Source organism: Georgenia sp. Marseille-Q6866 (assembly GCF_965111665.1).
Window position 1 is genome coordinate 1 of record NZ_CBCOOR010000024.1, and the last position, 48,730, is coordinate 48,730.

The 48,730-nt window shown below is 74.3% G+C and carries 54 protein-coding genes and 1 pseudogene; 23 read left to right on the forward strand and 32 right to left on the reverse strand.

Going from position 1 to position 48,730, the window contains the following annotated elements:
- The first annotated feature begins 1 nt into the window (after position 1).
- Positions 2-211 (forward strand): ATP-binding protein, encoded by a 210-nt coding sequence (locus tag ACWPXV_RS15495; protein ID WP_454086058.1) that lies wholly within the window; start codon positions 2-4, stop codon positions 209-211.
- Here the strand turns inward: ACWPXV_RS15495 and ACWPXV_RS15500 are convergent.
- Positions 153-710: a TetR/AcrR family transcriptional regulator gene (locus tag ACWPXV_RS15500; protein ID WP_454086059.1), complete on the reverse strand. Its 558-nt coding sequence runs from the start codon at positions 708-710 to the stop codon at positions 153-155. The two genes, ACWPXV_RS15495 and ACWPXV_RS15500, sit on opposite strands and share 59 nt — an antisense overlap.
- A gap of 143 nt (positions 711-853) precedes the next feature.
- Between ACWPXV_RS15500 and ACWPXV_RS15505 the strand changes: the two genes are divergently transcribed.
- Complete coding sequence (locus tag ACWPXV_RS15505) at positions 854-1,801, forward strand: 1,4-dihydroxy-2-naphthoyl-CoA synthase (RefSeq protein WP_251838771.1); 948 nt, start codon at positions 854-856, stop codon at positions 1,799-1,801.
- A gap of 300 nt (positions 1,802-2,101) precedes the next feature.
- On the opposite strand, the gene ACWPXV_RS15510 is transcribed toward ACWPXV_RS15505, so the two are convergent.
- A complete protein-coding gene (locus ACWPXV_RS15510) occupies positions 2,102-3,136 on the reverse strand; it encodes a DUF3048 domain-containing protein (protein WP_454086060.1) in 1,035 nt (344 codons plus the stop codon).
- Positions 3,137-3,200: 64 nt separating this feature from the next.
- Between ACWPXV_RS15510 and ACWPXV_RS15515 the strand changes: the two genes are divergently transcribed.
- Both ACWPXV_RS15515 and ACWPXV_RS15520 read left to right on the forward strand, forming a co-directional pair.
- On the forward strand, positions 3,201-4,394 hold the full coding sequence (locus ACWPXV_RS15515; RefSeq protein ID WP_454086061.1) for an AMP-binding protein: 1,194 nt from the start codon (positions 3,201-3,203) through the stop codon (positions 4,392-4,394).
- Positions 4,395-4,434: 40 nt separating this feature from the next.
- Complete coding sequence (locus ACWPXV_RS15520) at positions 4,435-5,304, forward strand: 1,4-dihydroxy-2-naphthoate polyprenyltransferase (protein WP_454086062.1); 870 nt, start codon at positions 4,435-4,437, stop codon at positions 5,302-5,304.
- A 113-nt stretch (positions 5,305-5,417) separates the two neighbouring features.
- Here ACWPXV_RS15520 and ACWPXV_RS15525 read toward each other — a convergent pair whose 3' ends face one another.
- Complete coding sequence (locus ACWPXV_RS15525; protein ID WP_454086063.1) at positions 5,418-5,696, reverse strand: DUF4229 domain-containing protein; 279 nt, start codon at positions 5,694-5,696, stop codon at positions 5,418-5,420.
- A gap of 69 nt (positions 5,697-5,765) precedes the next feature.
- On the opposite strand from ACWPXV_RS15525, the gene ACWPXV_RS15530 reads away from it, so the two are divergent.
- The gene (locus tag ACWPXV_RS15530; protein ID WP_454086064.1) at positions 5,766-6,161 is read left to right on the forward strand and encodes a PLDc N-terminal domain-containing protein; all 396 of its coding nucleotides are present in this window, start codon (positions 5,766-5,768) and stop codon (positions 6,159-6,161) included.
- A gap of 426 nt (positions 6,162-6,587) precedes the next feature.
- Here ACWPXV_RS15530 and ccsB read toward each other — a convergent pair whose 3' ends face one another.
- The 5 genes from ccsB to ACWPXV_RS15555 are packed head-to-tail and all read right to left on the reverse strand — an operon-like array spanning position 6,588 to position 11,218.
- The gene (gene ccsB, locus ACWPXV_RS15535) at positions 6,588-7,547 is read right to left on the reverse strand and encodes a c-type cytochrome biogenesis protein CcsB (protein WP_454086065.1); all 960 of its coding nucleotides are present in this window, start codon (positions 7,545-7,547) and stop codon (positions 6,588-6,590) included.
- Entirely contained in the window at positions 7,544-9,133 is a 1,590-nt protein-coding gene (gene resB, locus ACWPXV_RS15540; RefSeq protein ID WP_454086066.1) for a cytochrome c biogenesis protein ResB, read from the reverse strand. The genes ccsB and resB overlap by 4 nt, the downstream gene beginning before the upstream one ends.
- On the reverse strand, positions 9,133-9,942 hold the full coding sequence (locus ACWPXV_RS15545) for a cytochrome c biogenesis CcdA family protein (RefSeq protein WP_454086067.1): 810 nt from the start codon (positions 9,940-9,942) through the stop codon (positions 9,133-9,135). Before ACWPXV_RS15545 ends, resB begins: the two co-directional genes overlap by 1 nt.
- Complete coding sequence (locus tag ACWPXV_RS15550; RefSeq protein WP_454086068.1) at positions 9,939-10,523, reverse strand: TlpA family protein disulfide reductase; 585 nt, start codon at positions 10,521-10,523, stop codon at positions 9,939-9,941. Before ACWPXV_RS15550 ends, ACWPXV_RS15545 begins: the two co-directional genes overlap by 4 nt.
- Positions 10,520-11,218 (reverse strand): histidine phosphatase family protein, encoded by a 699-nt coding sequence (locus ACWPXV_RS15555; protein WP_454086069.1) that lies wholly within the window; start codon positions 11,216-11,218, stop codon positions 10,520-10,522. The genes ACWPXV_RS15550 and ACWPXV_RS15555 overlap by 4 nt, the downstream gene beginning before the upstream one ends.
- Positions 11,219-11,385: 167 nt before the next feature.
- On the opposite strand from ACWPXV_RS15555, the gene ACWPXV_RS15560 reads away from it, so the two are divergent.
- Complete coding sequence (locus tag ACWPXV_RS15560) at positions 11,386-11,919, forward strand: YceI family protein (protein ID WP_454086070.1); 534 nt, start codon at positions 11,386-11,388, stop codon at positions 11,917-11,919.
- A gap of 112 nt (positions 11,920-12,031) precedes the next feature.
- Here the strand turns inward: ACWPXV_RS15560 and ACWPXV_RS15565 are convergent, their stop codons facing one another.
- Positions 12,032-12,280, reverse strand: coding sequence for a glutaredoxin family protein (locus ACWPXV_RS15565; protein WP_454086071.1), 249 nt, complete (start codon positions 12,278-12,280; stop codon positions 12,032-12,034).
- A gap of 36 nt (positions 12,281-12,316) precedes the next feature.
- Between ACWPXV_RS15565 and ACWPXV_RS15570 the strand changes: the two genes are divergently transcribed.
- Positions 12,317-13,135, forward strand: coding sequence for an HAD family hydrolase (locus ACWPXV_RS15570; RefSeq protein ID WP_454086072.1), 819 nt, complete (start codon positions 12,317-12,319; stop codon positions 13,133-13,135).
- Positions 13,136-13,180: 45 nt separating this feature from the next.
- Here ACWPXV_RS15570 and ACWPXV_RS15575 read toward each other — a convergent pair whose 3' ends face one another.
- From ACWPXV_RS15575 to ACWPXV_RS15590, 4 genes are all read right to left on the reverse strand, one after another.
- Positions 13,181-13,279 carry a 30S ribosomal protein bS22 gene (locus tag ACWPXV_RS15575; RefSeq protein WP_005504750.1) on the reverse strand — a complete coding sequence of 33 codons (99 nt, stop codon included), beginning with the start codon at positions 13,277-13,279 and terminating at the stop codon, positions 13,181-13,183.
- 106 nt (positions 13,280-13,385) lie between these two features.
- Positions 13,386-14,546 carry a glucose-1-phosphate adenylyltransferase family protein gene (locus ACWPXV_RS15580; protein WP_454086073.1) on the reverse strand — a complete coding sequence of 387 codons (1,161 nt, stop codon included), beginning with the start codon at positions 14,544-14,546 and terminating at the stop codon, positions 13,386-13,388.
- A 43-nt stretch (positions 14,547-14,589) separates the two neighbouring features.
- Positions 14,590-14,799, reverse strand: coding sequence for a helix-turn-helix domain-containing protein (locus ACWPXV_RS15585; RefSeq protein ID WP_110852582.1), 210 nt, complete (start codon positions 14,797-14,799; stop codon positions 14,590-14,592).
- An 89-nt stretch (positions 14,800-14,888) separates the two neighbouring features.
- Positions 14,889-16,058, reverse strand: coding sequence for an acetoin utilization protein AcuC (locus ACWPXV_RS15590; protein ID WP_454086074.1), 1,170 nt, complete (start codon positions 16,056-16,058; stop codon positions 14,889-14,891).
- Between the two features lie 41 nt (positions 16,059-16,099).
- On the opposite strand from ACWPXV_RS15590, the gene ACWPXV_RS15595 reads away from it, so the two are divergent.
- The 5 genes from ACWPXV_RS15595 (at position 16,100) to disA (ending at position 21,777) form a co-directional block, all read left to right on the forward strand.
- Positions 16,100-17,497, forward strand: a complete 1,398-nt coding sequence (locus tag ACWPXV_RS15595) for a TrkH family potassium uptake protein (protein WP_454086075.1) — start codon at positions 16,100-16,102, stop codon at positions 17,495-17,497.
- 40 nt (positions 17,498-17,537) lie between these two features.
- Positions 17,538-18,206, forward strand: a complete 669-nt coding sequence (locus ACWPXV_RS15600; RefSeq protein ID WP_454086076.1) for a potassium channel family protein — start codon at positions 17,538-17,540, stop codon at positions 18,204-18,206.
- An 80-nt stretch (positions 18,207-18,286) separates the two neighbouring features.
- The gene (locus tag ACWPXV_RS15605; protein ID WP_454086077.1) at positions 18,287-19,180 is read left to right on the forward strand and encodes an aldose-1-epimerase; all 894 of its coding nucleotides are present in this window, start codon (positions 18,287-18,289) and stop codon (positions 19,178-19,180) included.
- Between the two features lie 50 nt (positions 19,181-19,230).
- A complete protein-coding gene (gene radA, locus ACWPXV_RS15610) occupies positions 19,231-20,652 on the forward strand; it encodes a DNA repair protein RadA (RefSeq protein WP_454086078.1) in 1,422 nt (473 codons plus the stop codon).
- A gap of 51 nt (positions 20,653-20,703) precedes the next feature.
- Positions 20,704-21,777 carry a DNA integrity scanning diadenylate cyclase DisA gene (disA, locus tag ACWPXV_RS15615; RefSeq protein WP_454086079.1) on the forward strand — a complete coding sequence of 358 codons (1,074 nt, stop codon included), beginning with the start codon at positions 20,704-20,706 and terminating at the stop codon, positions 21,775-21,777.
- 12 nt (positions 21,778-21,789) lie between these two features.
- Here the strand turns inward: disA and ACWPXV_RS15620 are convergent, their stop codons facing one another.
- Entirely contained in the window at positions 21,790-22,395 is a 606-nt protein-coding gene (locus tag ACWPXV_RS15620; protein ID WP_454086080.1) for a hypothetical protein, read from the reverse strand.
- 68 nt (positions 22,396-22,463) lie between these two features.
- On the opposite strand from ACWPXV_RS15620, the gene ACWPXV_RS15625 reads away from it, so the two are divergent.
- Positions 22,464-23,351: an A/G-specific adenine glycosylase gene (locus tag ACWPXV_RS15625; RefSeq protein ID WP_454086081.1), complete on the forward strand. Its 888-nt coding sequence runs from the start codon at positions 22,464-22,466 to the stop codon at positions 23,349-23,351.
- Between the two features lies 1 nt (position 23,352).
- On the opposite strand, the gene ACWPXV_RS15630 is transcribed toward ACWPXV_RS15625, so the two are convergent.
- On the reverse strand, positions 23,353-23,844 hold the full coding sequence (locus tag ACWPXV_RS15630) for a hypothetical protein (protein WP_454086082.1): 492 nt from the start codon (positions 23,842-23,844) through the stop codon (positions 23,353-23,355).
- Positions 23,845-23,944: 100 nt separating this feature from the next.
- Here ACWPXV_RS15630 and ACWPXV_RS15635 point away from each other — a divergent pair, with 100 nt between their 5' ends.
- Both ACWPXV_RS15635 and ACWPXV_RS15640 read left to right on the forward strand, forming a co-directional pair.
- The gene (locus ACWPXV_RS15635) at positions 23,945-24,397 is read left to right on the forward strand and encodes a hypothetical protein (protein ID WP_454086083.1); all 453 of its coding nucleotides are present in this window, start codon (positions 23,945-23,947) and stop codon (positions 24,395-24,397) included.
- A 3-nt stretch (positions 24,398-24,400) separates the two neighbouring features.
- Positions 24,401-25,042, forward strand: a complete 642-nt coding sequence (locus ACWPXV_RS15640; RefSeq protein WP_454086084.1) for a nucleoside/nucleotide kinase family protein — start codon at positions 24,401-24,403, stop codon at positions 25,040-25,042.
- On the opposite strand, the gene ACWPXV_RS15645 is transcribed toward ACWPXV_RS15640, so the two are convergent.
- On the reverse strand, positions 25,039-25,590 hold the full coding sequence (locus ACWPXV_RS15645) for an amino-acid N-acetyltransferase (protein WP_454086085.1): 552 nt from the start codon (positions 25,588-25,590) through the stop codon (positions 25,039-25,041). The genes ACWPXV_RS15640 and ACWPXV_RS15645 overlap by 4 nt on opposite strands.
- A gap of 114 nt (positions 25,591-25,704) precedes the next feature.
- Here ACWPXV_RS15645 and ACWPXV_RS15650 point away from each other — a divergent pair, with 114 nt between their 5' ends.
- The gene (locus ACWPXV_RS15650) at positions 25,705-26,124 is read left to right on the forward strand and encodes a Fur family transcriptional regulator (RefSeq protein WP_454086086.1); all 420 of its coding nucleotides are present in this window, start codon (positions 25,705-25,707) and stop codon (positions 26,122-26,124) included.
- A 47-nt stretch (positions 26,125-26,171) separates the two neighbouring features.
- On the forward strand, positions 26,172-27,689 hold the full coding sequence (locus ACWPXV_RS15655) for a catalase (protein ID WP_454086087.1): 1,518 nt from the start codon (positions 26,172-26,174) through the stop codon (positions 27,687-27,689).
- A gap of 75 nt (positions 27,690-27,764) precedes the next feature.
- Here ACWPXV_RS15655 and ACWPXV_RS15660 read toward each other — a convergent pair whose 3' ends face one another.
- Entirely contained in the window at positions 27,765-28,139 is a 375-nt protein-coding gene (locus ACWPXV_RS15660) for an ankyrin repeat domain-containing protein (protein WP_454086088.1), read from the reverse strand.
- Positions 28,140-28,215: 76 nt separating this feature from the next.
- On the opposite strand from ACWPXV_RS15660, the gene ACWPXV_RS15665 reads away from it, so the two are divergent.
- Positions 28,216-28,569 (forward strand): DUF4440 domain-containing protein, encoded by a 354-nt coding sequence (locus ACWPXV_RS15665; RefSeq protein ID WP_454086089.1) that lies wholly within the window; start codon positions 28,216-28,218, stop codon positions 28,567-28,569.
- Here the strand turns inward: ACWPXV_RS15665 and ACWPXV_RS15670 are convergent, their stop codons facing one another.
- A complete protein-coding gene (locus ACWPXV_RS15670) occupies positions 28,570-29,724 on the reverse strand; it encodes an acyl-CoA dehydrogenase family protein (RefSeq protein WP_454086090.1) in 1,155 nt (384 codons plus the stop codon).
- Positions 29,725-29,791: 67 nt separating this feature from the next.
- Between ACWPXV_RS15670 and ACWPXV_RS15675 the strand changes: the two genes are divergently transcribed.
- The 3 genes from ACWPXV_RS15675 (at position 29,792) to ACWPXV_RS15685 (ending at position 33,476) form a co-directional block, all read left to right on the forward strand.
- Positions 29,792-31,465: a VWA domain-containing protein gene (locus ACWPXV_RS15675; RefSeq protein ID WP_454086091.1), complete on the forward strand. Its 1,674-nt coding sequence runs from the start codon at positions 29,792-29,794 to the stop codon at positions 31,463-31,465.
- A 77-nt stretch (positions 31,466-31,542) separates the two neighbouring features.
- The gene (locus ACWPXV_RS15680; RefSeq protein ID WP_454086092.1) at positions 31,543-32,565 is read left to right on the forward strand and encodes a YihY/virulence factor BrkB family protein; all 1,023 of its coding nucleotides are present in this window, start codon (positions 31,543-31,545) and stop codon (positions 32,563-32,565) included.
- Between the two features lie 86 nt (positions 32,566-32,651).
- Positions 32,652-33,476: a DUF4349 domain-containing protein gene (locus tag ACWPXV_RS15685; protein WP_454086093.1), complete on the forward strand. Its 825-nt coding sequence runs from the start codon at positions 32,652-32,654 to the stop codon at positions 33,474-33,476.
- A 6-nt stretch (positions 33,477-33,482) separates the two neighbouring features.
- On the opposite strand, the gene lysS is transcribed toward ACWPXV_RS15685, so the two are convergent.
- Positions 33,483-35,021, reverse strand: coding sequence for a lysine--tRNA ligase (gene lysS / locus ACWPXV_RS15690; protein WP_454086094.1), 1,539 nt, complete (start codon positions 35,019-35,021; stop codon positions 33,483-33,485).
- Between the two features lie 93 nt (positions 35,022-35,114).
- Here lysS and ACWPXV_RS15695 point away from each other — a divergent pair, with 93 nt between their 5' ends.
- Positions 35,115-35,807: a uridine kinase family protein gene (locus ACWPXV_RS15695; protein WP_454086095.1), complete on the forward strand. Its 693-nt coding sequence runs from the start codon at positions 35,115-35,117 to the stop codon at positions 35,805-35,807.
- A gap of 87 nt (positions 35,808-35,894) precedes the next feature.
- Here ACWPXV_RS15695 and ACWPXV_RS15700 read toward each other — a convergent pair whose 3' ends face one another.
- From ACWPXV_RS15700 to ACWPXV_RS15725, 6 genes and pseudogenes are all read right to left on the reverse strand, one after another.
- Positions 35,895-36,815, reverse strand: a complete 921-nt coding sequence (locus tag ACWPXV_RS15700) for an AEC family transporter (protein WP_454086096.1) — start codon at positions 36,813-36,815, stop codon at positions 35,895-35,897.
- A 1-nt stretch (position 36,816) separates the two neighbouring features.
- Entirely contained in the window at positions 36,817-37,299 is a 483-nt protein-coding gene (gene panD, locus ACWPXV_RS15705) for an aspartate 1-decarboxylase (RefSeq protein WP_454086097.1), read from the reverse strand.
- 2 nt (positions 37,300-37,301) lie between these two features.
- The gene (panC, locus tag ACWPXV_RS15710) at positions 37,302-38,144 is read right to left on the reverse strand and encodes a pantoate--beta-alanine ligase (RefSeq protein ID WP_454086107.1); all 843 of its coding nucleotides are present in this window, start codon (positions 38,142-38,144) and stop codon (positions 37,302-37,304) included.
- A gap of 78 nt (positions 38,145-38,222) precedes the next feature.
- Positions 38,223-39,142: pseudogene (locus tag ACWPXV_RS15715) on the reverse strand (Rossmann-like and DUF2520 domain-containing protein); the annotation flags it as partial.
- A gap of 61 nt (positions 39,143-39,203) precedes the next feature.
- Positions 39,204-41,078, reverse strand: a complete 1,875-nt coding sequence (locus tag ACWPXV_RS15720; protein WP_454086098.1) for a PH domain-containing protein — start codon at positions 41,076-41,078, stop codon at positions 39,204-39,206.
- Positions 41,075-41,590: a PH domain-containing protein gene (locus ACWPXV_RS15725; RefSeq protein ID WP_454086099.1), complete on the reverse strand. Its 516-nt coding sequence runs from the start codon at positions 41,588-41,590 to the stop codon at positions 41,075-41,077. The genes ACWPXV_RS15720 and ACWPXV_RS15725 overlap by 4 nt, the downstream gene beginning before the upstream one ends.
- Positions 41,591-41,834: 244 nt before the next feature.
- Here ACWPXV_RS15725 and ACWPXV_RS15730 point away from each other — a divergent pair, with 244 nt between their 5' ends.
- Positions 41,835-42,791, forward strand: coding sequence for a DUF559 domain-containing protein (locus ACWPXV_RS15730; RefSeq protein WP_454086100.1), 957 nt, complete (start codon positions 41,835-41,837; stop codon positions 42,789-42,791).
- A gap of 76 nt (positions 42,792-42,867) precedes the next feature.
- On the opposite strand, the gene ACWPXV_RS15735 is transcribed toward ACWPXV_RS15730, so the two are convergent.
- From ACWPXV_RS15735 to ACWPXV_RS15765, 7 genes are all read right to left on the reverse strand, one after another.
- Positions 42,868-43,323, reverse strand: coding sequence for a DUF3180 domain-containing protein (locus ACWPXV_RS15735; protein ID WP_454086101.1), 456 nt, complete (start codon positions 43,321-43,323; stop codon positions 42,868-42,870).
- Positions 43,323-44,195, reverse strand: a complete 873-nt coding sequence (gene folK / locus ACWPXV_RS15740) for a 2-amino-4-hydroxy-6-hydroxymethyldihydropteridine diphosphokinase (RefSeq protein WP_454086102.1) — start codon at positions 44,193-44,195, stop codon at positions 43,323-43,325. Before folK ends, ACWPXV_RS15735 begins: the two co-directional genes overlap by 1 nt.
- On the reverse strand, positions 44,192-45,055 hold the full coding sequence (folP, locus tag ACWPXV_RS15745) for a dihydropteroate synthase (RefSeq protein ID WP_454086103.1): 864 nt from the start codon (positions 45,053-45,055) through the stop codon (positions 44,192-44,194). The genes folK and folP overlap by 4 nt, the downstream gene beginning before the upstream one ends.
- A gap of 25 nt (positions 45,056-45,080) precedes the next feature.
- On the reverse strand, positions 45,081-45,701 hold the full coding sequence (folE, locus tag ACWPXV_RS15750) for a GTP cyclohydrolase I FolE (protein WP_454086104.1): 621 nt from the start codon (positions 45,699-45,701) through the stop codon (positions 45,081-45,083).
- Positions 45,701-47,722 carry an ATP-dependent zinc metalloprotease FtsH gene (ftsH, locus tag ACWPXV_RS15755; protein ID WP_454086105.1) on the reverse strand — a complete coding sequence of 674 codons (2,022 nt, stop codon included), beginning with the start codon at positions 47,720-47,722 and terminating at the stop codon, positions 45,701-45,703. The genes folE and ftsH overlap by 1 nt, the downstream gene beginning before the upstream one ends.
- Before the next feature lie 141 nt (positions 47,723-47,863).
- Positions 47,864-48,418, reverse strand: coding sequence for a hypoxanthine phosphoribosyltransferase (gene hpt / locus ACWPXV_RS15760; protein WP_181424598.1), 555 nt, complete (start codon positions 48,416-48,418; stop codon positions 47,864-47,866).
- 10 nt (positions 48,419-48,428) lie between these two features.
- Positions 48,429-48,730, reverse strand: a 302-nt coding sequence (locus tag ACWPXV_RS15765; RefSeq protein WP_454086106.1) for a TilS substrate-binding domain-containing protein, incomplete at its 5' end; no start/stop codon positions are given.

Genomic DNA, 48,730 nt, shown 5'->3' on the forward strand with positions numbered 1-48,730 from the left:
CATCCCACCCGAGCAGCAGGGCCGGATCTTCGAGCGCTTCGCCCAGGTGACCGGGCCGCAGCGACGCCCGGCCGGGGGCTCCGGCCTCGGCCTGTCGATCGTCGCGGCGATCGCCGCCGGGCACGGGCGGCGTTCACGGGGGTGGGCACCGGTCAGAGGACGAGGGCGAGGAGGCGCCTGGCCTCCGCGCGCGGGTCGCGGCCCTCGCTGAGGGCGGCGAGCACGGCGCCGTCGACGACGGCGAGCGCCACCTCCGCCCGGCAGCTGCTCCCCGTCGCGGCGAGGACACGGGCGACGGCGCCGCCGATCGTCTCCCGGCCCGCCCGGTAGGCCTCCGCGACGTCCTGGCTGCGGCCGGCGCGGGTGAGCTGCTCGTAGTGCCCGCGCACGCCCGCCGGCGGCGGCAGCAGGGCGTCGCAGAGCAGCTCGAGCGCCTCCTCGCGACCGAGCGGCCCCTCCTCGGCGCGCTCGGCGGCCCACTCGGCCTGCTCGGCCCACAGCTCGGCGATGAGCCGGGCGCCGGCGCCCCGGAGCTCCTCGAGGTCGCGGAAGTAGTACGTCGTCGCCGACAGCGACGCGCCGGCCCGCTCGGCCACGCGCCGGTGGGTCACCTCGGCCGGACCCCGCTCCAGGACCAGCGAGGCGGCGGCCTCCACGAGGGCTGCCCGGCGGCGCTGCCCCCTGCCCTGCTCGGCCGACGGCTCACTCACCGCGCGCCAGCCCCGACATCACGTGCACGACCCGCGCCACGGCATCCTCCAGTACGTCCGTACCACTCCAGGTGGGACGAGCGTACAGCCGCCGCCTGCTTCCGGTCCGCGACGGGCGGGCGACGCCGCCTAGGCTGGTGCGCATGAGCGAGCCCGTACCCCAGCCCTTCGACCCGAGCGCCTGGCGCCCGGTCGAGGGCTTCGACCTCACCGACATCACCTACCACCGCGCCGTCCGTGACGGCCGGGACCTGCCCGCCGTCCGGATCGCCTTCGACAGGCCCGAGGTCCGCAACGCCTTCCGCCCGCAGACCGTCGACGAGCTCTACCGCGCGCTCGACCACGCGCGCATGACCTCCGACGTCGCCGCCGTCATCCTCACCGGCAACGGCCCCAGCCCCAAGGACGGCGGCTGGGCCTTCTGCTCGGGCGGGGACCAGCGCATCCGCGGCCGCGACGGCTACCGCTACGAGACCGAGGACGCCGACCCGCTGGCGGAGACCGCGCAGCGCCGGGAGCAGATCGACCCGGCCCGCGCCGGCCGGCTCCACATCCTCGAGGTGCAGCGCCTCATCCGGACCATGCCGAAGGTCGTCATCGCCGCGGTGAGCGGCTGGGCCGCCGGCGGCGGGCACTCTCTCAACGTCGTGTGCGACCTCTCGGTCGCCTCCCGCCAGCACGCCCGCTTCAAGCAGACCGACGCGAACGTCGGCTCCTTCGACGCCGGCTACGGTTCGGGCCTGCTGGCCCGGCAGGCCGGGGACAAGCGTGCCCGCGAGATCTTCTTCCTCGCCCGCGAGTACTCCGCCGAGGACGCCGAGCGCTGGGGCGTGGTGAACGAGGTCGTCGACCACGCCGAGCTCGAGTCCACGGCCCTGGAGTGGGCCCTCACGGTCGCGGGCAAGTCGCCCCAGGCGATCCGGATGCTCAAGCTCGCCTTCAACATGGTCGACGACGGCCTGGCGGGCCAGCAGGTCTTCGCCGGCGAGGCGACCCGCCTGGCGTACATGACCGACGAGGCGGCCGAGGGGCGCGACGCCTTCCTCGAGCGCCGTGACCCCGACTGGTCACGCTTCCCGTACTACTACTGACGCACACGAAAAAGCGGCTGTACCCGCAGCGCCCGGGCCCTCCATCCCTGTCAGCCGCTGCGGGTACAGCCTTGTACGTGCCGCGTCGCGCAGGCCTCCACTCCTGCGTGAAGCGGGCACGCCCCCCGTTACCGTGCCTGCCACACCCCCTACGACATCGGAAGAAGCTCGTGGAGCGCGGTCACGAGTACCAGCATGCCGCGCCGCGGACGGCCGGGGAATCGGCCACCAGCACCTATTCCGCGCGGTTCCTGTCCTGCCCGGGCATGACGCCGATCTCCCCCTTTCGGACGACCGCGCTCAGCGCTCGACGTCGACGCCGCCCCGGTCGACCGGCACGAGCTCGACCCACGTCGTCCCCGGGGTGAGCACGACGGCGTCGCCGGCGGCCGTCGTCAGGGTGACCGGCTCCTCGAGGGAAGCCTTGGACCAGGTGGCCGGCAGGACGCGTCCACCCGAGGCGACGAGCGCCTCGCCGGTCCCCGTCATCACCGTCTCCGGGACGGCGTCGCCGGACTGGTCACGGCCCTCGGAGGCGACGACCTCCACCCGCATGACGACGACGTTCTCCGCGCCGAGCACGTCCCCGGCCGCAGACGTGGCGGCCTCGCCCGCCTCGTCGCGCAGCCAGCGGCCAGCGTCGGCGTCCCAGGTCCACCCGGGCGAGGTCTGCGGGAAGCTGAGCCGCAGCGCGGACGCCGGCGCGCCGTCGAGGACGGCGGTGGCCTCCTCGCTCCCGGCCGCGAAGGTGAACTGCTCGGGCGGCGGCTCGGTCGCCTCCGCCTGGGCCAGGAGCTCGGCGAGGCGTCCGTAGAGGTTGTGGGGCGCGCGGCGGTCGGGGCTGCGGAAGAAGCCGGCGTGCCCGGCGTCGTGGGAGACGAGCTGGACGCCGGCGTCCTGCACGGAGGCGAGGAAGAGCGGCTGGCCACCGGAGATGACCTGCGGCCCGCCGAGCGGGGCGGCGATGCCCGCGTCCATCGGCCGCACCGAGCGGATCGGCCCGACAACCTCGGGGAGACGGGAGTGGAAGACGGCGTTGAATCGGGTGATGCCGCCCTCGACCATCTCCTCCCACACGACGTCGGCCTCCTCCAGCCCCGTCTGCGGGCGCGCCATGGCGGTGTTCTCGACCTTGACGGCCACGGCCGGCCGCGCCTCGGCGCCCTCCACGGGCACGCCGGTGAGCGGCCACGTGGGGACGGCCTCGGGCGTCGGGGCGACCGTCGTCGGGGCGACGCTCGGGGTGGCGGACTCGCGCGGAACCGAGGACGCGCACCCCGTCAGCGCGAGCGCGGCGATCGTCAGCGCCGCGAGCCGGCGGCGTCGTCCTGCCATGTCGTCCTCCCTGTCCGGGTGCGGGCACGCTCACGGTACCCGCGCCGCGTCATAGCCTGGCGGCATGAGGTCCCAGGACGGCCGCCCGGCCACCGTGCTCCCCGGCGGCACCGGCGTGCCCGCCGTCACCGCCGTGCTCGCCGCCCTGCCGCAGGCGCTGGAGGGCACCGGGCCCGCGCTGCGGGTCACCGACCCGCTGGCGCCCCCGCCCCCTGCGCCCACCGCGCCCGCCGGCGTCGCGGCCCTCGTCGCGACGTCCGGCTCGACCTCGGGCACCGGCCACCTCGTTGCGCTCGACGGCGCCGGGCTCGTCGCCTCGGCCCGCGCCACGTCCGCGCGGCTCGCCGGCCCGGGCCAGTGGGTCGCCTGCCTGCCCGTCCACCACGTCGCGGGCCTCCAGGTGCTCGTGCGCTCCGTCGTCGCGGGCACCGAGCCGGTGGTCCTCGACACCTCCGCCGGCTTCCGCGCCGGTGACCTCGCGGCCGCCGTGCGCCGCCTGCGCACCGACGTGCCCGGGTACCTCTCCCTCGTCCCCACGCAGCTGGCCCGTGTCATGGCCGACGAGGACGCCGTCGCCGCCCTCCGCGGCCTCGCCGCCGTGCTCGTCGGCGGCGCGCGCACGGCCGGCGCGCTCCTCACCGCCGCGCGGGACGCCGGCGTGCCCGTCGTCACGACCTACGGGATGACGGAGACCGGCGGGGGCTGCGTCTACGACGGCGTCCCGCTCGACGGCGTCGACGTCGAGGTCGACGCCGAGGGCCGGATCTGGCTCGCCGGCCCCATCGTCGCCCGCGGCTACCTCGACGACCCCGCCGCCGACCGCGACACCTTCCGCGAGCGCGACGGCCGCCGCTGGCTGCGGACCAACGACCGCGGCGCCCTCACCGGCGCCACCCTCACCGTCCTCGGCCGCCTCGACGACGTCGTCGTCACCGGGGGCCTCAACGTGTCCGCCGCCGCGGTCGAGCAGGCGCTGGGGGAGCTGCCCGGTGCTGGGGAGGCCGTCGTCGTCGGTGTCCCCGACGAGCACTGGGGTGCGCTGGTGACCGCGGTCGTGGCGGGTGACGACGTGCCTTCCCTGGCGCAGGTGCGCGAGCACGTCGCCGCCCGGCTGGGGCGCCACCACGCGCCGCGGGCGCTCGTCCGGCTGCCCGAGCTGCCGCTGCGCGGACCGGGGAAGGTCGACCGGCTGGGCGCCGCCCGGCTGGCCACCGAGCTCCTCGCCGCGGCCGACCCCCGCGCCGAGCGCATGCCCTGACGGCCGATACCCTGGACGCCGTCCCCCAGCAAGGAGCTCCATGGCCACGTTCGCCGACTGGGTGGAGGGTGCGCGGGTCCGCACGCTCCCCGCAGCCGCCGCCCCCGTCCTCGTCGGCACCGGGGCCGCCTACGACCTCGGCTCCGGCTCCGTCCCCCGCGCCCTGCTCGCCGGTGGTGTGGCCCTCGCGCTCCAGGTGGGCGTGAACTTCGCCAACGACTACTCCGACGGCGTGCGCGGCACCGACGACGTCCGCACCGGGCCCCCGCGCCTCACCGGCTCAGGGGCGGCACGGCCGGGGACGGTCAAGGCTGCCGCCTTCGCCTCCTTCGGGCTCGCCGCCGTCCTGGGCCTCGTGCTGTGTGCGCTGGCGGGCACCTGGTGGCTCGTCGCCGTCGGCGCGCTGTGCGTCGTCGCCGCCTGGTACTACACCGGCGGCCGCAACCCCTACGGGTACCGCGGGCTCGGCGAGGTGGGCGTCTTCGTCTTCTTCGGCCTCGTCGCGACGCTCGGCACGACGTACACGCAGGCGCTCACCGTGTCGTGGGCGGCGGTGGCCGGGGCGGTCGGCATCGGTCTCATCGCCTGTGCGCTGCTCATGGTCAACAACGTCCGCGACATCCCCACCGACACCGTCGCGGGCAAGCGCACCCTGGCGGTGCGGCTCGGGGACCGGCGTGCGCGCCTCGGCTACGTCGCCATGGTCGCCGTGCCGCTCGTGCTGGCCGTCGCCCTCGCCCCGGCGCACCCGTGGGCGCTGCTCACGCTCCTGCTCGTGCCGGTGGTCGTGCGCCAGGCGCGGGTGGTGCTCGGCGGGGCGCAGGGCCGTGAGCTCATCGTCGTGCTGCGCGACACCGGGCTCCTCGAGCTCGGCTACGGCGTGCTGCTCGGCCTGGGCCTGCTGCTCTAGTCCGCGCGGCGGCGGTCCTCGCCGCCTCCCCCGACCCCGCGGCTGAAACCGGTCCGCGCTGTCGACATATTCGCAGCGCGGATCGACATCAGCCGCGCGGATGCCTGGGAGGGCTAGTCGGTGCGGCGGTCCTCGCCGTCGATGATGGCGTCCTCCTCGGCGGCGTCCTGGGCGATGGCCTCGTCGAGGGAGTCCGCCGTGCGGCGGCGGCGCTCGGCGATGACGGCCGCGGCGGCGTCGGCCTGGCGCGGGATGAGCAGGTAGGACAGCAGCGCCCCGACGATGACGGCGACGACGGCGACGAGCCAGCCGCGCAGGCCGAGCAGCCACAGGAGCGCGAAGGCGCCGGCGACGAGCGCGAGGCGCAGGAGCGTGTAACGCAGGATGGGCACCCCACCAGCCTACGTCGCCGTCCGGGCCGGGCCCCCGACAGGGCTCTCTCGGCTTAGGCTGGAGGGAACATGAGATTCCTGCCGGTCATCCTCCTCGTCGCCCTCGTCGTCTACGCCCTCGTCGACTGCGTCCGCTCCGACGACGCCGACATGCCCGTGGGCCTGCCCAAGGCGGTGTGGGTCGTCCTCATCGTCGTCTTCCCGGGCGCCGGCGCGCTGGCCTGGCTCGTCGTGAGCCGGGTGAGCCGCCAGGCCGCCGGCCAGGTCCGCGGCGGCGGCGGTACCGTCGCCCACCCCTCGCGCCGGCCCGCGCCGCGCCCGCTCGCCCCGGACGACGACCCCGAGTTCCTCGCCGGCCCCGGCCGGCAGCGGCCCCTCGAGCCGCCGGCGCCCGAGCCGGCCGCCGACGCGGACCCCGGCCACCACGCGCCGACCGCGGACGGCCGACCCGGCACCCGCCGCTGACCGACCCGGTACCAGCGCTCAGCGCACCTCGCCCCTCCCGGCCGGCATGACGTCGACCACGCGCGGGCCGTTGGCCCGCGAGCTGCACTGACAGCTCAGCCGGCGGACGCGGGCTGCCGGTCGCAGCTCCACTGGCGGCAAGACGTGGGCTGCCCGAGGGCCGTGGGCTACGGCGTCACGAGAGCTGTCGGTAACATCTCAGCTGTCGGCGACGGGGTTTCCTGGCGCCGCGGGGTCTCCCGGCGCGCCGGGCTGCCGGAAGCACGTGGGCTGCCGGTAACAACTCAGCTGTCGGCGACGGGGTTTCCCGGCGCGGCGAGGGCTCCCGGCGCAGCGGGGGCTTCCCGGCGCCACAGCGGCTGCCGGAAGGGCGTGGGGTGCCGGTAACAACTCAGCTGTCGGCGACGGGGTTTCCTGGCGCGGGGGTCAGAAGGCGTAGCCGTGGACCGTGTCGGCGAAGAGGTTGACGACGTAGTAGTTGACGAGCAGCAGCCCGAAGCCGGAGAGGCCGAGGTAGGCGGCCTTGCGCCCGTCCCAGCCGCGCGTGGCGCGGGCGTGGAGGTAGGCGGCGTAGACCATCCACACGACGAAGGTGCCGACCTCCTTGGGGTCCCAGTTCCACGGCCGGCCCCACGCGTGCTCGGCCCAGATGGCGCCGGCGATGAGCGTGAAGGTCCACAGGAGGAAGCCGACGGCGTTGAGCCGGTAGGCCAGGCGCTCGAGCTCGGCGGAGCTGGGCAGCACGTCGGCGAGCCGGCCCCAGAAGCCGCGGTCGCGGTCGGTGGCCGCGGGGTCGGCGGCGGCAGTCGCGCCGCCGGAGCCGCCGGCGAGGGCGACGGCGGGCTCCCGCTCGGCCACGGCGCGGCTGGCCTCGCCGCGGGCCTTGACGAGCTGGACCACCGAGATCGCGGCGGCCACGGAGAAGACGCCGATCGCCGCCGTCGCGACGGAGACGTGGATGACGAGCCAGTAGTGGTCCAGGGCCGGGCGCACGCCGTCGGCCTCGATGTAGAGGACGGAGACGGCCAGGCCGAGCGCGAGGAGCACCGGGGTGATGACGAGCGCACCGAGGTAGCGCAGGTCGCGCCAGCGCTGGACGAGGAGGAACGTCGTCACCGCGACGAGGGTGAAGACGATCGAGAACTCGTACATGTTCGCCCACGGCACGCGGCCGGCGGCGATCCCGCGGGTGACGACGCCGATCGCGTGCAGGGCCAGGCCCGCCGCCGTCGTCGTCATGGCCACGCGCACCGCCTTGCGCGGCCGGTCGGCGGGGCCGCCGTCACGCAGCGCGGACAGGTCGATGCCGAAGGCGACCATCGCGATGCCGTAGGCGGCCATCGCGCCGTAGATCGCCAGCAGGCTCAGCTGGCCGAGGTCGTTCACGTGTCCTCCTGAGACGTGGGCGCGGCGGCCCGGACTGCGGTCATGACGCGCTCGAGCTCGGGCTCGAGACCGGGGTCGTCGCCGCGGGCGAGGGCGGCCGCCTCGACAACTGTACGTCCGTCCTCGTCCGCCCCGATCTTCACCCACAGGCGGCGACGCGGCGCGAAGAGCGACGCGGACAGCCCGGCCATGGCGAGGAGCGCGGAGACGAGCAGGACGGTGAGCGAGGGGTCGTAGCGCAGGTCGAGGGCGGCGAAGCGCGGCAGGGACTCGAAGGTGATGGTGCCCAGACCGTCGGGCAGCTCCACCTCCTGGCCGGGCTCGAGGAGGACCTTGGCGGTCTCCTCCCCGGCCGCCACGGGCGTCATGCCCTCGGTGTCGAGCTCGTAGACGTTCTGCGGGACGCCGTCGTCCAGGCCGAGGTCGCCGGTGTAGACGTCGAGGATGACGAGCGGGGCGTTGGGCTGCGGGTGCACCGAGCGGGCGCCGGCCTCGTCGACGACGGCGCTGGGCAGCAGGTACCCGGTGAAGCCGAGCTGCTCGAGGCCGGGCGAGACGTCGGGGACCTTGACGACCCCGCGGGAGGTGTAGAAGTCGTCCTCCGGCAGGAAGGGCACCGGCTGGGAGAAGGCGACCTCCCCCTCGGCGTCACGCACGGTGAGGTGCGGGGCGTAGCCGTTGCCCGCGAGGTAGACGTTCGCCCCGGCGGCGTTGATGGGGTAGTTGACCCGGATCGTGTCGGTCCGCGTCTCCCCGTCCGGCTGGGTGACGGTGACGTCGGCGGCGAAGTCGCGCGCCTGAGCGTCCCAGGTGAACTCCGAGGTGAGCTCGTCGAGGGTGACGGTGAAGGGCTCGAGGTCGTCGGTGTCGACGAGCGTGCCGGGGTCGAAGGAGTCGTAGTCGACGACGGCGTTGGCGAAGGAGCGTCCCTCGACGACGACGGCCTGCCCGCGGTAGCTGAGCATCTGCCCGGCCCCGAGGGCGACGAGCACGCCCACGAGGGAGAGGTGGAAGACGATGTTCCCGGTCTCCCGGAGGTAGCCGCGCTCGGCGCTGATCCCGTCCGGCGTCTCGGCGACCCGGAAGCGCCGGCCCAGGGCCCCGCGCACCGCCCGGGTCACCTCCTGCGCCGACGCCGTCGTCGTGTGGGTGGCGTGGACCGGGAACCGGTCCAGGCGCCGGGGCACGCGCGAGGGGGCCGCCCGCAGAGTCCGGACGTGGGCGCGCGTGCGGGGCAGGATGCAGCCGATGAGCGAGACGAACAGGAGGAGGTAGATCGCCGCGAACCACGGCGCGCCGTAGACGTCGAAGAGGCTGAGGCGCTCGAGCCACTCCGCGGCACCGGGGTTGTCGGCGTAGTAGGCCGCCACGGCCGCCGGGTCCTGCGGCCGCTGCGGGAAGAACGCGCCCGGCAGCGCCGCGAGGGCGAGGAGCATGAGGAGCAGGAGCGCCACCCGCATCGAGGTGAGCTGGCGCCAGGCCCAGCGCAGCCAGCCGCGCGCGCCGATCCCGGCGGGGGCGGGCGCGGGCGGTGGCGCGTCGTCGGCCTCGTCCATCGTCCGCAGGCCCTCGGGGCGGTAGCTCATCACACCACCGTCACGAAGCCGGCGACCAGGCCCTGCACCCAGCTCGCGAAGTGCCCCCACAGCCCGGTGACGAGCGCGAGGCCGACGATGACGAGCATCGCCCCGCCGATCCGCATGATCGTCAGGCGGTGGCGGCGCAGGAAGCCCATGGCGCGGGTCGTGCGCGAGTAGAGCAGCGCGATGACGACGAAGGGCACGCCCAGTCCCAGGCAGTAGGCCGCGGCGAGCAGCGCCCCGCGGGCGGGGTCGCCGCCGTCGAGCGAGAGGAGGAGGACCGCGGACAGGGTGGGGCCGATGCACGGCGCCCAGCCCAGCCCGAAGACGACGCCGAGCAGCGGCGCCCCCCACAGGCCGGCCCGCGGGCTGAGGTGAATCCGGCGGTCGCGCTGGAGGAAGGGCACGGCGCCCATGAACGCCAGGCCCATGAGGATGACGACGACGCCCATCACCCGGGTGATGACGTCGAGCCACGGCGCGAGGGCGACCCCGAGCGCCCCGAAGACAACGCCGAGGAGCACGAAGACGGCGCTGAAGCCCAGGACGAAGAGGAGCACGCCGAGGAGCAGGCGCCCCTGCCCCGTCGACGTCCGGGTCGCCGTCGCCGTCGCCGTCCGGCCGGTGCCGCCCGGGGCCTGGCCCAGCGTGCCGGCCATCCCGCCGAGGTAGCCGACGTACCCGGGGATGAGCGGCAGCACGCAGGGGGAGGCGAAGGAGATGGCGCCGGCGAGGAGCGCGACGGGCACGGCGGCGAGGAGGGAGCCGCTGAGGACGGTGGTCTGGAAGGTCTGCGCCAGCCCGTCCCAGCTCATCGGGCGGCCTCGGCGAGGACGTCGTCGATCATGCCGCGGACGACGCCGGCGTCGATCTGCCCGAGGACGCGGCCGGCCACCCGGCCCTCGGCGTCCAGGACGACGGTCGTGGGCATGGCCTGGAGCGGGACGACGCCCTGGAGCGCCGCGACGCCGCGCGCCGCCTCGTCGTGGAGGCTCGGGTAGGGCACCTCGAAGCTGCGCTCGAAGGCCTGCGCGGTGGCGGCGTCGTCACGCGGGTTGACCCCGAGCAGCCGGACCCCGGCGTCGGCGTAGTCCGCGTCGATGGCGGCGAGGTCGGGTGCCTCGGCGCGGCAGGGCGGGCAGGCGGCGTACCAGAAGTTGAGGACGACGACGTCGCCGCGCCAGTCCGCGAGCGCCACCTCCTCGCCGTCGTAGGTGGTGCCGACGAGCTCGACCGGGCCGGTCCGCTCCCCCTGCTCCCACGTGGTCCACGAGCCGTCACCGGCCTGGTAGCCCGCGCCGGTCGAGTCCTGGGGCGTCTCCGCGGCCGGGGCGCAGCCCGCCAGGGCGAGCGCGGCGAGGGCGAGGGCGGCCAGGGCGCGCGCCAGGCGCCTCATCCGCGCCCCTCGGCGTCGGCGCGCGGCACGGCCGCACCGGAGGCGCCGGGCAGGAGGTCGAGCGCGCCCGCGACGAGGTCCGCGGCCGGCTCCCAGTAGGCCAGGCCCACGAGCCGGGAGCCGTCGAAGGTGAGGGAGGTGAGCGAGGCGAGGGAGCACTGCCGCCGGCGGGGGTCGTGCCACAGCGGGCGGCGCTCGAGGAAGAGGCGGGTGACCCAGATGGGCAGCTGGTGGCTGACGAGGAGCGCCTCGCCGCCGTCCCGCGCCTCGAGGCGGCGGCGGGCGTCGCCCACGGCGGCCGTCATCCGGGCGACCTGGTCGCGGTAGGGCTCGCCCCAGCTGGGGCGGGCGGGGTTGACGTAGCGGCGCCAGTAGCGCGGGCTGGCGAGCGTGGCGCGCTGGCTGCCGACGGTCGTGCCCTCGAAGTCGTTGGCGGCCTCGATGAGGCGCTCGTCGGTGCCGAGCTCCAGGCCGAAGGCCTGGGCCGTGGGCAGGGCCGTCTCCTGGGCGCGCTGGAGCGGGGAGGCGAGGACGAGGCGGAGGTCGTGCCCGTTGCCGTGGAGGACCTCGGCGACCCGCTGCGCCATCTGCTGCCCGCGGTCGGACAGGCGGAAACCCTCGAGCCGGCCGTAGAGGACGCCGCCGGGGTTGTGGACCTCGCCGTGGCGCAGGAGGTGCACCGTCGTTCGGGACATGTCCCTAGTGTCGCAAACTCCCCGGGGCTCGGGGCGCGGGCCCCCGGACCCGAACGGTGAGGTCCGTCCCAACCCTCGGCACGGACGAGGCCTCCTCTTGCGTCGGGGCCCAGCCCGGCCTACAGTTGAACAGTCAAGTACGTTTGCATCAACCTGGAGGACACCCCATGACCCTCGCCCCCGGCACCTACACCATCGACCCGTCGCACACCGAGATCGGCTTCACCGTCCGTCACGCCGGCATCTCCAAGGTCCGCGGCCAGTTCACCGAGTTCTCCGGCGACATCACCGTCGCCGAGAGCTTCGCCGACTCCGCCGTCAACGTCACCATCCAGTCCGCGTCCGTCGACACCCGCGACGAGAACCGCGACAACCACCTGCGCTCCGCCGACTTCTGGGACTCCGAGAACAAGCCGACCTGGACCTTCGTCAGCACCGGCGTCGAGGGCAGCGGCGAGGAGTTCTCCGTCCTCGGTGACCTCACCATCAACGGCGTGACCAAGCCCGCCACGCTCGCGGTCGAGTACAACGGTGCGGCCACCGACCCCTTCGGCAACAAGCGCGTCGGCTTCTCCGCCAGCACCGAGGTCTCCCGCAAGGAGTTCGGCCTCACCTGGAACGCGGCCCTCGAGACCGGCGGCGTGCTCGTCGGCGACAAGATCCGCATCGCCATGGAGATCTCCGCCATCGCCGCGGCCTGACGCTCCCCCACACCTTTCTCGCGTCGACAGCCGGATTCCTCCCGAGGAGTCCGGCTGTCGGCGTTCGGGGGGAGCCGGAGAATCCGGCTGTCGGTGTTCGGGGGGGACCGCGCTACGGGGCGCCGGTGAGGGCGGAGCGCACGCGGGCGGGGTCGAGGTGCCAGAAGCCCTGGACGGTGCCGTCGACCTCGACGACAGGCACGTACTCCCCGTAGCGGGCCTGCAGCTGCGGGTCGGCGTCGACATCGACCTCCCGCCACCCGACGCCGGCGCGGTCACACTCGCCGACGACGACGATGCGCGCCTCGTCGCACAGGTGGCAGCCGGCGCGGGAGTAGAGGACCACTCGGGACTCGGGCACGCGCCGATCCTACGTGCGGCACCCTAGGCTGGGCAGGTGCACGCGACGACGGAGGTCCCCGGAGGCGACGGCGCCGTGGTCGCGGCCTTCTTCGACGTCGACAACACGATCATCCGCGGCGCCAGCGCCTACCACCTGGCCCGGGAGCTGTACCGGCGGGACTTCTTCGGCCTGCGCGACATCGCCTTCTTCGCCAGTCACTCGGTGCGCTACTTCCTGTTCGGCGAGGACGTGCGGCGCATCGCCGCGGTGCGCGCCCGGGCGCTGGGCATCGTCCGCGGCCGGACCGTCGCCGAGATCATCTCGATCGGCGAGGAGGTCTACGACCAGGTCCTGGCCAACAAGATCTTCCCCGGCGCGCGGACGCTCATCGAGGAGCACCTCGCCGCGGGGCACGAGGTCTGGCTCGTCACCGCCACCCCCACCGAGATCGCCGACCTCATCGCCGGCCGGCTGGGTGCCACCGGGGCCCTGGGCACCATCGCCGAGCACGAGGACGGCGTCTACACCGGGGAGCTGCGCGGCAACATGCTCCACGGCGAGGGCAAGAAGGCCACCGTGCTGGCCCTCGCGCGGGAGCGGGGCCTGGACCTCGCGCGCAGCCACGCCTACGGCGACTCCGTCAACGACATCCCGCTGCTCTCGACGGTCGGCTCCCCGTGCGTCATCAACCCCGAGCCGCGGATGCGCCTGCACGCGGTCGACGTCGGCTGGCCGGTGCGCGACTTCCGCCGTCGTCGGCGCGACGTCAAGCAGGACGTGCGCACCGGCGTGCGCGGCGCCGGCTGGGCCGGCGTCGTGTGGGCCGCGAGCGCCGTGCTGCGTGCCCTGCGGCGGCGGCTCACCGGCTCCTGAGCCGGACATGCGCCAGGCCCGGCAGTCTGCCGGGCCTGGAGGCGGTCACTTCTTGTTGCGACGCTGGTGGCGCGTCTTGCGAAGCAGCTTGCGGTGCTTCTTCTTCGACATACGCTTACGGCGCTTCTTGATGACAGAGCCCATGGGACCTCGCAGTGCTGTGGTGTGCCGGATGGTGGCGCGCGGGACTACACGCTGAACTCGGCGAGTCTACCGCCTCCGCGACCTCCCCGCGGCTCTGGGACGCAGGTCACCCCGGGTAGCGCCCCCCGGCGGGGATCCGCTTGCGCGGATGGACGACGCTGCCGGCCCCGATGAGGGTGACCTCGCCGTCCCCGCCGACCTCCGCGCGGCCGCGCACGCGCGCCCCCTCGTCCACGACGCTGCGCCGCACGACGGCGCCGGGTCCCACGCGCACGTCGTCGAGGAGCACGGAGTCGACGACCTCCGCGCCGGGCGCCACCTGGACCCCGGGGGCGAGGACGCTGCGCCGCACCGTGCCCTCGACGACGACCCCGGGAGAGAGCAGGGAGTCCGCGACCTGCCCGCGGGCGTGGACCCGGGCGCCGACGTGCCGCTGGGCGGGGGTGCGGATCGGCCACGCCGGGTCGTCGAGGTCGAAGGGCGGCTGCTCGAGCAGCTCCATGTGCGCCGACCAGTAGGCCTCGACCGTGCCGACGTCCTGCCAGTAGCCGCTGTGCCGGTAGTCCGCGGCCGCGCCGCGGCCCACCATCGCCGGCAGCACCTCGTCGCCGAGGTCCCCCAGGCCGTCCTCACCGGCCTCCTCGGCACAGGCCTCGAGGGTCTCGAGGAGCGCGGCGGGGGTGAAGGCGAAGACCTCCGTCGTCACGGTCCGGGTGGGCGGGTCGTCGGGCTTGAGGACGTACTCCGTCACCCGCCCCTCCTCCACGCGCACGACGCCGTAGCGCGAGCAGTCGCCGTCATGGCGGGTGGTGACCATGGTGACCTCGGCGTCACCGGCGACGTGCTGGGCGACGACGTCGGCGTAGTCCATCCGGTACACGGCGTCGGCGGAGGCGACGAGGACGACGTCGGGGTCGTGCCGGCGGATCCTGTCCGCCTTGCGCCACAGCGCGTCGGCCGTGCCCTCGTGCCAGCCCTCGCGCTCGTCGCCGCGGTGCGGGCCCAGGACCATGAGGCCGCCGCGGGAGCGGTCCAGGTCCCACGGACGGCCGCCCGCGAGGTGCTCGGTGATGGACTCCGGCTCGAACTGCTCGAGCACCCACACGTCGCGCACGCCGCTGTTGGCGGCGTTGGACAGCGGGAAGTCGACGAGCCGGTGGCTGCCGCCGAAGCGCAGTGCGGGCTTGGCCCGGTGCTCGGTGAGCGTCTCCAGCCGGGATCCCGCGCCGCCGGCGAGGACGATGAGCAGGGTTCGCGTGGGCGCCATCGCGTGATCGTCTCGCGACCGGGGGCCGCGCGCGAGGGCAGGCTCAGCGGGCCTGGGACTCCGGGGACCAGTCGCCGATGCCGCTGCTGAGCATCTCCTCGACGGCCAGCTGCGGCACGCGGAAGGAGCGGCCGACGCGGACGGCGGGGATCTCCCCGGCGTGCACCATGCGGTAGACGGTCATCTTCGAGACCCGGAGGAGCTCGGCAACCTCGGCCACGGTGAGGAACCGCGGTGCCTGTTGCTCGGCCATGTCCACCTACCTGTCATTTGTGGCGCGTTCGCGCGGAGATACGCGACGACTCTAGAGCCTCGCGGCTTTTTTGGGAAACGTTCCGTCGGCTACGTGAGATGCGGGTCCAGGCCGTGGAGCGGGAACACCGCGCCCCGCGTGGCCATGACGGCCCGGTCGACGGCGTCGTCGGGGTTGTAGCCCGCGGACCACGGCCGGTAGGCCGCGTCGACGTCGTCGGTCATGCGCTCGGGCGGCTCGACGTCGGCCAGCCCGGTGACGTCCGCGCGCCAGGACTCGGGCACCGCCGTGGCCGGGTCGAGGGGACGGCCGGCGACGACGGCGGCCAGGTGCGCCCACACGCGCGGCACGACGCTGACGACCTCGTAGCCCCCGCCCCCGGTCGCCACCCAGCGCCCGCCGGCGTGCGCGTCGGCCAGCTCGGCCATGAGGAGGGCGGCGCGCCGCTGCGCGTCGACGGAGACGGCGAGCTCGGCGAGCGGGTCCAGCCCGTGGGAGTCGCAGCCGTGCTGGGTGACGAGCAGCTGGGGACGGAACTCCTCGACGAGAGGGGCGACGACGGCGTCGAGCACCCGCAGCCAGCCGGCGTCACCGGTGCCCGGCGGCAGCGGCACGTTGACCGCGCTCCCCCGCGCGGCGGGGCCGCCGAGGTCCTGGGCGTAGCCGGTGCCCGGGAAGAGGGTGCCGGGGTGCTGGTGGACGGAGATCGTCAGGACGCGGTCGTCGTCCCAGAACGCCCGCTCGACGCCGTCGCCGTGGTGGGCGTCGAGGTCGACGTAGGCGACCCGCTCGGCGCCCGCCGCGAGGAGCGCGGCGACGGCCACCGCGACGTCGTTGTAGACGCAGAAGCCGGAGGCGCGGTTCGGCATCGCGTGGTGCATGCCGCCGGCGAGGCTGAGCGCCCGGCTCGCGCGGCCCTCCCAGACGGCGGTCGCGGCCGCGAGCGTGGACCCGGCGACCCGCGCGCCGGCGTCGTGGATCTGCCCGAAGATCGGGTTGTCCGTCTCCCCCAGCCCGCGGGCCGGGTCGGGCCGCCCCTCCCCGGCCGCGCGCACGGCCGCGAGGTACGCGGCCTCGTGGACGCGCAGGAGGGCGGTGTCGTCGGCGGGGGCGACGTCGATGACGGTGAATGCCTCAAGGAGGCCGAGGTCGGCCAGCAGCCGGTGCGTGAGCGCGAGGCGGAGAGGGGCCATCGGGTGGCCGGCGCCGAAGTTGTACTCCAGCAGGTCCTCGCTCCACGGGAGCAGCGGCTTGGGCATGCTTCACGGTAGCGCGGGCCGGAGTCTGGCAAGGTGTGCGGGTGACAGCTGTGAGGACGGCGCGCACCCCCTGGCCCGGGCGGGCCCTGGGCGCGTTGCGCGACGCCGTCGACCACGTCGCGCACCGTTCCCCCGCGCGGCTGGCACTGCTCGTGTTCGCCGCGATCATCGCCGTCGTCACCGCCCTGCTGTCCTTGCCGGCGGCGACCCACGCCCCCGAGCCGGCCCGCTTCGTCGACGCCCTCTTCACGGCCGTCTCGGCCGTGTGCGTCACGGGGCTGACGACGGTGTCGACGGCGACCTACTGGTCCACGTTCGGGCAGGCGGTCATCATCGTCGGGGTCAAGATCGGCGGCCTCGGCGTCATGACGCTCGCCTCGATCCTCGGGCTGGCGATCTCCCGGCGGATCGGCCTCACCCAGCGGCTGCTCGCCGCCTCGGAGACGAAGACCACCCGCCTGGGGGAGGTCGGCACGCTCGTGCGCGCCGTCGTCGTCGCGTCCCTCGCCGTCGAGGCGACCCTCACCCTCGTCCTCGTCCCCCGCTTCCTCACGCTGGGGGAGTCGCTGGACGCGGCGCTGTGGCACGCGTTGTTCATGGCGGTCTCGATCTTCAACAACGCCGGTTTCATCGTCCTCGAGGGCGGGCTGGAGCCGTTCGTCGGGGACTGGTGGATGTGCCTGCCCATCATCGTCGGCGGCGGGATCGGGGCACTGGGCTTTCCCGTCATCCTCAACGTCGCCGGGCGCCTGCGGGGGCAGCGACGCCTCTCCCTCCACTCGAAGCTCACGATGGTCACCTACGGGCTGCTCGCCGTCGGGGGCTCGCTCGGCTTCGCGTTCTTCGAGTGGCGCAACGCCGCGACCCTCGGGCAGCTGCCCGTGGCCGACCGGGTGCTCGCCTCCCTCATGGCCGGGGTGAACTCGCGGTCCTCGGGGCTGAGCACCGTCGATCTCGCCGTCGCGAGCGACACGACGTGGTTCCTCACCGACGCGCTCATGTTCGTCGGCGGCGGCTCGGCGTCCACCGCGGGTGGCATCAAGGTGACGACCTTCGCCGTCCTCGTCCTCGCCATCGTCGCCGAGGCCCGCGGCGACCGGGACGCCGAGGCCTTCGGACGCCGGATCGGCACGACGACGATCCGGCTCGCCGTCGCCGTCGCCTTCCTCGGCGCCACGCTCGTCGGTGTCGCGACGCTCCTCCTCCTTGCCCTGACGGACTACCACCTCGAGCTCGTGCTCTTCGAGGTCATCTCCGCCTTCGCGACCGTGGGGCTGAGCACCGGGATCACCCCCGACCTGCCCGACGCCGGCAAGTACGTGCTCAGCGCGCTCATGTTCGCCGGCCGCCTCGGCACCGTCACCATGGCCGGTGCGCTGGCACTGCGGCAGCGGCGCCGGGTCATCCGCATGCCGTCCGAGCCGCCGATCGTCGGCTGAGCCGGGCACACTGAGGGCCGAGACGAAAGGACGGTGACACATGGCGCAGCGCAACCTGCCCCGCTCGGGCGCGGTGCTCGTGATCGGGCTCGGCCGCTTCGGGGCCGCGCTCGCGGCAACGCTGGAGGACATCGGGCGTGAGGTCCTGGCCGTGGAGAAGGACGAGCACCTCGTCTCCCAGTGGTCCGGGCGCCTGCCGGTGGTCGAGGCGGACGCATCGAACCCCGACGCCCTCGAGCAGCTGGGCGCGCAGGAGTTCTCCGTCGTCGTCGTCGGGGTGGGCACCTCGCTGGAGGCGAGCGTGCTCATCACGGCGAACCTCGTCGACATGGAGGTGCCGCAGATCTGGGCGAAGGCGACCTCCGGGGAGCACGGGCGGATCCTTCGGCGCATCGGCGCCCACCACGTCGTCTACCCCGAGCACGACGCCGGGCAGCGCGTGGCGCACATGGTCTCGGGCCGCATGCTCGACTACATCGAGATGGAGGACGGCTTCACGATCGTCAAGATGCGCCCGCCGCGGGAGACGCAGGGCTTCACGATCGGGCAGTCGCAGATCCGAGCGCGCTACGGCGTCACCGTCCTGGGCGTGAAGTCCCCGGGCGAGGCCTTCGAGTACGCGACCGAGGAGACCCGCATCAGCCCCGGGGACACGATCATCGTCTCGGGCGACTCGAGCCTCCTCGAGACCTTCGCGGCCCGCCCCTGACCGTCCCGCCTCGCGCGGGCGCGCGTCACTAGGATGGGATGTGAGCGTTCACGCCCGGTGACGCCAGGAAGGACGACGACGTGACCACCCCCGGAGGAGATGTCCTCACCCTCACCGCCGGTGACTACCGCGCCACCGTCGTCAGCGTCGGCGCCGGCCTCGCCGGGCTCACCTGGCGCGGCGGGCACGTCGTCGTCGGGCACGACCCGGGCGAGCTGCCCGTCGGCTACCTCGGCAAGACGCTCGTCCCGTGGCCCAACCGCATCACCGACGGCCGCTACGAGTTCGGCGGGGAGACGCACGAGGTCCCGGTCAACGAGCACGAGACCAACGCCGCCCTCCACGGCCTGGCCTGCTGGGTGGACTGGGACGTCGCGTCGGCCACGGACGAGGAGGTCACGCTGACGACCGACCTCGCGCCCCGCTACGGCTACCCCTTCTGGTTGCGCTCGACCGTCACCTACCGGCTCGACGCCGAGGCCGGCCTCACGGTGAGCATCACCTCGACCAACCTCGGCGAGGTCCCCGCCCCCTACGGCGCCTCCTCCCACCCCTACCTCAGCTGCGACCTCGCACCCGTCGACGAGTGCACGCTGACGGCGCCCGGCGCGCGCGTCCTCGAGGTCGACGAGCGGCTGCGGCCCGTGGGCCTGCGGGACGTCGACGGCGACCTCGACCTGCGCGAGCCCCGCACGCTGGGCGCGCGCCGTGTCGACCACGCCTTCACCGCCCTGCCGGACGGCCGCTGGACCGTGACGCTCGCGCACCCGGGTGCCCCGTTCAGCGCCCGGATGACGGCGGACGCCCCGTGGGTCCAGGTGTACTCCGGTGAGAAGGTCGACCGCCGCGGGGTGGCCGTCGAGCCGATGACCTGCCCGCCCGACGCCTTCAACTCCGGCACCGACCTCGTCGTGCTCGCGCCCGGTGAGGCGCACACGCTGACGATGCGGATCGACGCGGTCCCGACCGCCTGAGCGGTGGGGCGCCGGCCGCCGTGTCGGTGGCCCGGGCTACCGTCACCCCCATGGCCTCGACCAAGACCCAGCGCCCCGCCTACCGGTGCACCGAGTGCGGCTGGAGCACGGCCAAGTGGGTGGGCCGCTGCGGGGAGTGCCAGGCCTGGGGCACGGTGAGCGAAGCCGGCGCCCCGCCGGCAGCCGCGCCCCCCGCCCGGCCGGCCCTCGCCGCGCAGCCCATCAACGACGTCGACGTCGACACCGCGCGCGCCCGGCCCACGGGCGTCGGCGAGCTCGACCGTGTCCTCGGTGGCGGGATCGTGCCCGGCGCCGTCGTCCTCCTCGCCGGGGAGCCGGGCGCCGGCAAGTCGACCCTCCTGCTCGACGTCGCGGCCCGCGCCGCCGAGCAGGGCACCGGGTCGGTGCTCTACGTGACGGGTGAGGAGTCGGCCAGCCAGGTGCGCCTGCGTGCGGAGCGGATCGGCGCGATGGCCGAGCGGCTCCTCCTCACCGCCGAGAACGACCTCGCCACCGTCCTCGGGCACATCGAGGCCGCCGACCCCTCGCTCGTCGTCGTCGACTCCGTGCAGACGATCTCCTCCGGTGAGGTCGACGGCGCCGCGGGCGGGGTGAGCCAGGTCCGCGAGGTCGCCGCGGCCCTCATCGGGGCGGCCAAGCGGCGTCACGTCCCCGTCGTCCTCGTCGGGCACGTGACCAAGGACGGCTCGCTCGCCGGCCCGCGGGTGCTCGAGCACCTCGTCGACGTCGTCTGCCAGTTCGACGGCGACCGCCACTCCCGCCTGCGCCTCCTGCGTGCGACGAAGAACCGCTACGGGCCCACCGACGAGGTGGGCTGCTTCGAGCTCACCGACACCGGGATCAGCGGCCTCGCCGACCCGTCGGGGCTCTTCCTCTCCGAGTCGCGCACCACCGCGGTGCCCGGGACCTGCGCATCCGTCAGCCTGGAGGGCCGGCGGCCCATGCCCACGGAGGTCCAGGCGCTGGTGGCGGCAAGCTCCCTGAGCAACCCGCGCCGCACCACGTCCGGCCTGGACGGTTCCCGCACCGCGATGACCCTCGCCGTCCTCCAGGCGCGGGTGGGGCTCGACCTCAGCGGCCGGGACGTCTACGTGTCGACCGTGGGCGGGGCGCGCGCCGTCGAGCCGGCGGTCGACCTCGCCGTCGCGCTCGCCGTCGCCTCCGCGTCCGGGAACCGCGCGATCCGGGCCGGGACCGTCGCCATCGGGGAGGTGGGACTCACCGGTGACGTCCGCGCCACGGTCGGGGTCCAGCGCCGGCTGAGCGAGGCGGCCCGGCTCGGCTTCACCACCGCCCTGGTCCCCCGCCACGGAGCCGACCAGCTCAAGTCCGTCCCGGGGCTGTCGACCCTCCCGGTCGCCAACGTCCACGAGGCCCTGCTCGCGGCCCTGCCCGAGGCCACCCCGCCCGCCCCGCAGGGCACGGAACGGCACGTCCGCGCCGTAAGATGACGCCCGGGGCGTGCGTGCGTCGCTCCGCCCCGCGACCCGAGGAGAACCCCAGTGCCCGACAAGGCCGACACCCTGCTGCGCGCCACCCTGCAGGCCGTCGCACCGGGCACCGAGCTGCGGGACGGCCTCGAGCGCATCCTGCGCGGGCGCACCGGTGCCCTCATCGTCCTCGGTTACGACGACCTCGTCGAGACGATCTGCTCCGGCGGCTTCGACCTCGACGTCGAGTTCTCCGCCACCCGGCTGCGCGAGCTGGCCAAGATGGACGGCGCCGTCGTCGTCGACTACGCCCGCCAGCGCATCCGGCGCGCCAACGTCCAGCTCATGCCGGACACGAGCGTCGAGACGAGTGAGTCCGGCATGCGGCACCGCACCGCCGAGCGGGTGGCCAAGCAGACCGGCTACCCGGTCATCACCGTGAGCCAGTCGATGCGGATCGTCGCGCTCTACGTCGACGGCGTGCGCCACGTCGTCGAGGACTCCAGCGCCATCCTCTCCCGCGCCCACCAGGCCCTGGCCACCCTCGAGCGCTACAAGGCGCGTCTCGACGAGGTGTCCGGCACGCTGGCGGCCCTGGAGATCGAGGACCTCGTCACCGTCCGGGACGTGACGACCGTCGTCCAGCGCCTCGAGATGGTCTCGCGGATCTCCGCGGAGATCGACGGCTACGTCGTCGAGCTCGGCGCCGACGCGCGCCTGCTGTCCCTCCAGCTCGACGAGCTCATCGGTGGTCTCGCCCCCGACCGCGAGTTCATCATCCGCGACTACAGCGCCCGGGCGGCCGACAACGTCGCCGGCGTGCTCACGCGGCTGGCCGCGCTGTCCTCCGCCGAGCTCATCGAGATGTCGGCGATCGCCCGCGCCCTGGGCATCGGCGGCCCCGACGGCCAGTCCCTCGACGACCCCCTCAGCCCGCGCGGCTACCGGATGCTCTCGCGCATCCCGCGCCTGCCCTCCCCCGTGGTCTCGGCCCTCGTCGAGCACCTCGGCCCGCTGCAGAAGCTCCTCGCGGCGAGCACCGAGGACCTCCAGCAGGTCGACGGCGTCGGGCCGCAGCGCGCCCGCTCGGTCCGTGAGGGCCTCTCGCGCCTGGCCGAGTCCTCGATCCTCGAACGCTACGTCTGAGCGGTCCGCGGCTCAGCCGAGGGTGAAGACCTCGGTCTCGCCGAGCGGCGCGCCGTCGAGCGCGACGGCGAGGCGGTAGGTGCCCGGGCCGGCCTGCGGCTGCTCGTCGGGGCAGCCCTCCGCGGAGCGGTGACCGTCCCAGCTCACGGTGACGGGCGTCGTCGCGCCGGTGTCGAGCAGGAGCTCCTCGGTCGCGTCCCCCGCGCAGTGCGCCGAGGACCACACGGCGTCGCTCCCGGACTCGATCTCGGTGACGAGCGCGCCGGACGCGACGTCGACGAGGCAGGGCACCTCGCCGGTGTTACGCATGCTCACCTCGACGTCCGCGCCGGCGGCGGACGGCTCCACCGCGACCTGGGCGGTGACGTCCTCGGCGGCGCAGACCGCCACGTGCCCGGGCGAGGGCGCCGGCGACTGCGTCTCCGTCGCTTCCGCGGCAGCGGGCTCGGCCGGCGCGTCCGCCGCCGCGTCACGGTTGCCGAGCAGGGTCGTGACGCCCCACACGACACCCGCCACGACGAGCAGCAGGAGCAGCAGCGCGACGGCGCGGCGGCGCCGGTAGACCGCGGCCGAGGGCCGCGCCGGTCGCCGCGTCGGGTCGGGGGTCGAGCTCGTCACACCCCGACGGTAGGCAGGTTCGGGCGCGAGACGCGGACGGCTCGCCGGGACGGGGCACACTGGGGGCGATGCTCACCGACCTCCACGCGACGGTGGCCGGCTGGTACGCGGCCCACGCCCGCGACCTCCCGTGGCGACGTCCCGGCACGACCCCGTGGGGCGTGCTCGTCAGCGAGGTCATGTCCCAGCAGACCCCGGTCGCCCGCGTCGCACCCGCCTGGGAGGCGTGGATGGCGCGGTGGCCCGAGCCGGCCGACCTCGCCGCGGCCGCGCCGGCCGACGTGCTGCGCGCCTGGGACCGGCTCGGATACCCGCGCCGCGCCCTGCGGCTGCGCGAGTGCGCCGAGCAGGTCGTCGCGCGCTTCGGCGGGGTGGTGCCCCGGACGGAGGAGGAGCTGCTCAGCCTGCCGGGCGTCGGCGGCTACACGGCCGCCGCCGTCGTGAGCTTCGCCCACGGGGGCCGCGCGCTGGTCCTGGACACGAACGTGCGCCGCGTCCTCGGGCGCGTCGTCGCCGGCCGCGCGCTGCCGCCTCCCGGGCTCACCACCGGGGAGCGGGCGGGCGCCGCGGAGCTGCTGCCCGCCGACGCCACGGCCTCCGTGCGCTGGAACGAGGGCGTCATGGAGCTCGGCGCCCTCGTGTGCACCGCGCGGTCCCCGCGCTGCCCCGCCTGCCCGCTCGCGGACCGGTGCCGCTGGCGGCGGGCCGGCGCCCCGCCCGCCACGCAGGCCCCGCGCCGGCAGGCGTGGCACGGGACGGACCGTCAGGCGCGCGGCCGCGTCATGGCCCGGCTGCGGGCGCTGCCCGACGGCGCGACGCTCGGGACCGAGGAGCTCCTCCTCCCGCTGCGGGACGGCGCCGAGGACCCCGCCCAGGCGGACCGGGCCCTGGCCTCGCTCCTCGCGGACGGCCTCGTGGCGGAGCCCTCCCCGGGCCGCTGGGCGCTGCCCGGGTGAGCTACGGGGCCTCGTACCCGGCGTCGGAGCACAGCTCGGTGAGCGTCCCCTGGGCCGCCGCGGCCTCCGTGACGTCGATGGTCGTGAGGTCGGGGAAGGGCGGCTCCTCGCCCTCCGGCACCTCCTGCTCGCCTGCCTCGTTGACGGCGGTGACGGCGGCCGTGAACGGCGCGGCGACCTCGGCGAGGACGGGCACCATCTCGGGGTGGGCGTCGCGGGAGAGCTCCCGCAGCCGCTGCTCGAGCGCGTTGACCTCGGTGTACGTCGCGGCGTCGACGACCTGGCCGGACTCGAGGGCCACGCGGGCCGCCTCGGCGCGCTCGGCCAGCGGCGTCCCGGTCCCCTCGTAGAAGGCCTCGCAGGTGGTGACCTGCTCGCTGTCACGCTCGGCGGCGTCGGTGGGCCGCTCAAGGGTCTCCTCGTCGTTCGTGCTGCAGCCCGCAGCCAGGGTGAGGAGCAAGGCGGCGGACAGCGCAGCGGCTCGGCGTCTCATGCCACGAGGCTACGAGCGTGCCGGACGGCCCGCGCGCCGGGCGGCGCCGGGCGGGGCGGCGCGGCTGCCCGTCGGGGTGGCGGGCACGTAGGGTGCCGGTGTGGAGAGCCTCTCGGTGCCGCCGGACGTCCGGCTGGCACGCACGGTCCGTGCCCTGCGTGACGCCGTCGTCGGCTGCGGGGCCGCGTGCCTCGGGCTCGCCGTCATCGCGGCGGCGATCCTCGCGCTCAGCGGCTCCGACCCGCTCCTCGCCGGCCCCACGCTCACCATCCTCGGCGGCGGGCAGCTCCTCGCGCTCGTCGGCGCCGTCGTCGCGGCCCTCGGGCTCCGCGGCGCGCTCGCCGGACGTCCGCTCGCCGGCGTCGTCGGGGCGACCCGGGGCCGGCTGCGGTGGGTCGTGCGGGCGGTGCTCGTGTGGAGCGCGGCCGCTGCGGTCGGCTGGGCGCTGGCCGACCCCGCCCGGACCGTGCTCTTCCTCGCGCTGGGCGCCGTCACCGCCCAGCTCGCCGTCGTCGTCCTCCTCGTGCGCCGGCGCCTGCCCCGCGAGGGCTGAGCCGTGGCCCCGCCGACGCTGCACACCACGCTGCCCGAGCTCGTCGAGCGGGCCCGGGCGCTGCTCGACGACGGCGCGCCGCGGCGCCTCCTCGGGCTCGCCGGTCCACCGGGGGCCGGGAAGTCGACCCTCGCCGCGGGGCTCGTGGCGGCCCTCGCGCCATGCGCCGCCCTCGTGCCGATGGACGGCTTCCACCTGAGCAACGCCGTCCTCCACACGCTCGGCCGCCGCGGGCGCAAGGGCGCGCCGGACACCTTCGACGCCGCCGGCTACGCCCACCTGCTGCGCCGCCTGCGCGAGCCCGCGGATGGCACCGTCTATGCGCCCGACTTCGACCGCGAGCTCGACGAGCCGGTGGGGGCCGCCGTCGCCGTCCCCACGGAGACGCGGCTCGTCGTCACCGAGGGCAACTACCTCCTGCTCGACGACGGCGCGTGGCCCGCCGCCCGCTCGTGCCTGGACGCCGTCTGGTACGTCGAGCTGCCCGACGACGAGCGGCGCCGCCGGCTGCGGGCGCGCCACGAGCGGCACGGCATGGACCCCGCCGCCGCGGCCGCATGGACGGAGGGCACCGACGAGCCCAACGCCGCGCTCGTCCGGGCGGCGCGGGACCGGGCCGACCTCGTCGTCGTCGTCGCTAGCTAGAGCTCGAGGAGCAGGCGCGAGTTGCCCAGGGTGTTCGGCTTGACCCGCGCGAGGTCGAGGAACTCGGCGATGCCGTCGTCGTGGGATCGCAGCATCTGCGCGTAGACGTCGGTGCCCACCGGCGTGCCCTCGATGACCTCGAAGCCCATCCGCCGGAAGAACTCGACCTCGAAGGTGAGGCAGAAGACCCGCTTGAGCCCCAGCACCCGCGCCCGCTCGATGAGCGCGCTGAGCACGTGCCAACCCACGCCGCGGCGGTGGTGGTCGGGATCGACGGCGAGGGTGCGGACCTCGGCGATGTCGTCCCACATGACGTGCAGGGCGCCGCAGCCGACGACCTGCCAGCTGCCGTCCTCGCCGGGCAGCTCGGCGACGAGGAACTCCTGGATCGCCTCGAAGTAGCTGATGAGCTCCTTGGCGATGAGGATGCGCTGCTCCGCGTAGGGCGCGACGAGCTCGTAGATGCGCCGCGCGTCCGAGGGGAGGGCGGGCCGCACGATGACCGAGGGCCGCTCGGTCCCCTCGGGGTAGGCGCCGCTCGTGCTCATCGCCCGATGATGGCACGCCGCACCCGCGCGCCGGGGCCCGCGCCACACGACGGACGCCCGTCCGGACCCACCCCAAGACTTGAACAGTTCCAGTCTTTGGCCTAGTCTTGACCTATGCCCACCGACCACGCCGAGCTGCTGCGCGCCGCCGACCTCCGGGTCACCGCGCCGCGTCTCGCGGTCCTGGCGGAGGTCGAGGCGCACCCCCACGCGACGGCGGAGGAGATCCGGCGTCTCGTCAAGGAGCGTCTCGGGACGGTGTCCACCCAGGCGGTCTACGACGTCCTGCACGCCCTGACGGACGTGCGTCTGCTGCGGAGGATCGAGCCGGACGGGTCGCCCGGCCGCTTCGAGCTCTTCCGCGAGGACAACCACCACCACGTGGTGTGCCGGACGTGCGGCGCCATCGGCGACGTGCCCTGCGCCGTGGGGCACGCCCCCTGCCTCACGGCGAGCGACGACCACGGCTTCTCGATCGACACCGCCGAGGTCGTCTACTGGGGCACCTGCCCCGCCTGTCGCACCCAGTCCTGAGACCCGAGTCGGCACGCCGTGCCGATGCACGCACACAAGGAGAATGAATGTCCGCGGACAACAACCTGCCGCTCACCACCGCCGCCGGCGCGCCCATCTGGGACAACGACAACGCCGTGACCGCCGGCGCGCGCGGCCCCATGCTCCTCCAGGACGTGTGGTTCCTGGAGAAGCTCGCCCACTTCGACCGCGAGGTCATCCCCGAGCGGCGCATGCACGCCAAGGGCTCCGGCGCCTGGGGCACCTTCACCGTCACGCAGGACATCACCAAGTACACCAAGGCCGCGCTCTTCTCCGAGGTCGGCAAGCAGTCCGAGATGTTCGCCCGCTTCTCCACCGTCGCCGGTGAGCGCGGTGCGGCCGACGCCGAGCGCGACATCCGCGGCTTCTCCCTGCGCTTCTTCACCGAGGAGGGCAACTGGGACATGGTCGGGAACAACACCCCGGTGTTCTTCCTGCGCGACCCGCACCACTTCCCCGACCTCAACCGCGCCGTCAAGCGCAACCCGCGCACGAACATGCGCGACGCCGAGATCAACTGGGACTTCTGGACCAACCTCCCCGAGGCGCTCCACCAGGTCACCATCGTCATGTCGGACCGCGGGATCCCCGACGGCTACCGCCACATGCACGGCTTCGGCTCGCACACCTACTCGTTCATCAACGCACAGAACGAGCGCTTCTGGGTGAAGTTCCACTTCCGCACGCAGCAGGGCATCAAGAACCTCACCGACGCCGAGGCTGCCAAGATCGTCGCCGAGGACCGCGAGTCGGCCCAGCGCGACCTCTACGAGGCCATCGAGCGCGGCGACTACCCCAAGTGGACCTTCTCCATCCAGGTCATGCCCGAGGCGGACGCCCAGAACTACCGCTTCCACCCCTTCGACCTCACCAAGGTCTGGTCGAAGAAGGACTACCCGCTCATCGAGGTCGGCGAGTTCGAGCTCAACCGCAACCCGGAGAACTACTTCCAGGACGTCGAGCAGGCCGCCTTCACCCCGGCGAACATCGTCCCCGGCATCGGCTACTCCCCCGACCGCATGCTCCAGGGCCGCCTGTTCTCCTACGGCGACGCCGCCCGCTACCGCCTGGGCGTCAACCACCACCAGATCCCGGTGAACTCCCCCCGCGCGGCGACGTTCGTCAACACCTACCACCGTGACGGCCAGGGCCGCGTGGACGGCAACGGCGGCAGCATGCCCAGCTACACGCCCAACAGCTACGGCCGCCTCCAGGCGGACCCGTCCTTCCGCGAGCCCAGCCAGGCCGTGGGTGCCGTCGCCGACCGCTTCGACTACCGCGAGAACGACAGCAACTACTACGAGCAGCCCGGCAACCTCTTCCGGCTCATGAGCCCGGAGGAGCAGCAGCGCCTGTTCGCCAACACGGCCCGCGCCATCAAGGGCGCGTCCGACGCGACCGTCGAGCGCCACATCCAGAACTGCACCCTGGCCGACCCGGCCTACGGTGAGGGTGTGCGCCGCGCCATCGAGGCCCTCGCGGCCGGGACGCTCGACTCGCTCGACGCGAACCCGAACAACGAGCCGGCGATGACCAACGCCTGACCCTCAACCCCTTCGGGCTGAGGACGGCAGCGAGGGCCCGGGCGACCACCACGGTCGCCCGGGCCTTCGCGCGTCTCAGGCCAGCAGGTGGGAGCGGCCGAACATCTCGGCCGTGGCCCGGGCGCTGGGGGTGCCGGAGTCGAGGTCCGCGCCCGCGTCGCGGAGCACGGTGACGACCTCCTCCTCGCCCTTGAACAGGGCGCCGGCGATCGGGGACTGGTCGCGCGCGTTGCGCAGGTCGACGTCGGCGCCGCGCTCGACGAGCGCCCGCACCGTGTCCACCTTGCCGTGGTAGGCGGCGAGCATGAGCATCGTGTTGCCCTCGCCGTCGCGGGTGTCGACCGGCAGCCCGTGGTCGACCAGCTCGAGTACCTCCGTCGTCCCACCCTGCCGCGCCAGCTCCATGGCCATCGCGACGACCTTCGCTGCCTGCTCGTCGGAAAGTCCCATGCCGCCACTGTAGGCGGCACCCGTGACGCCGGCGCCTCGGCGCAGTAGCGTGCCACGGGAGGGAAGGAGCCCCCTGATGACCGGACCTGCGGACCTCGAGCGCCTGGGCTGGCAGGCACTCTCCACGAGCCCCGCGAGCGCCGTCGCCTTCTACGACGAGGTGCTGGACGACGACGTCCGCATGCTCTTCCCCGGTGGCCTGCTGCTCGCCGGGCGCGAGCAGGTGCTCGCGACGATGGACGGCCCGTCCTGGGACACCCACCGCCTCAGCGGCCTGGACGTGCTCGAACCCACCGCGGACGTCGCCGTCGTCAGCTACGGCGTCGAGGCGGAGCGTGCGGGGCAGCCCTACTCGGCCCTCGTCGCCAGCGTCTACGTGCGGCGGGCGGGCGGCTGGCGGCTGGTGAGCCACCAGCACACGCCGCGCTGATCAGGCGGGCGGGACCGGCCCGAGGAGCGCGGCGGCCCACGCGCGGTGGACGGACTCGTCGTCGCTCGGGTGGAAGATCCCGGCGAGGACGTCCCGGTACAGCCGGGAGAGCTCGCTGCGGCTGACGTAGGACGAGCCGCCCGAGACGCGCACCGCCTTCTCGACGACGTCCTTGGCGGTCTCCGTCGCACGCGTCTTGACGGCGGACAGCTGCGGCAGCCACAGCGGCCCGCGGTCCACCTGCTCGTCGACGTCGCGGGCGATCTGCGCGATCTGCGGGTAGATGCCGTCGAGCGCGATCGCGGCGTCGGCGAGCCGGTAGCGGATGTCGGGGTCGTGGGCGTAGGGGGCGCCGCCGGCGGCCATCGAGCGGCGCTTGTGCACCGTCTCGACGGCGACGTCGATCGCCCGCGCCGCGATGCCGGTGTAGACGCTGGCGAGGAGGACCTCGAAGGCGGCGAAGATCCCGAAGATGAACGGGTCCATCGTGGGGCCCGGCTCGATGCGGCGCACGATCCGCTCGGCCGGGGCGTGGGCACCGGACAGCACGGTGGTGCACGACTGCGAGGCGCGCATCCCCATCGCGTCCCAGTCGTCCTTCACCTCCACGCCGCCCCCGTCACGGGTGACGAAACCCCACACGTTGCGGTCGTCCCCGCCGGTCCGGTCGGTGCCGAAGGTTCCCAGGCGGGTCCAGGCCGGGGAGAAGGAGGTGAAGATCTTCGTCCCGTGGAAGGAGTAGCCGCCCTCGCCGTCGGGCACGGCGTCGCTCGCCGAGCCGAAGAGGACGAGGTCGTTGCCGGCCTCGGAGACCCCGAAGGCGAAGATCTCCCCGTCGGCCGCCTCCTCGAGGATGAAGTCGCAGGAGTGGTCACCGCTGGCCCGGACGGTGCGGGCCACCGCCACCCACACGTGGTGCATGTTGACGGCGAGCGCCGTCGCGGGTGCGGCGCCGGCCAGCCGCATCTGCTGGCGGGTCATCTCCTCCAGGCTGAGCCCGGCGCCCCCCAGCTCGGTGGGGACCATCGCGGTGAGGTAGCCGGCCTCGACGAGCTCGGCGAGGTCCTCGGTGAAGAAGGCGTTCTCGCGGTCGTAGCGGGCCGCGCGGTCCCGGATCCGGTCGAGGAGGGCGTCGGGCAGCAGCTCGGTGGTCATGACCCGAGCGTAGGTCCGTCGGCGGGCCTCTTCCGGTCGGCGCGTCGAGGGGCTAGGTTCAGGCAGCATGGCCGATGACGCGACGACGCGTGGCGGGGGCACCTTCGCGCGGGTCCTCGGCGTGCTCGTGGTCGTCGTCGTGCTCGCCCTCCCCGCCTGGGCACTCCTCCGCGACGACGGCGCCGCACCCGCCGCGACCGGGACGCCGGGTCCGACCGGCGGGGGCTGCGCGCAGGAGCTCACCGTCCCGGTGACCACCACCCCGGACTTCGCTCCCGTCGTCGTGGCGGCCGCGGACCGGCTCGAGGACGAGGACCCGTGCACGACCTTCGCCGTCGCGACGAGCTCCTCGGCGGACACGGCGGAGCAGATTCGCAGCGGCGTCGTGCCGTCCCGGGTGTGGATCCCGGACTCCGAGGTGTGGGTCGAGCGGGTCAACCAGGACCCGCAGGCGCCCGCGCTGACCGCCGGCCCGGTCCTCGCCACCACCCCCGTCCTCCTCGCCGTCCCCGCGACGCTGGCGGAGTCGACAGCGGCGAACGGGCCGCAGCCGTGGCGGGAGATCCTCTCCGGCCCGCTCGCCCCGCGGATCGCCGACCCCGTGACGTCGACGGCGAGCCTGCTCCTCCTCCACTCCGCCCACGCGGCGCTGAGCGGCACGCCCGAGGGCGACCAGCTCCTCGGCGCGGCCATGATCCAGATGTCCCGGCTCGTCGCCGACCCGGACGAGCTCCTCACCTACGCGGGGGAGGACGCCGAGGCAGCACCCGCCGTCGTCGCCACCGAGCAGCAGGTCGCGGGGCAGCGCGCCGCGAACGTCGTCACCCCGCTGCAGGCCGTCGTCCCGGCCGAGGGCACCGGCGCCCTCACCTACACGTGGGTGCCGCTCCCCGGACCCGACAACGGGGTGGGCATGCGCGGCGCGCTCGCCGCGCTCGAGGAGGCCCTCACCGACGAGGCCGGTGCGGCGGACGTACGGGCGGCCGGCTTCCGGGCCCCCGGAGACGACGCCGGGCCCGAGCTCCCCGGCGTCCCCGTGGACGCGGCCGCCCCGCTGCCCCAGCCGACGGCCGCCGAGGCCGACGCCGTCGTCACGGTGTGGCGCACCGTCGCGGTCGACATGCGCATGCTCGCCGTCATCGACGTCTCCGGCTCGATGCTCCAGCCGGTCGGCGACCAGACACGGATCGCCCTCGCGGGCGCCTCCGCCCAGACCGCACTGAGCGTCTTCCCGCTGAGCTCCCAGGTGGGACTGTGGGTGTTCTCCACCGACCACCCCGGCGGCACCGACTGGACCGAGCTCGCGCCGATCGCCCCGCTCCACGGCGAGGAGGGGGGCGGCGAGCACCGCGAGGAGCTGCTCGCCGCGACCGAGACCCTCGCCGAGCACGCCCGCCCGGGCGGGGACACCGGCCTGTACGACACCGTGCTCGCCGCCTACCGGCAGGTGCAGGACACCTACGAGCCCGGGTACGTGAACTCCGTCGTCCTCCTCACCGACGGCGTCGACGAGGACGACGACGGCATCTCCCTGGACGAGCTGCTCGCCGAGCTGCAGGCCCGGATCGACCCGAGCCGGCCGATCCCCGTCATCACCGTCGGCATGGGGCCCGGCGCCGACGAGGAGGTGCTGCGGCTCATCGCCGCCCAGACCGGTGGGCGCAGCTACCTCGCGCGCGACCCCGCCGACATCCGCACCGTCTTCGTCGACGCGCTCACCCACCGCCCCCGCCCCGGGTAGTGGGGGCGCCCTGCGCCACTGACCCCGCCGTCGCGCGGCGCGTGGTCCTTCGTGCTTCCGTATGTGCAGGAGGCCGGATGGCGCAGCAGGCAGTCCCGCAGCGGACCGCGACGAGAGCGGGGCGACGCCCGTCGCGGCGCTTCATGCTGGGCAAGGCGCTGCGCGACTTCCTCGCCGACGAGTGCCTGGACCGGTCCGCGGCGCTGACCCTCTTCTCCGTCCTCGCGATCCCCCCGCTCGTCATCATGCTCACCTCCGTGCTCGCCCTGGCCGGGCAGGGACCGGCGAGCACCGACACGATGCTCGAGATCGTCGGCCAGCTCGCCCCGGACGAGGACGCGCTCAACGTGATCAGCGAGCCTGTCCGCTCCGTGCTCGAGCACCCTGCCGCAGGGTGGACCCTCGCCCTCGGCGTCGGGTCCTCGCTGTGGATCGCGGCCGGCTACGTCGGCTCCTTCGGCCGGGCGATGAACCGGATCTACGGCGTCGAGGAGGGACGCCCGGCGCTGCAGCTGCTCGGCTGGCACCTGCTCACCACGCTCGTCCTCGTCGTCTTCGCCACCCTCGTCACGCTGTTCGCGGTCGTCTCGGGCCCGGTCGCCCGGGCCGTGGGGCAGACGCTGGAGGTGGAGGCGTCCGTCACCGTGTGGGAGCTGGCCCGCTGGCCGGTCGTGCTGCTCGCCGGGCTCGTCGTCATCTCCCTGCTCTACTTCACGACGCCGAACGTCCGGTACCAGCGCTTCCGGCTCGTCTCCCCCGGCTCGCTCCTGGCGCTGGGCATCGCGCTCGTCGCGTCCTTCGGCTTCCAGCTCTACCTGCGGCTCGCCGGGTACTTCGAGACGACCTACGGCGCGACGCTGGCGGGCATCGTCGTCCTCGTCCTGTGGCTGTGGCTCATCAACATCTCCCTGCTCCTCGGCGCCGAGCTCGACCGGGAGCTGGCGCGGGCCCGCCAGCTCGTCAGCGGCGTCGAGGCCGACCGTCACATCCAGGTGGACGTCCGTGACGAGCGCGCCAGCCACCGCGCCGCGGCCCGCCGCACCGCCGACGAGGCGCGGGCCCGCAGCCTGCGCGAGTCGTGGACGGACGGGCGGGAGTAGCCGCTCACGTCACGCCCCGGTCCCGGTCCGGTCACGGTTCGGCCACCCCGGTGCCGCCCGGAGGCAGATGTCGCTACGGTCCGGGCATGAGACTCCTGCGGACAGTGGTGCTCGGCCTGATGGTCGTCCTCGGCCTCCTCGCATGCTCGGGCGGCGGCGGCGACGACAGCGGCGGCGCGGAGAGCGCAGCGGGCGGCGGCGACATGGCCGTGGAGGAGGCCGCCGACTCGGAGGCCGGCCCGCGGGAGGTCGTGACGACCGGGTCCCTCTCGCTCGTCGCCGAGGACCCGCTCACCGCGATGGACGAGGTCGTCGGGCTCGTCGAGGGGGTGGGTGGCTACGTCGAGGAGCGCGCCGAGTACGCGGCCACGGACGAGGCCGAGGCCTCCGGCCGGCTCACCGTGCGCGTCCCCGCGGCCGAGCTCACCGGCGTCCTCGACGGCCTCGAGGCCGTCGGTGAGACCCTGGACGTGTCCATCTCCTCCGAGGACGTCACCCGCCAGGGCCGCGACCTCGACGCCCGCATCGCCGCCCTGGAGACCTCCACCGAGCGGCTCCTCGGCCTCATGGCCGAGGCCGACTCGAGCCAGACGCTCCTCGCCGCGGAGGACGCGCTGAGCGAGCGGCAGGCCGAGCTCGAGGCGCTGCAGGCCGAGCGCGCCCACCTCAGCGAGCAGGTGGCGATGTCCTCGCTCCACGTGAGCGTCGGCGCGGACAGTCCCGTCCAGCTCGCCACCGGGGGCTTCGTCGGTGGCCTGCAGGACGGCTGGGCCGCGCTCGTCGGCTTTGCCGGCGGGCTGCTCGTCGTCCTCGGCGCCGTCCTGCCGTGGCTCGTCGCCCTGGGGGTGCCGCTCGCCGTCGTCGTCGTCGCGCTGCGCCGTCGCCGGCGCCGGGAGCCGGCGACGGCCTGAGCGCCGTCAGAGGCGCTTGACCAGCGGGAAGGTGATCGTCTCGCGGATGCCGTGGCCGGTGAGGGCCATGAGGAGGCGGTCGATGCCCATGCCCATGCCACCGGCCGGCGGCATGCCCTGCTCCATCGCCTGGAGGAAGTCCTCGTCCAGGACCATGGCCTCCGGGTCTCCCGCGGCGGCGACGAGCGCCTGCGCCGCGAAGCGCTCGCGCTGGACCACCGGGTCGACGAGCTCGGAGTAGGCGGTGGCGAGCTCGAAGCCGCGCACGTACAGGTCCCACTTCTCCACGACGCCGGGCACCGAGCGGTGCGCGCGGGTGAGCGGGGAGGTGTCCACGGGGTAGTCCCGCACGAAGGTCGGGGCGTGGAGGTGGTCGCCCACGAGGTGCTCCCACATCTCCTCGACGACCTTGCCGGGCGTGTAGTGCGGGGCGACGGGCACCTCGAGGCGCTCGGCGTGGCGGGTGAGCTCCTCCAGGGAGGTCTGCGGCGTGACCTCCTCACCGAGCGCGGCGCTGAGCGAGGGGAACAGGGACAGCTCGGCCCACTCGCCCCCGAGCTCGTACTCGCTGCCGTCCGCCAGGGGCACGGTCGTGGTCCCGAAGGCGTCCTGCGCGGCCCGCTGGACGAGGTGGCGGGTGAGCTCGGCCATCGTGTCGTACGAGCCGTAGGCCTCGTAGGCCTCGAGCATGGCGAACTCCGGGGAGTGGCTGGAGTCGGCGCCCTCGTTGCGGAAGTTGCGGTTGATCTCGAAGACGCGGTCGATCCCGCCGACGACGGCCCGCTTGAGGAAGAGCTCGGGCGCGATGCGGAGGTAGAGGTCGACGTCGTAGGCGTTCATGTGGGTGACGAAGGGCCGCGCGGCGGCGCCACCGGGCTGCACCTGGAGCATCGGCGTCTCGATCTCGAGGAAGTCCCGCTCGTCGAGGTTGCGGCGCAGCGACCGCACGACGGCGGCGCGGGTGCGGACCATGTCGCGGGCGGCCGGGCGCATGATGAGGTCGAGGTGGCGGCGGCGCACGCGCCCCTCCTCGGAGAGCGCGACCTGCGCGCCGTCCTCGGTCTCGTAGGTCTTGGGCAGCGGGCGCAGGGACTTGGCGGCCAGCCGGTAGGAGTCGGCGAAGATGCTCAGCTCCCCGCGGCGGGAGGCGATGACGCGGCCCTGGACGAAGAGGTGGTCACCGAGGTCGACGTCGGCCTTGAAGGAGGCCAGCGCCTCCTCCCCGACCTCCGCGCGGGAGAGCATCGCCTGCAGGCGGGTGCCGTCCCCGCTCTGGAGCGTGACGAAGCACAGCTTGCCCGTGTTGCGCAGGTACATGACCCGCCCGGCGACGCCGACGACGTCGTCGGTCTCCTCCCCCGCCTCGAGCCCGGAGTACCTCTCCCGGACGGCGGGGATCGTCGTCGTCACCGGGAGGGTGACGGGGTAGGGGTCGACACCCTCGGCCAGCATCCGGGCGCGCTTCTCGGCACGCACCCGGACCTGCTCGGGAACGTCCTGGTCGTGGTCCTCGGGGGCCGGCACGGTGGGGGTCGTCTCACTCACCCCCCGATCCTATCCAGCGGCACGTCGGGGCCGGGCCCGGCGCTATCCTCGTGCGGACGCGCCGGGCCGAGGCGGCGCACGAGGGGATGGGTGATGGGCGCGACGAGCACCGGCGCGACAGGCGACGCGGAGGCCGGTCCCGGCGCGGACGCCGTCAGCCAGCCCGGCCTCTTCGACATCCCCCCGGGTGCCCGCCGCACGCCCGTGCGGGTGGTGCTTCTCACCGGGCCCTCCGGCTCGGGCAAGACCTCCCTCACCGGCCGGCTCGGCCTGCCGGTCGTCTCGCTGGACGACTTCTACCGCGACGGCGACCACCCCGAGCTGCCGCGCCGGTACGGGATCGTCGACTGGGACGACCCGCGCAGCTGGGACCGCGAGGGGGCGCTGGCTGCGCTCCTCGAGATCGCCCGCACCGGCCGCGCGGAGGTGCCGCTCTACGACATCCCGACCAACCGGCGCACGACGACCACCCAGTTCGATGCCGGCGGCAGCCCCATCGTCCTCGCCGAGGGCATCTTCGCCGCCGAGCTCATCGCCGAGTGCCGCGACGAGGACATCCTCGCCGACGCCCTGTGCCTGTGGCGCCCACGCCTGCAGACCTTCTGGTTCCGGCTCCTGCGCGACCTCGGCGAGGCCCGCAAGCCCCCGCTCACGCTGCTGCGCCGCGGCCTCAACCTCGCGCGGGTCGAGCCGGGGATGATCGCCGAGCTCGAGCGCCGCGGCGCCCGCAGGATGCGCGTCGCCGAGGCCGAGCAGTACATCCGCTCGCTGGCCACCCGCCCCTAGACCCCGCATATGCGGGAAAAGCGCGGCCTCAATGCGCGTGCCACCGCACTTTTCGCGCATATGCGGGGAGGGGGCGGTGGCGCGGCGTCAGGCGAGGAGGGCGGTGATCGCGAGGATCACCGGGACCGAGCCGATCGTCGAGAGGAAGATCGCGTCGCGGGCCAGGACGACGCCGCGGTCGTACCGGCTCGCGACGACGAAGACGTTCTGCGCCGTGGGGAGCGCCGCGAGCACGGCGACGGCGTAGAGGGCGGTGTCCTGCAGGCCCAGCGCGACGCCGATGAGGTAGGCGAGGGCAGGCTGGACGAGGAGCTTGAGCCCGACGACGAGCGCAAGCTCGCGGGCCGGTGAGCCCGCCCCGGGCTTGGGGCCCAGCCGCAGGGAGACCCCGTAGGCGAGCAGCATCGCGGGCACGGCCATCCCGCCGAGCAGGTCGACCGGCGCGCGGACGACGCTCGGGAGCTGCAGGCCGGTGAGCGCGAGGACGAGCCCGAGCACCGCGCCGAGCATGAGCGGGTTGCGCACGGTCCGCCAGGCGAGCCGTCGCGCGCCCATCCCGCGTCCCGCCGTCGTGCGGTCGAGGACCGCGAGGGCGAGCGGCTGCAGCAGCACGAGCTGGAGCAGGATGACCGGGGCGACGAGGGCGGCGTCCCCGAGCACGTAGGCGGCGACCGGCAGCCCGAGGTTGCCGGCGTTGACGTACATCGAGCACAGCGCGGCGACGACCGTCTCCGGGGCGGGCCGCCGCGCGACGACCCGCGACAGGAGCAGGTAGAGGGTCAGCGCCCCGGCGACGGCGCCCGCGGTGGCCACGAGGTTCGCCGAGAACACTGCGTGGACGTCGGCGTCGGCGACGACCGTGAGCAGCAGCGCGGGGCTGGCGACCCAGAAGGCCAGCCGGACGAGCATCGTCTGGCTGGCGTAGGTGAGGAAGCCGACGTGCGCGAGGACGGCGCCGAGGGCGATGAGCACCGCGAGCGCGCCGAAGCCCTCGAGGACGCCGGTCACCTCAGCGTGGCCCGGTGACTGCCTCGGCGCGGTAGTCGGCGAAGGGGACGCCGCTGGGCTCGACGTGGTAGGGCACCTCGTCCGCCGCGGCGGGCAGCTGGGCCGGCTCCTGGCCGACGTCGAGGATCCGGTTGTGCTCGTCGACGAAGACGACCGACGGCTCGTAGGTGCGCGCGTCGGCGTCGCTGAGCATGCCGTAGGCGATGAGGATGACGAGGTCGCCGGGGTGGACGTGGTGGGCGGCCGCCCCGTTGATCTGGATGTCGCCCCTGCCCCGCTCGCCGGGGATGACGTAGGTGGTGAGCCGCGAGCCGTTGGTGATGTCGACGACGTCGACCTGCTGGCCGGGCAGGAGGTCCGCGGCGTCCAGCAGGTCGGCGTCCACGGTGATGGAGCCGACGTAGTGGAGGTCCGCCGCGGTCACGGTGGCGCGGTGGATCTTGCCGATGAGCATGGGTCGCTGCAGCGAGCTGGGCGCTGGCATCGTCACTCGTCCTTCCAGAGGTCGAGAATCGTGTTGTCGATGAGCCGGGTGGTCCCGACCCAGGCGGCGACGACGAGGAGGGCGGGGCCGCTCGCGTCCACGGGCACGGGCTCCATCGTCTCAGGGTCGACGAGCTGGAGGTAGTCGAGCCGCACGCCCGGCTCGGCGGCCAGACGCTCGCGCGCGGCGGCCAGCACCGGCTCGGGCCCGCCGGCGGCGGCCCCGCGGGCCGCGTCGAGGGCGCCGGAGAGCGCGAGCGCGGCGGCCCGGTCGGTGTCGCTGAGGTAGGCGTTGCGGCTGCTCATCGCCAGGCCGTCGGGCTCGCGGCGGATCGGCACGCCGACGACCTCGACGTCGACGTCGAGGTCGCGCACCATCGCCCGGACGAGAGCGAGCTGCTGGGCGTCCTTCTGCCCGAAGAGCGCCACGTGCGGCCGGGTGAGGTGGAGGAGCTTGAGCACGACGGTGAGGACGCCGCCGAAGTGGGTGGGCCGGGTGGCGCCCTCGAGGAGGGTCGCGAGCGGGCCCGGCTCCACCCGCACCCGCGGGTCGCCGTTCGGGTACATCGTCTCGGCATCGGGGGCGAAGACGACGTCGGCGCCCACGTCGGCGAGCTTGGCGAGGTCCGCCTCGAGGTCACGCGGGTAGGCGTCGAGGTCCTCCCCCGGCGCGAACTGAAGCGGGTTGACGAAGATGGTGACGACGACGTGGTCGGCCCGGCGGCGGGCCTCGCGCACGAGGTCGAGGTGCCCCTCGTGCAGCGCCCCCATCGTCATGACGACGGCGCGGGTGCCGCGCTGCCGGTCGAGCACCTCCCGCAGGTCCGCCCGGGTGCGCACGAGCACGGGCGACGGCGCGGGCTCCGCGGCTGCGTCGTCGTCGGCTGCGTCGTCGTCGGCTGCCGGGAGGGCGGGGACGGGCGCCTCGGCGACGGCGTCGAGCAGGAGCTGGGCGGCGGAGTCGGTGAGGCGGCCCGCGGACCAGGCCCGCTGCGTGGTGACGCGGGCGAGGGTGCGGTAGGCCGGGGGAGGTCGGCGAGGCCGGAGTCCTCGGCCGCGAGGGCCACGAGGCTGGCCAGGTGCTCGGCGACGGTGCCGGCGTCCCCGCGCAGCACGGGGCCGGTGAGCGCGAGCTCGCCGTCGCGCAGGGTGCCGTCGAGGGCCGCGGTGAGGAGGGGGCCGAGGTAGAGCCCGGGCTCGTCGACGCCGGCGCGGCCGAGCACGCGCATCGCCTGGGTCACGAGGGTGACGAGGTGGTTGGCGCCGTGCGCGAGGGCCGCGTGGTAGAGCGGGCGTGCCGACTCGGGCAGCGCCACGGGCTCGCCGCCGATCTCGACGACGAGCGCCTGGCCGATCGGCAGCACCGGCGCGGGCGCGGTGACGGCGAAGGGGCAGCCGACCAGCCGGGAGAGGTCGATGCTCGTGCCGGTGAAGGTCATCGCCGGGTGCAGGGCCACGGGGATCGCACCCGCGCGCTGCGCGGGCGCGAGGACGCCGGTGCCGTAGCGGCCGGCGGTGTGGACGACGATCTGGCCGGCCTGCCAGCCGCCGGTGTCGGCGATGCCCTGGACGAGGCCGGCGAGGGCGTCGTCCGGGACGGTGAGGAGGACGAGCTCGGCGCGCTCGACGATCTCGGGGACCTCGAGCACCGGGACCCCCGGCAGGAGCGCGTCGACGCGGTCGCGGCTGTCCTCGGACACCGCGCTGGCGCCGACGACGCTGTGCCCGGCGGCCCGCAGCGCGCTGCCGAGGACGGCACCGACGCGGCCCGCGCCGACGACGCCCACGCCGAGTCGTCCGGGTCGGGACGACGGCGGGACGTCTCCAGGCACGCTCGCAGTCACCGCGTCATTATCGCCCCGCCCGCCGGCCCGCCGCCGGTGACGTCCGACACCGCCGGCCGCCTCAGCGGCCGCTGGGCGGGCCCTGGACCGGCGGCCCGGCGGGCGGCGGAGGCGCCAGCGGCACCCCGGCCGGCGGCGGCGGCACGTCGGGGCGAGGTGCCAGCGGCGCCCCGGCCGGCGGTGGCGGCACGTCGTCGCGAGGCGCGGTGGCGGGCGGCGGTGGGCTCGTGGGAGCACCGGCGGAAGGCGGGGCCTGGACGGGAGGTCCAGCCGGCGGTGCCTGCACCGGCACACCCGTCGGAGGCGCCTGCACCGGCACACCTGTCGCAGGCGCCTGCACCGGCACACCCGTCGGAGGCGCCTGCCCGGGCGCACCCGTCGGCGCCGCGTTGACCGGGCCGCCCGTGGGCGGCGGGGCCCCGTCGACCCCAGGCTGCGGGGCGGCCGGGCCGATGAGACCCACCCGGCGCATCCACTCCTCGGGGGACTCGCGGTGGCGGGCGGCGCGGGAGCGCTCGGAGGCCTCACTGAGGATGGCGAGCGCCGTCATCTGCTCGAGGTGGTGCGCGGTGGTCGCGACCGAGCCGCCCACGGTGGCGGCGACGACGTTGGCGATCCCGACGCGTCGCTCCAGCGGCCCCTGGCTCAGGGCCAGGGACTGGGTGCGCTCGTGCGGCACGATCGCCAGCGCGCGGTTGAAGCGGCCGGTGCGCATGAGAACGGCGCTCTCGGTGAGCTGGATGCCGTTGCGCCGCCACGAGAGCGGGTCGAGCCAGCGGGCGCCGCGGGGGCTCGTGGCGAAGCCGGCGGCGTCACCGGAGCCCTCGAGCGCGGCGTCGATGACGGCCTGCGGGTTCGGGACGCCGAGGTCGGGCAGGACGAGCCACAGGGCGGTCAGTGCGTCGCCACGGGAGCCGACGGGCAGCAGCACCGTGCCCGTCGTCGACTCCATCTGGTTCTCCAGACCCCCGTAGCCCGCGACGTTCACCTCCACGCGCCACCAGCCCCGGCTGCGCCACAGGAGCGGCTGCTTGAGCCCGACCGTGTGGATGCGGCCCGGGGGCACCGTCTGCGTGCGCGTCTCGAGCAGGCCGTAGCGCAGGCGGATGCCGTCGGCGGAGATCGCGGCGCGGAAGTTGAAGCCGCCGGTGAACCGGCCCCACAGGTAGGTGCCCCAGCCGATGAAGCCCGGCAGCGCACCGGCGAGAGGCGCGAAGCTCTCGGCGGCGATCGCCGCGACGAGCAGGCCGATGAGGACGAGGACGAGCGCGATCATCGAGCCCGACAGCGCGAGCGAGCCGACGAGCCGGCCGGTGGGGACCGTGAGCAGCTCGCGCTCGACATCGGGCCGGGGAGGGGTGACGCCGGGTGCGGCCACGGGGGCCGCCTCACCGCTCGACGGAGGTGCCGGCGTCGTCGTCGTGCCGCGGTCCGCGGCACGGTCCAGGACCTCCCGACGCAGCCGCTGGGCCTCGTCCTCCTTGAGGAAGGCGAGGACGACCGACGAGCCGGTGCCGCCCGCCGTCTCGATCTTCAGCTGGGCCAGGCCGAAGAGGCGCGCGAGGAGCGGCTGGACGACGTCCACCGCCTGGATGCGGTTGAGGCGGGCGTGCCGCTGCTGGCGGAAGAGGATGCCGCTGTGGAGGAAGACGGCGTCGCGCCCGACGGCGTAGCGCATCATCCGCCACGACAGCACCGAGTACACGGTGAGGACGAGGAGGAGCAGGAAGACGGCGCCGCCGCCGATGAGGAGGACGAGCGTCCAGTTGACGGTGTCGCGGTCCTCCCACACCTCGGCGAGGAGCTGGGTGTTCTGCCAGACCAGCACCGCGAAGAGCGCGACGATGACCTTCCACGCGTTGAGGACGGGCGTGACCTTGTGGACGCGCCGCCAGTCGACGTGCTCCTCGGGAGCCGGCTGCTGCTCGGTGCTCACAGGCCGGCCAGCCTCGACTCGCCGCGCTCGCTGAGGCGGTCACGCAGCCGGGACGCCTCCTCCGGCGGCAGGCCGGGGATCGAGGCGTCGGTCTGCGCGGAGGCCGTGTGGAGCTGGACCTTGGCGACGTTCGCCCAGCGGTCCATCGGGCCGGCCTGGACGTCGACGTACTGCATGCGGCCGTAGGGCACGACGGTGAGCTGGCGGAAGAGGATGCCCTTGCGGATGAGGAGGTCCTCCTCGCGCTCGGCGTAGCCGATCGAGCGCACCTGGCGCGGGACGAGCCAGCCCAGCCACACGACGAGCAGGACGAGCACGCCGATCGGGATGGACCACCACCAGCCGGGGAAGAGGACGGCGAGGACGATGAGCGCGACGAGCGGCAGCCCCAGCCACACCGCCACCGAGATGAGCCGCACCTTGGTGAGGCCGGCGGAGACGGGTGTGAAGGTGAGGCCCTCGGGTGCGAACGGGTTGCGCGTCGCTCCTTGCCGGCCTGGCATGTCGCTCATGGGTGGTCCTCTCGTCGGTCAGCACCGAGAGCCTCCCACACCCCCGCCCACCCCTCGCATATGGGTGAATATCGCGGGCAGTGCTCCCCAGGAGCAGTAGGACTCCCACATATGCCGGGTTGGCGGGTGGGGAGGTCGGGCCCCGGAGAGCACGGTGCTCCACAGGGCACGGGTGGGGCGGCACGGGCCACCGTCTCGCGTTGTGGCCCGGACTGAAGGTCGACGTCGGCGCGAGAGTGCTGCCATGTCCATCGACCCCGTCCCTGCTTCCTTCGCCCGGGCCGCGGAGAAGGACTGCGTCACGCCGCTCCTCACCCGTGACGCCGCCGCTCATGGACTCAACCCGTCCCTGCTCCGACGCAAGGCCTATCGCCGCGTGTTCCACGGCGTCCACCTCCCCGTCGACGCTGCCGACGACACGTGGACGCGGGCCCACGCCGCTCTGGCACTCACGGGGCAGGGAGCCGTGGCCAGCTTCACGACGGCGGCGCGGCTGTGGGGTGCCGCCGTCCCCGAGGACGCCGACATCCACGTCAGCGTGGCCACCGCCGCTGAGCGTCACGCGGTGGACGGCATCATCTTCCACGTCGACCAGGGCCTGGTCCCCGAGCACCACGTCCGCGGCGTCCGGGTGACCTCGCCGGAGCACACGTTCATCGACCTGGCACGACGGCTGAGCCTCGTGGACCTCGTCGTCGTCGGGGACGGCCTGGTGAGGAACGGCCACACGACGCCCGAGAAGCTGCGAGCTGCCTGCCTCGCGAGCAGGCGCAAGGGAAGCGTGGCGGCCAGGCGTGCCAGCGTGTACGTCCGGGCCGGCGTCGAGTCCCCGATGGAGACACGCCTGCGCATGCTCGTGGTCCTCGCCGGTCTGCCCGAGCCCGAGCTGCAGATTGAGATCCGGCTCGAGGACGGCACCGTCGTCTACCGCCTGGACATGGGCTACGTCGCGGCGCTCCTCGGCTTCGAGTACGACGGGCGACACCACGCCGAGGACCCGGAGCAGTGGGACCACGACGTCTCCCGGCGCGAGTACCTCGACTCCATCGGCTGGCGCATCATCGTCATCAGGGCGGCGGACATCTACCAGCACCCCGACCAGACCCTCGCCCGGATCGTGACCGCCATGAAGGCAGCGGGCGCCCCCGTCCCGGCTCTGTCGACCACCTGGGCTCGCCACTTCCCCGGCCGGTCCTCCTAACCCCTTCGCATATGCGCGAAAAACGCACGCTGCGCGCCAGAATGGCAGCAATTTTCGCGCATATGCGCTTAGCGGGTCAGGCGGGTTCGGGGTCGTCCTCCGGGGGGAGACGGCACCACTGCTCGACCACCAGGGCCACCACGAGGAGCACGAGGGCGGCCACGCCCGCGGCGCCGGACCAGACGGCGTGGTCCCGCAGCGCGGGGGCGGAGATGTTGGTCCAGGCGACGGCCACCTGGGCGGCGAAGTAGCCGGTGAAGGCGGCACCGCACAGCGAGCAGGCCTTGGCGAACATCGCCACGCGCGCCGCGCGCAGGTGGTCCATACGGGTGGTGCGCCCCTCGGTGAGGCGGCGCACCGAGCGGCCCAGGAGGAGGAGGACGACGGCGACGACGGCGAGCACCAGCCACGTCTGCGCCGACACCGGCACGACGGTCCCGCTGCGCGTCTCGAGCACGGTGAGCCCGAGATAGGAGAGCGCGCCCGCGACGACGCCCGTCCCCAGCAGCGTCTGCCAGCTCGTCCTTCGCATCAGGCCTCCCACCAGTCCTCGGCCACCCAGTCGACAGCCCCGAGGCCGGCGGCGAGCTCGGCCACCGGACCGTGCCCGGGCAGCACGGCCTCCGGCTGCACCCGCGCCCACGGCGCGAGCACGAAGGCGCGCTCGTGGGCGCGCGGGTGCGGGAGGGTGAGGTCGGCATCCTGCCAGGTGAGCGCGCCGGCCGCGACGAGGTCAAGGTCCAGCGGCCGCGCGCCCCAGCGCTCCCCCCGCACCCGCCCGTGGCCCAGCTCCAGCCCCTGGCACAGCGCGAGCAGCTCGCGCGGCGGCAGGTCGGTGCGCAGGACGGCGACGGCGTTGAGGTAGTCCGGCTGCGGGCCCGCACCGGGCAGGGTGAGGGCCTGCGAGCGCAGCAGCGGGGAGACCCCGGCGACCGTCACCCGCGGGTGCTGCGCGAGCTGGGTGAGCGCCGCGGCCAGCGTGGCCCGCACGTCCCCGAGGTTCCCGCCGAGGGCGACGACGACGTCACGCGCGCCGCCGTCGTCGTCCGCCCGGCGGTGAACGTGCACGGTGACGTCGGCGAAGGGCACCGGGACCGGTGCCTGCGGCTTGTGGACGGTGACGTCGACGGCGAGCACCCTCGGGTGGGCGAGCACGCGCTCGGCGATGGTCGCCGCGACCGTCTCGACGAGGTCGACGGGCGGCCCGGCGAGCACGTCGACGACCTCGCGCGCGACCTCGGCGTAGTTGACCGTGCGGGTGAGGTCGTCACCGGCGGCGGCCGCGCGGGTGTCGAGGTGGAGGACGACGTCCGCGCTGAACTCCTGGCCCAGCTCCCGCTCGGCGGCGAGGACGCCGTGCCGGCCCCGGGCCCGCAGCCCCGTCAGCGTGATCCGGTCGGTCATGACGCCCCCCTCGCGGCCGCGAGCGCGTCGCCGACCCGCACGGCGTCGCGGCTGCCGGGCACGTCGTGGACGCGCACGCCCCACACGCCGGCTGCGGCCGCGAGCGCGGAGACGGCCGCCGTCGCCGCGTCCCGGGCGAGGGGCGGCGCGGGCGTGCCGTCGTCCCCCGCGAGCAGGGTGCCGAGGAAGCGCTTGCGGGAGGCGCCGACGAGCACGGGGTACCCGAGCGCCTGGAGCCGGTCGAGGTGGGCGAGGAGCTGCCAGTTGTGCCCGGCGTCCTTGGCGAAGCCCAGCCCGGGGTCCAGGACGAGCAGCTCCGGGTCCAGGCCCGCCCCGAGCGCCACCTCCACCCGCGCCGCGAGCTCGGTGCAGACCTCGCTGACGACCGCGTCGTAGACGGCGCGCTCGTTCATCGTCGCGGGGTCCCCGCGCCAGTGGCCGAGCACGTACCAGGCGCCGTGGCGGGCGGTGACGGCGAGGATGTCGGGGTCGGCGAGCCCGCCGGAGACGTCGTTGACGACGACGGCGCCCGCCCGCAGGCAGGCCTCGGCCGTCTCGGCGTGGACGGTGTCGACGCTGACGACGGCGCCCTGGGCGGCGAGCTCGGTGACGACGGGCAGGACGCGGTCGATCTCGGCGGCCGGTGGTACCCGCTCCGAGCCCGGCCGGGTGGACTCCCCGCCGACGTCGAGGAGGTCGGCGCCCTGGGCGAGGAGCTCGCGGGCGTGGCGGAGGGCGGCGTCCGGGCGGTCCCAGCGTCCGCCGTCGGAGAAGGAGTCGGGCGTGACGTTGACGACGCCCATGACGAGCGTCCGGCCGACCCCCGCGAGGTCGGCGGCACGTGCTCGAGAGCTGCCCACCGGCCCAGGATAGGGGGCGGCCACGTCAGCGGTGGGGCGCGATGAGGCTCATCGCCTCCGCGCGCGTGGCGGCCTGACGCATCTGGCCACGGACGGCGGAGGTGATCGTCCGGGCGCCGGGCTTGCGGACCCCGCGCATCGACATGCACAGGTGCTCGCACTCGATGACGACGATGACGCCCTGCGGGTCCAGGTGCGTGACGAGAGCGTCGGCGATCTGCGAGGTGAGCCGCTCCTGCACCTGCGGGCGGCGGGCGAAGGTCTCCACGAGCCGGGCGATCTTGCTCAGCCCGGTGACGCGGCCCTGGTGCCCGGGGATGTAGCCGACGTGCGCGACGCCGTGGAAGGGCAGCAGGTGGTGCTCGCAGGTGGAGTACACCTCGATGTCCCGCACGAGGATCATCTCCTCGTGGCCGAGGTCGAAGGTCGTCGCGAGGACCTCGGCCGGGTCGGTCCGCATCCCGGCGAAGATCTCCTGCAGGGCGCGCGAGACCCGGGCGGGGGTGTCGCGCAGGCCCTCGCGGTCCGGGTCCTCCCCGACGGCGACGAGCAGGTCACGCACCGCCGCCCGGACGCCCTCGGCGTCGTAGGGGCGGAGGGTCCCGGCGTCGTCCGGGAGGGCCGCCGGGTCCTGCTCGTCGGCCATCACAGGCCCTCGGCCGGGCCGCCGACCTGCCCCGACGGCGGGACCTCGCCCAACCCGGGGCCCTCGCCGCCGGCCGCGGCCGCCTCGTCCTGCGGGAGCATGCCGTCGTCACCGGTGCGCTGCTCGGCGGGCGTGCGGACCGGGGGACGGTCGGACACGGTCCGGGTGACCGAGGAGAGCCACACCGGCCGGGGCTGGCGCTTGACGATGGGCGCGAAGATCGCGGCGAGCTCCTTCTCGTTGAGGGTCTCGTGCTCGAGGAGCTCCAGGACGAGGTGGTCCAGGACGTCGCGGTACTCGTGGAGGATCTCCCAGGCCTCGTCGTGTGCGGAGTCGATGAGGCGGCGGACCTCCTCGTCGACGATCCGGGCGATGTCCTCGGAGTAGTCGCGCTGGTGGCCCATGTCGCGGCCGAGGAACGGCTCCCCGGTGTCGGTGCCGAGCTTGACCGCGCCGATCCGGTCGCTCATCCCGTACTGGGTGACCATCTTGCGGGCCAGGCCGGTGGCCTTCTCAATGTCGTTGGAGGCACCGGTGGTGGGGTCGTGGAAGACGATCTCCTCGGCCACGCGCCCGCCCATCGCGTAGACGAGCTGGTCGAGCAGCTCGTTGCGGGTGGTCGAGTACTTGTCCTCGCTCGGCATGACCATGGTGTAGCCCAGGGCGCGGCCGCGGGGAAGGATCGTCACCTTGGTCACCGGGTCGGTGTACCGGAGGACCGCCGCCGTGAGGGCGTGGCCGCCCTCGTGGTAGGCGGTGATCTTCTTCTCCTTCTCGTTCATCAGCCGGGTGCGCTTCTGCGGCCCGGCGATGACACGGTCGATCGCCTCGTCCAGCGCGCGGTCGTCGACGAGGTCGGCGCCGGAGCGCGCGGTGAGGAGGGCCGCCTCGTTGAGGACGTTGGCCAGGTCCGCGCCGGTGAAGCCGGGGGTGCGCTTGGCGACCATCTGGAGGTCGATCTCCGGGACCATCGGCTTGCCGCGGGCGTGGACCCGCAGGATCGCGGTGCGGCCCTGGAGGTCGGGGGCCTCGACGGTGATCTGGCGGTCGAAGCGTCCCGGCCGCAGGAGCGCGGGGTCGAGGATGTCGGGCCGGTTGGTGGCGGCGATGAGGATGACGTTCGTCGTCGCGTCGAAGCCGTCCATCTCGACGAGGAGCTGGTTGAGCGTCTGCTCGCGCTCGTCGTGCCCGCCACCCATGCCCGCGCCGCGGTGGCGTCCGACGGCGTCGATCTCGTCGACGAAGATGATGGCCGGGGAGTTCGTCTTGGCCTGCTCGAAGAGGTCGCGCACCCGCGAGGCGCCGACGCCGACGAACATCTCGACGAAGTCCGAGCCGGAGATCGAGTAGAAGGGCACCCCGGCCTCGCCGGCGACGGCGCGGGCGAGGAGCGTCTTGCCGGTCCCGGGCGGGCCGTACAGGAGGACGCCCTTGGGGATCTTGGCCCCCACGGCCTGGAACTTCGTCGGGTCCTCGAGGAACTCGCGGATCTCCTCGAGCTCCTCGACGGCCTCGTCCGCGCCGGCGACGTCGGCGAAGGTGACCTGCGGGTTCTCCTTGTTGACCATCTTGGCCTTGGACTTGCCGAACTTCATCATCCCGCCGCCGCCCTGCATGCGGGACAGCAGGAACCAGAAGACGCCGAGGAGGATGAGCATCGGAAGCAGGAGGCTGAGGGCGGAGGACCAGAACGAGGGGCGCGGTACCTCGGAGTTGAAGCCCTTGGCGGGGTCGGCCGCGGCGATCGCCTCCATGACGGTCTCGCCCTGGGGGGTCGCGTAGTAGAAGGCGACGAGGTCGCCCTTGTCCTCGAAGTCCTCGCTGAGGACGAGCTCGACGCGCTGGGTGGTGTCGGTGACCTCCGCCTGCTCGACGGTGTCACCGGCGAGCAGCTCCAGGCCGTCGGAGGTGTCGATCTCCTCGGGGCTCTCCCCGGTGAGCATCGAGGCGCCGAGGTAGGCGAGGACGAGGACGAGGACGACCCACACGATGGGGCCGCGGAGCAGCTTCTTGGCGTTCATCGGTGGCGGCGCGACGGCCGGGTCCCTCCTGCTCGATCGATCATCGTTTGACGTTACACGTACAGTCCGCGCAGGCGGGCGCGTGTTCGCCCAGGGCAGGACGGCCTCCCGGCCGGTGCCGGGACGCCACGCACGAGGCGCTCAGCCGTTGTAGACGTGGGGGGCCAGCGTGCCGACGAACGGCAGGTGGCGGTACTTCTCGGCGAAGTCCAGGCCGTAGCCGATGACGAACTCCGGCGGGATGTCGAAGCCGACGTACCGGACGTCGACCTCGACCTTGGCGGCCTCCGGCTTGCGCAGCAGGGTGGCGATCTCCACGGACGCGGGGCCGCGGCTGCGGAGGTTCGACACGAGCCAGGACAGCGTGAGCCCGGAGTCGATGATGTCCTCGACGATGAGCACGTGGCGCCCGTGCAGGTCGGTGTCGAGGTCCTTGAGGATGCGCACCACGCCGGAGGACTTGGTGCCCGACCCGTAGGACGACACCGCCATCCAGTCCATCTCGATGCTGGTGTGCAGGCGGCGGGAGAGGTCGGCCATGACCATGACGGCTCCGCGCAGCACCCCGACGAGCAGGAGGTCCTTGCCAGCGTAGTCGGCGTCGATCTCGGCCGCCATCTCGTCGAGCCGGGCCTCGATCTGCTCCTTGGACAGCAGGACCTTCTCGAGGTCGTCTCCCATGTCGCTGGCGTCCACGCGCACTCCCTCACTCACCTGCGCCGCGCTGGCCGCGGCGGCCGAAGGTCAGCCTGCCACACCGACGCCCGGCCGTGACAGCGCCGGGCAGCGACAGCGGCCCCTGGCCCCGGTAGTCCGTGACCAGCGCCTCGAGGGCCGCGACGTGCGCCGCGGTGAGCGCACCGGGCGGGCACCCGGCCGCCGTGGCGGCCAGGTGGAGCACCCGCCCCCGCAGCGCGGGGTGCGCACCGGCGAGGACGGCGGCGTCCTGACCCCCCTCCCCGCGCACGTGCATCCGGTCCGTGGTCTCGGCCGAACCACCTTCCCCCC

Coding starts and splice junctions, on each gene's coding strand:
- ACWPXV_RS15505 (WP_251838771.1), top strand. CDS start 854: ATGAGCGAGCCCGTACCCCAGCCCTTCGACCCGAGCGCCTGGCGCCCG.
- ACWPXV_RS15510 (WP_454086060.1), bottom strand. CDS start 3,136: ATGGCAGGACGACGCCGCCGGCTCGCGGCGCTGACGATCGCCGCGCTC.
- ACWPXV_RS15515 (WP_454086061.1), top strand. CDS start 3,201: ATGAGGTCCCAGGACGGCCGCCCGGCCACCGTGCTCCCCGGCGGCACC.
- ACWPXV_RS15520 (WP_454086062.1), top strand. CDS start 4,435: ATGGCCACGTTCGCCGACTGGGTGGAGGGTGCGCGGGTCCGCACGCTC.
- ACWPXV_RS15530 (WP_454086064.1), top strand. CDS start 5,766: ATGAGATTCCTGCCGGTCATCCTCCTCGTCGCCCTCGTCGTCTACGCC.
- resB (WP_454086066.1), bottom strand. CDS start 9,133: ATGAGCTACCGCCCCGAGGGCCTGCGGACGATGGACGAGGCCGACGAC.
- ACWPXV_RS15545 (WP_454086067.1), bottom strand. CDS start 9,942: ATGAGCTGGGACGGGCTGGCGCAGACCTTCCAGACCACCGTCCTCAGC.
- ACWPXV_RS15550 (WP_454086068.1), bottom strand. CDS start 10,523: ATGAGGCGCCTGGCGCGCGCCCTGGCCGCCCTCGCCCTCGCCGCGCTC.
- ACWPXV_RS15555 (WP_454086069.1), bottom strand. CDS start 11,218: ATGTCCCGAACGACGGTGCACCTCCTGCGCCACGGCGAGGTCCACAAC.
- ACWPXV_RS15560 (WP_454086070.1), top strand. CDS start 11,386: ATGACCCTCGCCCCCGGCACCTACACCATCGACCCGTCGCACACCGAG.
- ACWPXV_RS15575 (WP_005504750.1), bottom strand. CDS start 13,279: ATGGGCTCTGTCATCAAGAAGCGCCGTAAGCGTATGTCGAAGAAGAAG.
- ACWPXV_RS15580 (WP_454086073.1), bottom strand. CDS start 14,546: ATGGCGCCCACGCGAACCCTGCTCATCGTCCTCGCCGGCGGCGCGGGA.
- ACWPXV_RS15585 (WP_110852582.1), bottom strand. CDS start 14,799: ATGGCCGAGCAACAGGCACCGCGGTTCCTCACCGTGGCCGAGGTTGCC.
- ACWPXV_RS15590 (WP_454086074.1), bottom strand. CDS start 16,058: ATGCCCAAGCCGCTGCTCCCGTGGAGCGAGGACCTGCTGGAGTACAAC.
- ACWPXV_RS15600 (WP_454086076.1), top strand. CDS start 17,538: ATGGCGCAGCGCAACCTGCCCCGCTCGGGCGCGGTGCTCGTGATCGGG.
- radA (WP_454086078.1), top strand. CDS start 19,231: ATGGCCTCGACCAAGACCCAGCGCCCCGCCTACCGGTGCACCGAGTGC.
- ACWPXV_RS15625 (WP_454086081.1), top strand. CDS start 22,464: ATGCTCACCGACCTCCACGCGACGGTGGCCGGCTGGTACGCGGCCCAC.
- ACWPXV_RS15630 (WP_454086082.1), bottom strand. CDS start 23,844: ATGAGACGCCGAGCCGCTGCGCTGTCCGCCGCCTTGCTCCTCACCCTG.
- ACWPXV_RS15645 (WP_454086085.1), bottom strand. CDS start 25,590: ATGAGCACGAGCGGCGCCTACCCCGAGGGGACCGAGCGGCCCTCGGTC.
- ACWPXV_RS15650 (WP_454086086.1), top strand. CDS start 25,705: ATGCCCACCGACCACGCCGAGCTGCTGCGCGCCGCCGACCTCCGGGTC.
- ACWPXV_RS15655 (WP_454086087.1), top strand. CDS start 26,172: ATGTCCGCGGACAACAACCTGCCGCTCACCACCGCCGCCGGCGCGCCC.
- ACWPXV_RS15660 (WP_454086088.1), bottom strand. CDS start 28,139: ATGGGACTTTCCGACGAGCAGGCAGCGAAGGTCGTCGCGATGGCCATG.
- ACWPXV_RS15665 (WP_454086089.1), top strand. CDS start 28,216: ATGACCGGACCTGCGGACCTCGAGCGCCTGGGCTGGCAGGCACTCTCC.
- ACWPXV_RS15670 (WP_454086090.1), bottom strand. CDS start 29,724: ATGACCACCGAGCTGCTGCCCGACGCCCTCCTCGACCGGATCCGGGAC.
- ACWPXV_RS15675 (WP_454086091.1), top strand. CDS start 29,792: ATGGCCGATGACGCGACGACGCGTGGCGGGGGCACCTTCGCGCGGGTC.
- ACWPXV_RS15680 (WP_454086092.1), top strand. CDS start 31,543: ATGGCGCAGCAGGCAGTCCCGCAGCGGACCGCGACGAGAGCGGGGCGA.
- ACWPXV_RS15685 (WP_454086093.1), top strand. CDS start 32,652: ATGAGACTCCTGCGGACAGTGGTGCTCGGCCTGATGGTCGTCCTCGGC.
- ACWPXV_RS15695 (WP_454086095.1), top strand. CDS start 35,115: ATGGGCGCGACGAGCACCGGCGCGACAGGCGACGCGGAGGCCGGTCCC.
- panD (WP_454086097.1), bottom strand. CDS start 37,299: ATGCCAGCGCCCAGCTCGCTGCAGCGACCCATGCTCATCGGCAAGATC.
- ACWPXV_RS15725 (WP_454086099.1), bottom strand. CDS start 41,590: ATGAGCGACATGCCAGGCCGGCAAGGAGCGACGCGCAACCCGTTCGCA.
- ACWPXV_RS15730 (WP_454086100.1), top strand. CDS start 41,835: ATGTCCATCGACCCCGTCCCTGCTTCCTTCGCCCGGGCCGCGGAGAAG.
- ACWPXV_RS15735 (WP_454086101.1), bottom strand. CDS start 43,323: ATGCGAAGGACGAGCTGGCAGACGCTGCTGGGGACGGGCGTCGTCGCG.
- folK (WP_454086102.1), bottom strand. CDS start 44,195: ATGACCGACCGGATCACGCTGACGGGGCTGCGGGCCCGGGGCCGGCAC.
- folE (WP_454086104.1), bottom strand. CDS start 45,701: ATGGCCGACGAGCAGGACCCGGCGGCCCTCCCGGACGACGCCGGGACC.
- ftsH (WP_454086105.1), bottom strand. CDS start 47,722: ATGAACGCCAAGAAGCTGCTCCGCGGCCCCATCGTGTGGGTCGTCCTC.